The sequence below is a fragment of the Ralstonia pickettii genome, from assembly GCF_001699815.1.
GTDB classification, from domain to species: domain Bacteria; phylum Pseudomonadota; class Gammaproteobacteria; order Burkholderiales; family Burkholderiaceae; genus Ralstonia; species Ralstonia thomasii.
On record NZ_MCGB01000069.1, the window covers coordinates 1 to 54,768 of the forward strand.

The following is a 54,768-nucleotide window of genomic DNA, read 5'->3' on the forward strand; positions in this document are numbered from 1 at the left end:
TTCCGGATCTTCGGTCACCTCGATGCCGGCGGCCTTCAGCAACGGCAGCGTCTCTTCAAAGATGCGCCCTTTGGACAGCGCCAGCGTGAGCTGGTTGGAGGCGGACTGGAATGCGTTCATGGCCAGCGGGTTCCTTACCTTACGCTTGAATGCGGCGGATCTTGGCGCCGACAGCGGACAGCTTGTCCTCGATGCGGTCGTAGCCGCGGTCGAGGTGATAAATGCGGTCGACCAGCGTCTCGCCCTGCGCGATCAGCCCGGCGATGACAAGGCTGGCCGAGGCACGCAGGTCGGTCGCCATGACGGTCGCGCCCGACAACTGCTCGACGCCCGTCACCACGGCGGTCTTGCCATCGATCACGATATTGGCGCCCAGGCGGTTCAGTTCCTGCACGTGCATGAAGCGGTTTTCGAAGATGGTCTCCGTCACTGTGGCAGAGCCCTCGGCGATGGCGTTGAGCATCATGAACTGCGCCTGCATGTCGGTCGGGAACGCCGGGTATTCCGACGTGCGGAAGCTCACGGCCTTGGGGCGGCCCGTCATCTGCACGCGGATCCAGTCATCGCCCGTGGTGAGCGTCACGCCGGCTTCGCGCAGCTTGTCGAGCACGGCATCGAGAATGCCGGGCGGCACGGCGCGCAGCGTCACGTCGCCACCGGCCGCCGCCACAGCGCACAGGAACGTACCGGCTTCGATCCGATCGGCAATCACCGTGTGCGCAGCGCCGTGCAGCGCTTGAACGCCCTGGATGACGAGGCGGTCGGTGCCGATGCCCTCGATGCGCGCACCCATCTTCACGAGCAGATTGGCGAGGTCGGTCACCTCGGGCTCGCGCGCGGCGTTTTCCAGCACGGTTTCGCCGTCGGCAAGCGCGGCTGCCATCAGCAGGTTTTCCGTACCCGTGACCGTCACCATGTCGGTGACGATGCGCGCGCCGCGCAGACGCTTTGCGCCATCGGCAAGCTTGGCTTCAATGTAGCCGTGCTCGATGACGATCTCGGCGCCCATCAATTGCAGCCCCTTGATGTGCTGATCCACCGGACGCGCGCCGATGCCGCAACCGCCCGGCAGCGACACACGCGCATGGCCGAAGCGCGCCAGCAGCGGGCCAAGCACCAGGATCGACGCACGCATGGTCTTCACCAGGTCGTACGAAGCTTCGGGCGTGTGGATCGCCGCAGCGTCGAGCGTGAGGTTGTGACCGTCGAGCACGCCTTCCACGCCCATCTGGCGCAGCAGCTTGAGCATCGTGCGCACGTCCTGCAGGTTCGGCACGTTGCTCAGCGCCAGCGGCTCGGCCGTCAGCAGCGCGGCACACATGATGGGCAGCGCGGCGTTCTTGGCGCCAGACACGCGGATTTGGCCCGAGAGCGGGCCATTGCCTTCGATCAGCAGTTTGTCCATGAGCGAGACGTCTCGTCGATCACTTTGGGAGGGGCGCTCGGCGAGCGCAAGGTCGGAATCGGTTGAAACGGTAACCGGTGTGGGATCAAGCTCGGCCATCAGGACTGCCACTCCGCCGGGGTGAGCGTCTTCATGGACAGCGCGTGAATTTCGGCGCGCATCCGCTCACCCAGCGCGGCATAGACGAGCTGGTGACGCTGGATCAACCGCTTGCCTTCAAACTGCGCGCTGACGATGGTGGCAAAAAAGTGCTGGCCGTCGCCCTCGACTTCGAGGTGCTCGCACGGCAGGCCGGTTTCGATGTACTGCTTGACTTGTTCGGGTGTGGGCAACATAGCCATCCCTTCTCCTGCAAAACGTTAGGGTGAGCGTCGTTCGTTTTGTTATCGACGCATCAATGGCGCAGCTTGTAGCCCGTGCGCAGCATCTGCAGGGCCACTCCCCCCACTACGACCAGCGCGATCAGCATCACGCCGAGGCTCGTCGCCACCGGCACATCGGACACGCCGAAGAAGCCGTAGCGGAAGCCGTCGATCATGTAGAAGAACGGGTTGGCGTGGGACACCGCCTGCCAGAACGGCGGCAGTGAATGAATCGAATAGAACACGCCCGCCAGGAAGGTGGCCGGCACGATCAGAAAGTTCTGGAACGCCGCAAGCTGGTCGAATTTTTCAGCCCATATGCCAGCAATCAACCCCAGCGTGCCGAGCACGCTCGCGCCCAGCACGGCAAACACGATGATCCAGAGCGGCTGCGCGAAGTGCAGGTGCGCAAACAAGGTCGTCACGACAAGCACGCCCGTACCCACAGCGAGACCGCGAATGACGGACGCACACACGTAGGCACCGAACATCTCCCAATGCGACAGCGGCGGCAGCATGATGAACACCAGGTTGCCGGTGATCTTCGACTGGATGAGCGACGACGAGCTGTTTGCGAAGGCGTTCTGCAGCACGCTCATCATTACCAGACCAGGCACCAGAAAGGCGGTGTAGCTCAACTGGTCGAACACCTTGACGCGGTCCTCCAGCACGTGGCCGAAAATCAGCAGATAAAGCAGCGCGGTCAGCACCGGCGCGGCCACGGTCTGGAAGCTCACCTTCCAGAAGCGCAGCACTTCCTTGTACAGCAGCGTACGGAAACCGACCCAACGGCCCGGCATGCTCTCGGGAATGGCGTTCATGCGGCGGGCTCCAGCGCAGAATCAGGAATGGCAGGCGCCTGAGGCCCGAGGGGCAATCCGCCTTCGCGGCGCATGATCTGCACGAACACGTCTTCCAGATCGGCCTTGGCGACTTCCATATCGTCGATCTCGCATCCGGCAAGGCGGCACATGGAGAGAATCTGTTCGACCTCACCGTAGCCCGACAGGCGCAGACGGACGCCGCGCTCGCCGTGGTTGCCCGGCAGGCGCAGGCTTTCCAGCGATGCCGGCAGCGCGCCCTTCGCAAAGCTCAGCACCAATTGCAGCCCCGCAAATTGCGACAGCAGATTCGCCGTGCGATCGAGCGCCACCACCTCGCCAAACTTCAGCATGGCAATGCGGTCGCACAGGGATTCCGCCTCTTCCAGATAGTGCGTGGTCAGCACGACGGTGTGGCCCTCGCGATTCAGGCGCGAGATGAATTTCCACAGCGTCTGGCGCAACTCGACGTCCACACCGGCAGTCGGCTCGTCCAGCACGATCACGGGCGGGCGATGCACCAGCGCCTGCGCCACCAGCACGCGGCGCTTCATGCCGCCCGACAGCGCGCGCATGTTGGCGTCGGCCTTGTTGGTCAAGTCCAGATTGGCCATGACCTCGTCGATCCAGTCATCGTTTTTCGTCAGGCCGAAGTAGCCCGACTGCAGACGCAGCGTTTCGCGCACCGTGAAGAACGGATCGAACACCAGTTCCTGCGGCACCACGCCGAGCTTGCGGCGCGCAGTGCGGTAATCGGAGACGACGTCGTGGCCGAGCACGCGCACGCTGCCGGAATCGGCGCGATTCAGGCCCGCGAGGATGGAGATCAGCGTGGTCTTGCCCGCGCCGTTGGGGCCCAGCAGGCCGAAAAACTCGCCCTGCTCGACAGACAGGCTTACGCCCTTGAGCGCTTGCAACGACTTGTAGCGCTTGCGGACGTCAGCGATTTCGATGGCTTTCATGGCCGACAAAGTGAACTACCCTGCGCATCTCGTGACCGTCGATCGACAACACCATGACGGCCGCGGACGCCGCACACGGCGGCGGCAGAGCGACAAACCCAGAATTATAGGGGAACTGCACCAACTCACGGCGCCACAGCTGACGACGCCGAACCGCGAATGCCAGGGGCGCGCACGACCCTGGGCCGGAGCGCGGCATGGCGATGACGGGTTCGGAGCAATCACCCCGCGCCCGCACCGGACGCCGCCTCAATGTCGAGCGTGATGGTGCGCAGCAGGGGCAGGCGCGACGGCCAGCAGGGACTCCACGCCATACAGCGTGGCGAGATTGGACAGCGCTTGCGGAGCGCCTCCGATGTCGAGCGCGATACCGGCATCCTGGGCCGTGCGCTGCCAGGACAGCAGCACCGCCAGCGCAGACGAATCGACCTGCGACAAGCCCGCGCAATCGACGTGCAGCGCGGCAAGGCCAGCTTCGCGCGCTTGGCCGAGTAGAGCCTCGCCCTCGCGCAGAACGCGCGGCGCTTCGCGGTGAGTCAGCGGGCCGGACAAGGTCAACATGGTGGAAATGGATGCGTCAGAAAAAGAAACAGCGGCCAGAACTGACCGCTGTGTTGATTCTACCGGAAGGCTGCTTACTTCGCCGGGCCCTTCTCGAGCTGCATGTTGCGCTCGTTCAGGAAGCTCACCAGGCCGGCGACGCCGCCGCGCTTGCTGATGACCTCGGCAAACTGGTTCTTGTACGTCTCCGACAGCCAGAGGCCGCTGATGTTGATGTCGTACACCTTCCAGCCACCGGCCGTCTTTTCCAAACGGTAGTCCAGGGCCACTGGTTCGCCGTTGTTGTTCACGGTCGAACGCACCACCACGTCGGTGTCATCGGCAGCCGCACGGAACGGCTTGTACGAAACGGTCTGGTTCTTCACATTCGACAGCGCGCCGGCGTAAGTGCGGATGAGCAGCGTTTTGAAGCCTTCCTGGATCTGTTGCTGCTGCTCCGGCGACGCCTGGTTCCAGAAACGGCCCATGGCGATCTGCGTGGTGCGCTTGAAATCGGCGCGCGGCACGATCTTCTGGTCGACCAGCTGGTACACCTTGGTCATGTTGCCGCCACGCAGTTCCGGATCGCTCTTGATGGTGCTGAGCACGTCGTCCACAGCCGTCTTGACCGTGGCTTGTGCGTCGGCGTCCTGGGCGTGGACCGGCGCAGCTGCCACGGCAGCCGTCAGCGTGAGACCGGCGAGCAGGGAGCGGAGAAGCTTCTTCAACATATCGCGTCCTTATGGTGTGATTTTTGGGTCGCTTGCAGCGCATTCGCGGCAATCTTGTTGGCGATTAGAACAGACCGCCCGCAGCCAAGTTCGTGCGGGCCGGCCACTTTTACGCCTTGTCACCTTTGAGGCGACCTTGTTACGTGTACTGATCAGCGGCGGAACACCGGCCAGTTGGGGGTGAAGCGATGGTACGGCGAGACCGTCGCGTCACCGGTATCCGGCGACTTCGTGTTGTCCTGGTCTTCCGGCAGGTTGCCGTCATAGATCAGGTAGCGGCGGCGCTGCAGATAGGCATCGCGCAGGAAGGTGTACTTGTCGACCGCAGCCTGTTCGAACACATTGCTGGCCCCGAGCAGGTTCGCGCGCACGTCAACCACGCGCAACGCGGCTAGCGAGTAGGTGATCGCGCTGTCGTGCCAGTACGTGAGCGGGTCCATCTGCCAGTCGACCAGGAACCCCACGGTGTCACGTGCAGTGCTCGGGCCGAGCAGCGGCCACACGACGTACGGACCCGACGGCACACCCCATACGCCCAGCGTCTGGCCGAAGTCTTCCTTGTGCTTGGGCAGGCCGGCGTCCGACGCAATGTCGATCAGGCCACCCAGACCCAGCACGGTATTGATCGCCACGCGCATGGTGTCTTCCAGCGCGGCGGTGCCCTTCAATTGCAGCAGGTTGTTGACGGCCGAATAGACATCGCCCGCATTCGAGAAGAAATTCGACACCGCCGTGCGCGCTGGCGACGGCACCACATCGACATACGTTTGCGCAACTGGCTTCAGCACGCCCTTGTCGAGGTCTTCGTTGATGCGGAAGACTTCGCGGTTGAACGGTTCGATCGGGTCAGCCGGATTAGCATTCGGTCCCGTCGCACAGCCGGCCAGCAGGGTGGTACCTGCAGCCAGAGCCAGCGCAATGCCGCGCAGCATACGGATGGATGTTGTTAATTTCATGGCTTATTGCTCCCGCTGCCCTCGGCCGGCTTGGCTCCGCCGGCACTGCCATTCGCGCTGCCGGCACCGGCATCCGCGGCCTTGCTATAGAGGAACTGGCTGATCAGGTTTTCCAGCACCACCGCCGACTGCGTCATGGTGATCTTGCTGCCGCTGGCAAGCATGACCGAGTCGCCACCCGGTTCAATGCCAATGTATTGCTCACCGAGCAGACCCGAGGTCAGGACCTTGGCCGAACTGTCTTTTGGAAACTGATAGCGCTGATCCATGTCGAGCACCGCGATGGCTTGGTAGCTCTTGTCATCGAACAGGATCTGCGACACACGGCCGACCACCACACCCGAACTCTTGACCGGCGCCCGCACCTTCAACCCGCCGATATTGTCGAAGGCCGCCTTCACCTGGTAAGTCTTGGCAAACGAGAACGAACTCATATTGCCCGCTTTGAGCGCCAGGAACAGCAGCGCAATGATGCCCACCAGAACGAACAGGCCGACCCAGAAATCGAGGACGCTTTTACGCATGATCTTTTCTCGTTGAACGCTAACGACAACCGGCCGCTCAGCTGAACATCAGTGCCGTCAGCACGAAATCCAGCGCCAGCACGGTGAGCGACGCGATCACCACCGTCCGGGTAGTCGCGCGCGAGACGCCTTCCGGCGTGGCCTTCGCCTCATAACCCTGATACAGCGCAATGAAGGTGACCGCCACACCAAACACGACACTCTTGATGACGCCGTTGAGCACGTCGTCCATGACATCCACGCCGGCCTGCATCTGCGACCAGAACGCTCCGGGGTCCACGCCAATCAGTCCGACCCCGACGAAGTATCCGCCCAGAATCCCCACCGCACTGAAAATCGCGGCCAGCAGCGGCATGGCGATGAAGCCCGCCCAGAAACGCGGCGCCAGCACGCGGGCCAGCGGATCGACCGCCATCATTTCCATGGCGATCAGCTGCTCGCCGGCTTTCATCAGGCCAATCTCGGCCGTGAGCGACGTACCGGCGCGACCGGCAAACAGCAGGGCCGTCACCACCGGCCCCAGCTCGCGCACCAGCGACAGCGCCACCAGCAAACCCAGCGCCTGCTCGGAGCCGTAGCGGTTAAGCGTGTTGTAGCCCTGCAAACCAAGCACGAAGCCAACAAACAGACCCGACACAGCAATGATGATGAACGAATCATTGCCGATGAAGCGCAGTTGCTCGATCACCAGGCGCGGGCGACGGAGCACGTCGCCCGAAGCGCCAATGAGCGAAATCAACGTGCGGGCGGCATAGCCGAAGCGGCTGATCAGCACCAGAACAAAGCGGCCGATGGTGGAAATCATCGTGCGCCTCCGCTCTTGCCCAGACCGAAGTCATCTGCCAGCGGTGCCCCGGGATAGTGGAACGGCACGGGACCGTCCGCCTCTCCGTGCACGAACTGACGGACGAACGGATCGGTCGATGCGGTCAGCTCTGCCGGCGTGCCTGCGGCAGCAATGCCACCGTTGGCAATGAAGTAGACGTAATCGGCAATGTGGAACGTCTCCTGCACGTCGTGCGAGACGATGATACTGGTCGCGCCGAGCGCGTCGTTCAGCTTGCGGATGAGCGACGCGGTCAGGCCCAACGAGATCGGGTCCAGCCCGGCGAACGGCTCGTCATAGAGGATGAGCGACGGATCCAGCGCAATCGCCCGCGCCAGCGCCACGCGCCGGGCCATGCCGCCGGAAATTTCCGAAGGCATCAGGTCGCGCGCACCGCGCAGGCCGACGGCGTTCAGCTTCATCAGCACCAGATCGCGGATGAGCAGTTCGGGCAGTTCGGTATGTTCGCGCAGTGGAAATGCCACATTGTCGAACACGGACAGATCGGTAAACAGCGCCCCAAACTGGAACAGCATGCCCATCTGGCGGCGCGCAGCGTACAGCGCGCGCTTGTCCATGGCGCCGATATCCTGGCCGTGCACGCGTACAGTGCCGGCGGCAGCGGCCACTTGGCCGCCAATCAACCGGAGAATCGTCGTCTTGCCGCAGCCCGAGCCGCCCATGACGGCCACCACGCTGCCCTTGGGCACGCGCATGCACAGGCCGGACAGGATGCGCCGCGCGCCTGGCTGATAGGCGAAATCGACCTGATCGAGTTCGACAACGGCGTTGGAAGGCTGGGTGGACACGGTGGAGATCGGTGCAGAGGGCTCGGCAGGTTGGCGGCTTCATGCTGCCGCATCTCGTTGTCTTGACTACCGCTGGCTCGCCAACAGACGCAGCTTCGCGCGGCCCGCTATTATAGGTGGAAACCCGCGTAGCCCGTCAGTCACGCCATGCTTACCGACAGTTTGTGTGGCTTGTTCGCCGCGCTGGGGGTTTCCGGGTCTTGCGGGCTGCTGAAAGTGGTGCACCTGCGAAGCTGGCGTTGGCACCTGCGGCGACAGCGGGAGCAGCCTATTCGCCGCTATCCAGCCGTAGATCGGCTTGGCGAATCACCCCCTGCCAGTGCGTCGCGTCACTGCGCACGGTCTGGGCGAACGTGTCGGGGGCATCCCATTCGGGTTCAAAGCCGCCGGCACGCAGCGTAGCGTGGACATCACCTGAAGCGACGGCGCGCCGCAATTCGGCCGCCGCGCGCATCGAGAAAGGCCGGGGTGTGCGCGCCGGCATGAAGGTGCCGATCCAGGCGCTGCGATCGAATCCGGCGAGACCGCCTTCGCGCAGGGTCGGCACAGCGGGCGCGAAACGCGAGCGAGCCCCGCCCGTCACCCCGAGCAACCGTAGCTGGCCGTTGGCCGCGGCGGCCGCCACACTCGGATAGCAGGCGAAACACGCCGTCATGCGCCCAGCCAGGATCTGTTGCACGAGCCCTGCTTCACCGCGGACGACCACATGCGGCGCATGGAAAGCGTAGTCGCGCACAAACTGCTCGGCGACAAGGTGCGACCACGTGCCGACGATATCCGAGCCGCAATTGACCGTGACGGACTCACCGCGCGCCTGCGCGAGCAGATCGGTCACGGAATGGATCGGCAAGCGCGCATCGACCGCGAGAAACAGGGGCAGCGTGGCCACCATCGCGACCGGCTGGAAATCGCGCAGCGGGTCATATGACGCCGGCTCGAGCGCGGGCTGGGCGACGAACGTGGTCTGCTGGAGCAGCAACGTGTGGCCATCGGAGGGCGCGCGGGCGACGGCCTCGCCGGCGGCCATGCCATTGGCTGCCGGGCGATCTTCGACGCCCACCTCGCGGCCGACCTGCTGCTGCAGTTGCGTCGCGAGTGCGCGCGCCAGTGCATCGAATGCGCTGCCTTCCGCCGCCGGCACGACCAGACGCAGCGGTTGCGACGGATACCCTTGCAGCAAAGCACGCGCGGGCGACGCCAGCATCGCCGGCAGCACGCCAAGCCACGCAAGCGCTCGCCGCCGCTGCCGATCCAGCACATCGGGCGCGTGGGGCACATCTGCACGCACATTGCGGGCGCGAGGTCGCATGAGGCAGTTGGGGATCACGGGGAGATCTCATTCTAGAAATCCGCCTGTCCGCACTGCACTCATGTAAACCATGTCGACGTAAACCATGAGGCATGACGCTCGCGCCACAGCAAACGCGCCACAGCAAACGCGGCACAAACAAAAAGGCCCGCCGAGGCAGGCGGGCCTGAGTCAAACGGTCAACCGCGTGGTCAGCGCGGCAGTTCCGAATGACCCATGAGAAACGCATCAACCGAGCGGGCAGCCTGGCGGCCTTCCCGGATCGCCCACACGACGAGCGACTGGCCGCGGCGCACATCGCCGGCAGCGAACACCTTCGGCACGTTGGTGGCGTAAGCGTTGTCGCCTTCGGTGGCGGCACGCGCGTTGTTGCGCGCGTCCTTTGTCACGCCAAAGGCATCCAGCACACCACCGACCGGGTTGGTAAAGCCCATCGCCAACAGAACCAGATCGGCCTTGAGGGTGAATTCGCTGCCCGCGACCTCGACCATCTTGCCGTCCTTCCACTCAAGGCGCACGGCGGTGAGGCCCGTCACGCGGCCGTTCTCGCCGATGAGCGCCTTGGTTGCGACCGACCAGTCGCGCTCGCAGCCTTCATCATGCGACGACGACGTGCGCAACTTGATCGGCCAGTACGGCCACACCAGCGGCTTGTTCTCTTCTTCGGGCGGACGCGGCAGCAGTTCGAACTGCGTGACCGATGCGGCGCCATGGCGGTTGGACGTGCCCACGCAGTCCGAACCCGTGTCGCCGCCGCCGATCACGATGACGTGCTTGCCGTCGGCGCGGATCGGGTTGGGCACGTCGCCGGCCACTTCCTTGTTCTGCGGGATCAGAAATTCGAGCGCGTAATGCACGCCGTCCAGGTCACGGCCCGGCACTGGCAGATCGCGCGGCACTTCCGATCCGCCCGTCAGCACGACGGCGTCGAATTGCTTGAGGATGTCTTCCGCGGCGATGGTCTCGCGTGCGTCGTTGGTGATGCCGGCCGGAACCGTCTTGTCGCCCACCATCACGCCGGTGCGGAACGTCACGCCCTCGGCTTCCATCTGCTGCATGCGGCGGTCGATCTGCGCCTTTTCCAGCTTGAAGTCGGGAATGCCGTAGCGCAGCAGGCCGCCGATGCGGTCGTTCTTTTCGAACAGCGTCACGTCGTGGCCAGCGCGTGCCAGCTGCTGCGCAGCGGCCATACCAGCCGGGCCCGAACCGACCACGGCCACGGTCTTGCCGGTCTTGTGCTTGGGCACTTGCGGCGCGACCCAGCCTTCTTTCCAGGCCTTGTCGATGATCGCGTGCTCGATCGACTTGATACCGACCGGCAGTTCATTAATGCCCAGCGTGCAAGCCGCCTCGCACGGTGCCGGGCAGATGCGGCCCGTGAACTCGGGGAAGTTGTTGGTCGAGTGCAGCACTTCAATCGCGGTCTTCCAGTCCTGGCGATACACCAGGTCGTTGAAGTCCGGGATGATGTTGTTGACCGGGCAGCCGTTGTTGCAGAACGGAATGCCGCAGTCCATGCAGCGTGCGCCCTGGATCTTGGCTTCGTTGTCCGCCAGTGCGAACACGAATTCCTTGTAATGCTTCACACGCGCTTCGGGCGCTTCGTATGCCTCGTTCTGGCGGGGAAATTCGAGAAAACCGGTCGCCTTGCCCATGGTGTCCTTCCTGACCCGATGCTGCTCTGCCGGCACAGTCGTACCAGCCAGGCAGTCGGGCCTGTCTTGTGAGGTTGCGTTGTATTCGGTGGTGGCGAACGGCCGATCAGCGGATCAGCCATTCGCCAAGTCGATTGGAATCAGGCAGCGATCTGTTCGCGGCCGGCTTCCTGTTCGCGTTCGTACATCTCGGCCAGCGCCCGCTTGTACTCGGTCGGGAAGACCTTGACGAAGCGGCGACGGGCGTTGTTCCAGTCGGCCAGCAGTTCCTTGGCACGCTCGGAGCCGGTGTAGCGGAAGTGCTTTTCCACCAGCGCCTTGAGCAGTTGCTCGTCGAGCACGCGCTCGCCGTTCACCTTGTGCCAGGTCGACGGGGTATGTGCCTTCTCCTGGTCAGCCGCCGACAGCACGGATTCCAGGGCGACCTGCGCCGTGTTGCAGCGCTTGTCGAACAGGCCGTCTTCGTCATAGACGTAGGCGACGCCACCCGACATGCCTGCCGCGAAGTTGCGGCCGGTGGCACCGAGCACGACAACCGTGCCGCCGGTCATGTATTCACAGCCGTGGTCGCCCGTGCCTTCCACCACCGTGGTGGCGCCGGAGTTGCGCACCGCGAAGCGCTCGCCGGCCACGCCGTTGAAGAACGCCTCACCAGCCAGCGCGCCGTACAGCACGGTGTTGCCGACGATGATGTTGTTGGTCGGCTCGCCACGGAATTCGTGCGGCGGGCGTACGATCACGCGGCCGCCCGACAGGCCCTTGCCCACGTAGTCGTTGCCGTCACCCACCAGGTCCAGCGTGATGCCATGCGCCAGGAACGCGCCGAACGACTGGCCGGCCGTGCCCTGCATCTGCACGTGGATCGAATCATCAGGCAGACCTTCGTGGCCATAACGCTTGGCGACTTCGCCCGAGAGCATCGCGCCGACCGTGCGGTTGACGTTGCGCACCGGCTGGATGAACGAAACACGCTCGCCTTTCTCCAGCGCAGCCTTGGACTTCTCGATGAGCTGGTGATCCAGTGCACGATCCAGACCGTGGTCTTGCACATCGACCTGGTAGCACGGCTCGCCTTCCTTCTTGGCCGGCTGGTAGAAGATGCGCGCGAAGTCCAGGCCGCGGGCCTTCCAGTGTTCGATGCCGGACTTCGTGTCGAGCAGATCTGCGCGGCCGATCAGTTCGTTGAACGTGCGGATGCCCAGTTGCGCCATGATTTCGCGCACTTCCTCGGCCACGAAGAAGAAGTAGTTCACCACGTGCTCGGGCTTGCCCGAGAACTTCTTGCGCAGCACCGGATCCTGCGTCGCCACACCCACCGGGCAGGTGTTCAGATGGCACTTGCGCATCATGATGCAGCCTTCGACCACCAGCGGTGCGGTCGCAAAGCCGAATTCGTCGGCGCCCAGCAGCGCGCCGATCACGACGTCACGGCCGGTCTTCATCTGGCCGTCAGCCTGCACGCGGATACGGTTGCGCAGGCCGTTGAGCATCAGCGTCTGCTGCGTCTCGGCCAGGCCCAGCTCCCACGGCGTGCCGGCATGCTTGATCGACGACCATGGCGAAGCGCCCGTACCGCCGTCATGGCCTGCGATCACCACGTGGTCTGCCTTGGCCTTGGCGACACCGGCCGCCACCGTGCCGACGCCCACTTCCGACACCAGCTTGACCGACACGTCCGAACGCGGGTTCACATTCTTCAGGTCATGGATGAGCTGTGCCAGATCTTCAATCGAATAGATGTCGTGGTGCGGCGGCGGCGAGATCAGGCCCACGCCCGGCACTGCATAACGCAGCTTGCCGATGTAATCCGTCACCTTGTGGCCGGGCAGTTGACCGCCCTCGCCGGGCTTGGCGCCCTGCGCCATCTTGATCTGGATCTGATCAGCTGAAGCCAGGTACTCGGCCGTCACGCCAAAGCGGCCCGAGGCTACCTGCTTGATTTTCGAGCGCAGGGAATCGCCCTCTTGCAGTTCCAGATCGCGCTCGACCACTTCGCGGCCGATCACATCCGACAGCTTGGTGCCCTGCTTGATGGGAATGCCGCGCAGTTCGTTGCGGTAACGGCGCTCGTCTTCACCGCCTTCGCCCGTGTTCGACTTGCCGCCGATGCGGTTCATCGCCACGGCCAGCGTGGTGTGCGCTTCCGTGCTGATCGAACCCAGCGACATGGCGCCGGTAGCAAAGCGCTTGACGATCTCCTTGGCCGGTTCGACTTCCTCCAGCGGAATCGCGCGTGCCGGATCCACCTTGAACTCGAACAGGCCGCGCAGCGTCATGTGGCGCTTGCTCTGGTCGTTGATCAGGTTCGCGTATTCCTTGTACGTCTGGTACGAATTCGCGCGCGTCGCGTGCTGCAGCTTGGCGATCGAATCCGGCGTCCACATGTGCTCTTCGCCGCGGACGCGGTAGGCGTATTCGCCGCCCGCGTCGAGCATGTTCGCCAGCACCGGTGCATCGCCAAAGGCATCGCGGTGCAGGCGCAGCGCCTCTTCAGCCACCTCGAAGATGCCGATGCCGCCCACGTTGGATGCGGTGCCCTGGAAGTACTTGTCGACCAGTTCGCGCGACAGGCCGATCGCTTCGAAGATCTGCGCGCCGGTGTACGACATGTACGTCGAGATGCCCATCTTGGACATCACCTTGTGCAGGCCCTTGCCGATCGCCTTGGTGAAGTTGTAGATGGCCTTCTCGGCGGTCAGGCCCAGGCCCGGCGCCAATTCGGCCAGCGTCTCCATCGCCAGATACGGGTGCACGGCTTCTGCGCCATAGCCGGCCAGCAGCGCGAAGTGGTGCACTTCGCGGGCCGAGCCCGTTTCGACGACCAGACCCGTGCTCGTGCGCAAGCCCTTGTCCACTAGGTGATGGTGGATGGCGGACGTGGCCAGCAGCGCCGGAATCGCGGCCTGCTTCTCGTCGACCGCGCGGTCCGAAACGATCAGGATGTTGTAGCCCGACTTGACCGCATCGACAGCCTCGGCGCACAGCGAAGCCAGGCGCGCTTCGATGCCTTCCTTGCCCCACGCCACCGGATAGCAGATGTCCAGCTCGTAAGCCATGAACTTGCCGCCGGTGTAGTGCTCGATGTTGCGGATCTTCGCCATGTCCTTGAAGTCCAGCACGGGCTGGCTCACTTCAAGGCGCATCGGCGGGTTGATGTTGTTCAGCTCAAGCAGGTTCGGCTTCGGCCCGATGAACGAGACGAGCGACATCACCACGTTTTCGCGGATCGGGTCGATCGGCGGGTTCGTGACCTGCGCGAACAGTTGCTTGAAGTAGTTGTAGAGCGTCTTGTTCTTCGAGGACAGCACGGCCAGCGGGCTGTCGTTGCCCATAGATCCGGCGGCTTCTTCGCCGTTGGCGGCCATCGGCGCCATCAGGAACTTGACGTCTTCCTGCGTGTAGGCGAAGGCCTGCTGGCGATCCAGCAGCTTGGCGGCCGGCTTGGTTTCGGCGGCCACGTCTTCGGGCTTCGCGTCCAGCTCGTCGAGCTTGATGCGCACGGCATCGATCCAGCTCTTGTACGGCTTGGCGTTGGCCAGGTTGTCCTTGAGTTCCTTGTCGTCGATGATGCGGCCCTGCTCCATGTCGATCAGGAACATCTTGCCCGGCTGCAGACGCCACTTCTTGACGATGCGCGACTCGGGGATCGGCAGCACGCCGGCCTCGGATGCCATCACGACCATGTCGTCGTCGGTGACGTAATAACGCGCCGGGCGCAGGCCGTTACGGTCGAGCGTCGCGCCGATCTGGCGACCATCGGTAAAGCAGATGGCTGCGGGGCCGTCCCACGGCTCCATCATTGCGGCGTGGTATTCGTAGAACGCGCGGCGGTTGTCGTCCATCAGCGTGTGCTGTTCCCACGCTTCCGGAATCATCATCATCATTGCCTGGGCCAGCGGGTAGCCGGCCATCGTCAGCAGTTCGAGGCAGTTGTCGAACGATGCGGTATCCGATTGACCCGGATAGATCAGCGGCCACAGCTTGGGCAGGTCATCGCCCAGCACCGGCGACGAGATGCCGCCCGTACGCGCGTTGATCCAGTTGACGTTGCCCTTGACGGTGTTGATTTCGCCGTTGTGCGCAACCATGCGGTACGGGTGCGCCAGCTCCCATGCGGGGAACGTGTTGGTCGAGAAACGCTGGTGCACCAGCGCCAGCGCCGACACCGTACGCGGGTCTGCCAAATCCTGGTAGTAGCGGCCGACCTGTTCGCACAGCAGCAGGCCCTTGTAGACGATCGTGCGCGCCGACATCGACGGCACGAAGTATTCCTTGCCATGCTTGAGCTTGAGCGCCTGGATGGCGTGGCTTGCGGTCTTGCGAATCACATACAGCTTCCGCTCCAGCGCATCGGTGGTCATGATGTCGCGACCGCGCCCGATGAAGATCTGGCGGATCACCGGCTCAGTCTTCTGCACCGTGGGCGACATCGGCATGGTCTTGTCGACCGACACATCGCGCCAGCCCAGCACGACCTGGCCTTCCAGGCGCACGGTGCGTTCCAACTCCTGTTCGCAGGCCAGGCGCGACGCGTGTTCTTTCGGCAGGAAGATCATGCCGACGCCGTATTCGCCCGCCGGCGGCAGGTTGATGCCCTGCTTGGCCATTTCTTCGCGGAAGAACTGGTCGGGAATCTGCAGCAGGATGCCCGCGCCATCACCCATCAGCGGGTCAGCGCCGACGGCGCCGCGATGGTCGAGGTTGTGCAGGATGCGCAAGCCTTGCTGGACGATCTCGTGGCTCTTCTTGCCCTTGATATGGGCGACGAAGCCGACGCCGCAAGCGTCGTGTTCATTGGTCGGGTCGTACAGACCCTGGGCCGACGGCGCCGACGGCGTGATGGGGAAGGAATGTTGTTCCACGGCGATCTTCCGATGTTGTGGGTACAGCGCGCCGTAGAAGGCCCTCGCGATGGTGCGGATGCGGTGGCAGACAGGCAATGGCGCGCCGCACCATGAATGCGGGGTGAAACGAATATAAAAGAGTGGCCCGTAACAGGCAAAAGTTTTTAAATGGGGTCGGAGTAAATTAATAAATGCACAGTCTCAGTGCGGGCTTATTAATAGGGACAGATCAAAGTCGTCCGAATCGATGCCTCGCACATCACGGCGCCGCCATCCCGCTATTCGGAGCGCGCGCTGTCCTCCGTTCCCACTTCAGCGGGTTGGCGAGGGGGGCGCCCCTTGGGCAATGGCGCAACGCGACGGCCTCCGGTGCGCGCAAGTGTCGCGAGAAACGCCTCGTTGCCGAGCGGCCAGCCGCTGTGCACATGCTGGCGAATCTGCGCGAGCTGGTCGGAGCCCAAACCTTCGTGCCACAACGTTCGGTAGCGCGACTGGCGCTCGAAAGGCGTGTTACCAAGACGCCAATAGCAATAGTGATCACTCACCCACGGGATGGATTGGATGCCCACATGATGACGATATGTGCTCCAACGGTCGTCTTCTGGCGTGCTGACGAGGCCAGCGCGTACGGCGTTGGATTCCACATACAACAGGATCGGCAGCACCCATTCAGCCGGGTCCAGTACGGTCGAGCGGAAACGCCCTTCCCACAGCGTTCCGCTGCGATCAGCGGCTGCGTTGAAGTACCGCGTATAGCGCCGCCCGACGGCCTGCAGCGTGCGCGAAAGGCTCTCCGCCACCTTGGGCGTTCCGACCAGATGGACGTGATTCGGCATCAGCGAGAAACCATGGATGGCGAAGTCATGCTCACGGGCAGCCATGCGCAACGTGTCGAGGTAGAACGCGTAGTCGTCGTCGCCGCGAAAGACGGTCTGGCGATTGTTGCCGCGCTGCAACACATGCACAGGGACATCGGTGGGACTGAGGCGGGGCAGGCGGGCCATGGAAAATGCGGGGCGGCAAAAAGCGCCATCGTAGCCTGAAGCCCGAGAACCTGTCCCCAATTTTTGACAGGCAAACGCTTGCATGCCCACTGCCGTCGCGATGCGACGGCAGAGTTTGCGTGCCGTCAAATCGGTGGCCCTACGCGTGATGGACGACGGGGGAACTTGATCCCAAGCAAATCGGCCAAGCGACTTCCCCGCGAGACTGGCTCCCATCACATCACGAGACGACACGAGAGGGAGCGATTGATGGCTTTTCACCGCGTAGCCGTTGTAGCTGTAGCCGCCGGAATGCTTGCCGCCGGTTTCAGCCAGGCCGCCTTTGCGCAGAGCACGGATTTGCCGCCGACCTCCGGTAATTGGATGGTGCGTCTGCGCGCCGTCAACCTGACAGCCGCCAACAAATCCGACCCGGTGCCAGCACTGGCCATTCCGGCTGACGCCATTCAGATCAACAACAAGGTCCTGCCCGAACTGGACATCTCGTATTTCTTTACGCCGCATCTGGCCGCCGAGCTGATCCTGACTTACCCGCAACAACAGGACGTCACGGTCATGCGAAGCGCACTGGGCGGCCCGACCAAGATCGGCAGTTTCCGCCACTTGCCGCCCATCCTGACGATGCAGTATCACTTCACGCCCGAGTCGCGCTTCAAGCCGTACGTGGGCGCAGGCGTCAACTACACGCGTATCTCGAATGTCGATCTCCAGGTGCCCGGCGTTGGTTCGCTGGACCTCAGCAAGAACAGCTTCGGCCCCGCGCTGCAGGTCGGCTTCGACTATCGCCTGACCGAACGCCTCTACTTCAACGTCGACCTGAAGAAGACCTGGATCAGCGCCGACGTGAAGATGGGCGGCCAGACCATCAGCAAGGTCAAGGTTGACCCGTGGCTGCTGGGCGTCGGCCTGGGCTATCGCTTTTAAGGGAGGACGATCAGCGAACTGACACTGTCCTGATCGACTTTTACCGACGTGCCGCAGGGGCCGTCGACGGCGGGGGCGCTCGTCGGCGGTGGTTGGCGCGTTCGGCCCGGCATGCGTTGGGGCGGCCGGGCATTTTTTTTGGGCGCTTGGTTTAGATCAGCTGCCAGATGGTTTGGGAGCCAGGCGAGCGAGTAGCGGCCCGAACAGCGCCGCCGTCGCTCAAACCGCATCCACCGCAAAGATGCGGCGATGCTCCTTGATGGCGTAACGATCCGTCATGCCGGCGATGTAATGCGCAATCCAGCGCGGCTGCTCGTCGGGGTTGGATTTCGCCTGGTACTGCGGTGGCAGCAAGCGCGGGTCGTCCATGAACACGCGGAACAGATCGTCGATGATGCGGCGCGCTTTGGCGGACATGCGCATCACAAGATAGTGCCGATACAGGTTATCGAACAGGAAGCGCTTGAGCACGCGCGCCTCTTCATGCATCGGCTCAGAGAACGCGACGAGCGCTGGCGCGGCACGCACATCGTCGATACATTGCGGCGCAAATTCAGCAATGCCGGCACGCGTGGTGCCGATCAGATCGACGATCAGCGCGTTGATGATGCGACGAATGGTTTCGTTGATGAGCCGCCGGCCACTGACGGCCGGGAACGCCGCCTCGGCTTCGCGCCGATGGATGGCCCACAGCGGCACGTCTTCGAGTTGCTCCAACGTGATCAGGCCGGAACGCAGGCCATCGTCGATATCGTGGTTGTTGTACGCGACCTCATCGGCGAGATTGGCAAGCTGCGCTTCCAGCGACGGCTGTTGCCCTTCGAGAAAACGGCGGCCCAAGTCACCGAGCGTGGCCGCGTTGTTGCGCGAGCAATGTTTGAGAATACCCTCGCGCGTTTCGAACGTCAGGTTCAGTCCATCGAAACCGCCGTAGCGCTCTTCCAGCCGATCGACCACCAGCAGGCTCTGGAGATTGTGTTCGAAGCCTCCGTATGGCTTCATGCAATCGTTGAGTGCGTCCTGCCCCGCATGACCGAACGGCGTGTGGCCCAGATCGTGCGCCAGCGAAACCGCTTCGACCAAGTCTTCGTTCAGGCGCAGGCTGCGCGCAATCGAACGGGCAATCTGCGCGACCTCGAGGCTGTGCGTGAGCCGGGTCCGGAACAGGTCGCCCTCGTGGTTCACAAAGACCTGCGTCTTGTATTCGAGCCGACGGAAAGCGGTGCTGTGGATGATGCGATCACGGTCACGCTGGAACTCGGTGCGCGATGTGGATGGCGGCTCGGCGTGTACGCGGCCGCGCGTCTGCGCCGAATGCGCGGCGTAGGGAGCGAGAGGGCCTTCGAGATCGAACGGCGCGGACGGCAAATCAAATCGGTCGTTCATCGGGCCCCTCTCGTCTCGCATCAGGCGACGGGTGCTTCGGTCGGTGGTCGCAGCACGGCGTGCAGCAAGGTGGCGCGCAGGTCGGCATCGGGCACCGTGGTCACGAACGCCTGGCCCAGCTTGCGCAGCAGCACGAATTTGATCTCGCCAGCCTCAGCTTTCTTGTCGACGCGCATCAGCTCGATGAACCGATCCACGCCCAGGGCCGGCGCCACCGTCGGCAGGTCAGCCGCACACGTGAGCGCAGTAATGCGGTTGCGCGTGTCGATGTCGATAAAACCAAGGCGATGCGAGAGGTCCGCCGCCATCACCATGCCGCAGCCGACGGCCTCGCCGTGCAGCCATTCGCCGTAGCCCAGGCCGGCCTCGATGGCGTGGCCAAAGGTGTGACCGAAATTGAGGGTGGCACGCAGACCGGTTTCCCGCTCGTCCTGCGCCACGACAGCCGCCTTGATGCGCACCGAGCCGCGCACGGCTTCGGTCATCAGGTCGGTATCGCAATCGTTGAGACCCCTGATGTTCTGTTCGATCCAGGCGAAGTAATCGGCATCGGCAATTGCGCCGTGCTTGATGACCTCGGCCATGCCCGCAGCCAGTTCACGCGCGGGCAAGGTGCGCAGCGTGTCGATATCGGCCAGGACCGCTTGCGGCTGGTGGAACGCGCCGATCATGTTCTTGCCCAGCGGGTGGTTGATGCCCGTCTTGCCGCCCACCGAAGAATCGACCTGCGACAGCAACGTCGTCGGCACCTGGATGAACGGCACGCCGCGCATATAGCAGGCAGCGGCAAAGCCGGTCATGTCGCCGATTACGCCGCCGCCCAGGGCGATCAGCGTGGTCTTGCGGTCCGCACCTGCCGTCAATAGCGCATCAAAGATGCGGTTGAGCGTGTCCCACTTCTTGAACGATTCGCCATCGGGCAGCACGACCGTGTCGACCGCCTTGCCGAGCGAACGAATCGCTTCTTCGACCTTGGCTGCATACAGCGGCGCAACAGTCTCGTTGGTGACGATCACGGCACGCGCGCCGCGAATGTGGGGGGCGAACAACTCGGCCTTGGACAGCAGCCCCGAGCCAATGTGGATCGGATAGGCGCGATCGCCAAGGTCAACATCAACGGTAATCATGACTGAGGAGAGACTTGCGAGGAAGTGGAGGCGCCTGCGGGCGGTACGACAATGCCAGCCACCTCGAGTTGCATCAGCACCATATTAACAAGCTGGGCGACGGTGGGCTTTCCGGTTTCGATGACGAAGTGCGCCACGTCACGATATAGGGGGTCACGAACCGCATGCAGTTCTTCCAGCTTGGCACGCGGGTTTTCGGTCTGCAGCAGCGGCCGGTTCTTGTCGTGACGCGTGCGCAGATACAGGTCATGCGGATTGGCGCGCAGGTAGATCACAGTGCCGCGTTCACGGAGGAACGCGCGGTTCTCCGCCCGCAGCACGGCTCCGCCGCCGGTGGCGACGACCACGCCATCGCGCGAGGTGAGTTCGTCGATCATGTGGGTTTCGCGGTCGCGGAAGCCCACTTCGCCCTCGTGCTCGAAGATGATTGGCACGCGCACGCCGCAGCGGGCTTCGATCTCATGGTCGGAGTCGAAGAACGGCAGATCGAGCCGACGCGCCACCGCCCGGCCGACCGTGGTCTTGCCCGCGCCCATCAAGCCGACGAAAAATACGTTCGAAACAGACAAAATCGCGTGAAATCAGGAATTTGAGCTTGATTGTAGTGGCATTTGGTCACCATCCTGCACAAACCGGGCAGCAGGACACAAAAAAGCCCGGCGCTCCATTCAGGAGGCCGGGCTTTCCAATCGCGATACCGCCGCCGATTACTTCAGCGACAGTTGATCGGACAGCACACGCGGCGTCAGGAAGACCAGCAGCTCCGTGCGGTTGTTGATCTTGCTCGTGCTCTTGAACAGATTGCCGAGCACCGGAATGTCGCCTAGCAGCGGCACCTTGTTGATGTCGGTCCGCTCGTTCTGCGTGTAGATACCGCCGATCACGACCGTGCCGCCGTTCTCGACCAGCACCTGCGTCTGCACGTGCTTGGTGTCGATGGCGAAGCCGTTGGTGGTCTGGATCCCCACGCTGTCCTTGTTGACGTCGACATCCAGGAAGATGTTGCCGTCCGGCGTGATCTTCGGCGTCACTTCCAGCTTCAGGTTGGCCTTCTTGAACGACACCGAAGTCGCACCGGAAGACGTCGCCTGCTGGTACGGAATCTCAGTACCTTGCTCGATCAGCGCCTTGATGTTGTCGGCAGTGACCACGCGCGGGCTGGAGACGATCTTGCCGCGGCCATCAGCTTCCAGCGCAGACAACTCGAGCGCCAGGAAGCGGCCGGCACCGGCGTTGAACAGGCTCACGGCCACGCTGGCCGCGTTCACACCATTGATGCCGTTGGCGGGGAAGCTGATCGCCGGGCTGTTGTCCCACGTGGCGCCCTGCGTAATCGGCGACACCACGTTGGTGTAGGTATTGCCGTAACCAGCGCCATTCGTCTTCGACGCGAAGCCCAGCTTCGCACCCAAGTTGCGGCTGAACGTGTCGTCCGCCTCGACGATGCGCGCTTCGATCATCACCTGGCGAACCGGGATGTCGATCTTCAAGAGGAAGGCCTGCACCTCTTCAAGCTTGCTCGGGATGTCGGAGACGAACAGTTGATTCGTACGCGTATCCGCCGTGAGCGAGCCGCGCTTGGACAGGATCCGGGAAGTCGCGGCACCGCCAGCGACACCGCCTGCCCCACCCGCGGCGCCGGCACCCAGCAGCATGTTGCGCACATCCCCAGCGCTTTGGTAGTTCAGGCGGAACACCTGGCTGCGCAGTGGCTCCAGCTCGGTCACTTGCTGCTGCGACTCAAGCTCGGCCTTTTCCTTCGTGGCCAGCTCACCGCGCGGGGCAACCCACAGGACGTTGCCGTTGCGACGCGATGCCAGCCCCTTCGAATCGAGCACGATCTGCAGTGCCTGATCCCAGGGCACATCTTTCAGGCGCAGCGAAAGGGTGCCCGTCACGCTATCGCTGGTCACGATGTTGAGGTTCGTGAAGTCGGCGAAGACTTGCAGCAAAGAACGCACATCGATGTTCTGGAAGTTCAGCGACAGGCGCTCACCGCGGTAGCCGGGGCCGGAAATCAGCTTGTTCGGGTCTTCCTTGGTCGGACGCACCTCCACCACGAACTGCGTGTCGGTCTGGTACGAGCTGTATTGCCAGTTACCGCGCGGCTCGATGATCAGGCGTGCGCCTGTGCCGTTGTCGGTGGCACGCATGGCCTGCACCGGCGTGCCGAAATCGCTCACGTCATAGCGACGGCGCAGCGACTGTGGCAGCGTCGCACCGACGAAGTCCACGACGAGGTTCTGGCCTTGCTGGGCGATGTTGATCGCCGAGTTGGCAGTCGACAGGTCGACCACCACGCGGCCGGCGAGATCCTCGCCGCGGCGGAAATCAACATTGCGCACCGCAGGGCGCTCGGCGCCCGCGACGGGGGCCGGGGCCGAGAATGTCGGCGCCGCGACAGCCGCCGCCACTGGCGCAGCTTCCAGCGTCAGTACGTACTGGTTGCCACGCACCTCCGACTTGTACTGCGTCTGGCGCGATAGATCGAGCACGACGCGGGTACGGTCGCCGATCTGCACGACGTTCGCCGAACGCAGCAGCTTGCCGCCGTACTGGTAATTGGCGCGGCCTTGCGCGAAGGTCGCCCCGAAGAAGTCGATGGCGATACGCGCAGGCTGCTGCGTGCTGAACTCCACCGGCTTCTGGGTCGGCGCGCTCTTGAGCGTGACCGTCACCACGGTGGATTCACCGGCCGTGGCCTGCTCTACCTTTTCAATCGTGTTGCCGGAGACGGCCGCCGCAGGCGCTGCCTGCTGAGCGACCGCCTGACCGGCCACCATGAACAGGCACAGCGAAAGCCATGCCACCGCGCCCCCCCGGGCCACTCGGGTTGCCTGCGACAGGCCGCCCTTCACAAGACGCATCGTCATTGCGCGCTCTCCTGAACTTTCAGGGTCGTCATTTTTTCTTTCCATTCGGTCGTGCCTTCGCGCACCAGCTCACGCAGGGTGAGTTCCTGGTCTCCGATGCGGACGATGCGACCATAGTTTTGTCCGATGTACTGCCCCACATGCACATGCTGCGTCTTGTCCCCGACAGACACGACGGCTTCCGTCTCGCCATTGCGCTTCATCGTCCCGACCAGCTTGAAGGCTTCCAGCGGATAGTCTTCCAGCGGCTCGCGACGGCGATTCGGTTCCGGCGATTCGTTCTGCGCGCGCGAAAGTTCTGCCACCTTCTGCACACTGAACGGATCAGTCTGCTTGGTGGTCGTGTACTCGCGCGGCGCATAAGGCTTGGGCTCGGGCAGCGGCGGCACGGTCGTACTGACGCTCTGGCGCGCTTGCTGCATCCATTGCTGCAATTCATCGTCTTCGCTCGCGCCGCAGGCCGTCAGCACGACGGCCAGGCACAGCGGCGACAGACGCAGAAGATGCGACATGCGGCGACGGCTCATGGTGCGGCCCCTCATTTGGCGCCTCCCTTGGCGGCGGCGTTCGCCTTGCGCTGCGCGGCCTGCTCCTCGGCGTCGAGCGCCCGATAGGCTTCAGCACGCGTTTCCATCACCATGCCGCCATCCTTGGTGCCCGTCAGCGAAATGTTCTGCAGCGTGACGATGCGTGAGAGCGCCGCCACGTCGGCAGCGAACAGCGCCATGTCGTGATAGCGGCCATTCACCTTCACCGCCACCGGGATCTCGGCGTAGTAAGGCTTGATCACCGCGCCGGACGGACGGAACAGGTCGAAGGTCAGGCCACGCGCAATACCGGCATGGTTGACGTCGGCCAGCAGCGCATCCATCTCGGTCTTGTTGGGCAGTTGCAGTTCAAGCTTGGCGACACGCTGCTCCACCTCAGCCTTCTGCTTGCGCAGCGCTTCGAGGTTCACGACCTGCGCAAGCTTGCTCTGGTATGCCGACTTGAGGTTGCCCTGCTCGGTGCGCTTGGCGTCGCGCTCGTCAAACTTGCCGCTCCAGTAGAACTGCCAACCCAGGCCGATCACCAGCACGGCGGAGAGAATCATGAACAGGATGCGCGGCGCGATCGGCCACGTTTCCGGCTCATTCAGGTTCAGGCCACGGAACTGGCTGACCAGGTCTTCCAGCGAAATTTCGGTCGAGAGCGCCATGGTTATTTCCCCGCCGTGGCCGCACCCGGCTTGGCCGGCGCTGCCGGCTCGGCCTTCCATTGGAAGCGGATCGTGAAGTTGAACAGGCGGCGCTGTTCCTTCAGGTTGTTCGTCATGGTGGTGGCCACCGATTCACCCAGCTCGGCATGATCGAGCCAGGGCACCGCACCCAGGTTGCGCAGCAGGTCCGACACGCGCTCGTTGGACTGCGCCACCCCCGAGACGGTGTAACGGTCGCCATCCTGTTTGAGCGAGGTGAGATAGATGCCGTCCGGCACCTGGCGCACCAGTTCTTCGAGCAACTGCACCGGGCGGTTGCGCTGGTTCTGCAGGCTTTCCACCGCTTGCTGACGCTGCAGCAGGTCGTCGATGTCCTTCTTGAGGGTGTTGACCTCGGTGATCTGCTTGTCCATCTCCGCGTTCTTCTGCGTGAGGATGTCGTTGATGCGTTGCGCCTCTTCGGTCTGGTGATCGATCACCATGCCGCCCAGGAACACCACCACCGCGCCCGCAACGGCCGCGCCGCCCAGGCTCATGAAGACTTTCTTGCGCTTGCCGGCGCGTCGCTCTGCGTGATACGGCAGCAGGTTGACGTTCGGGAGCGCATTCACGGCATTCGCGCTTTCATTGGCCATCGTCAGCTCCTTATTGCAGCCCGCGCAGGGCAAGGCCCGCGCTGACGATGTAGGCCGGCAGATCGCGCTGCAGATAGCGCGCGTTGACGTTCTTGGCCGCGCCCATGTTGGCGAACGGGTTGGCCAGCGTCGTATTGATCTGCGTCTGCTGCTGGATGGCGGTCTGCACGCCCAGCAACGATGCGTGACCGCCCGAGAGCACGATCTCGTCCACGCGGCCGACGCTCGACGTCGACAGGAAATTCTGAATCGCCTGGCCGACCTCCATGGCCAGCGTCTCGAGCGAAGGCTTGAGCAGCTGGCTGCGGTATTCGTCGGGCAGCGTGTTCTTGCGCTTCTTTACCTCGGCCTTGAGCAGGTCGAGGGAAAACAGGCGCGAGATGCTTTGCGTGAGCTGGTCGCCCGAGCCGGACATCGGCTGCTCGTACAGCTCCTTCCAGCCTTGGTAGAACAGTGCGTGCGAGCGCGCACCACCCAAGTGGAACATCGCCACGACGGGCATGTCGCGCGTTTCAATTTCGCTGGCGTCCGGCTTGACCGCCAGCATGTGCGTCATGGCCCGCTGGATGGCGTTCTCTTCCACGTCCATGACGATCGCTTTCAGACCGGCCATCTCGGCGGCGGTCACGCGCTCGGTCACGCGCTCGGAAACCGTTGCCGTCACGCGCACGCCGATCCCGCCTTCGGTTTCGGACGGGCCGATCACGACATAGTCGAAATTGACGTTCTGCGAGGGCGGAAACAGCCGGTTGGCTTCGCTCTCGACCTGCACGAAGAGCTCGTCTTCGGTCAGGTTGTCGGGCAGGCTGACGGTTTGCGATTCCGTCAGGCTTGCAGGAATGGCAAGCACGGCTTCCTTACCGCGAATGCCAGCCTTGGCGATGGCGCGCTTGAGCGCATTGCCCACCGCATCGATATTCACCAGATTGCCGTCAGCGACGGCACTGCGTTCAATCAGCTCGCTGGCGCACTTTTCGAGACGGAAATCCCCCTGCTTGCCGTTGGCGGACAACTCCACCACCTTGACGCTGGAAGACCCGATATCTATCCCGACGATATTGCGGCGCAGCAGGCCGGACAACAAACCCCGTCGCACAGAGACACCCCACCGTTTATAGTTTTTTGAACCCTGGCGCCCGTCGCAAATCCAACGTGCGCCATAGCCTGCTTAGATTTGCTGCTGGATTCTCACAAAATCCTTTAGAACAGGCAAACGCTCCAGCAGACCGCGACGCATTTCGCGCCATGCCCTTCCGAAAGCGTTGTCAAAACCCCACGGTCGGGGGATACCCCTTTCGTCTGACTTGATTTCCGCTCCGCCTACTTCTAACGGCGGATTCGTAGCCGCCTTGAATCGCGGGACTCCGGATGCACAATCAGCGCGCCAACCGAGCATGACGCAGCGCACAAGTGCAGTCTGGTTAGCAGACGTGACACTCGTTACGTGCTGTTACGTCCGATGCGGCCGGACTGCGGAAGCCCCAACGATATAATCGCCGCCACGCTGACTGACACCCCCGGTGCCCACCCGTAATGGCTACTGCCCAAACCACCCCAGCTTCGCCCAAGCCGCCCAAAGCCCGCCGCCCGCTGTGGGCGCGACTGCTTCTCTGGATGCTCGGCCTGTTCGTTGCCATGGGGGTCGTCGGGGCGCTGCTGCTGGGCTATGCCCTGCTCGTCGCCGCGCCCAACCTGCCGTCGCTCGACGCCATCACCGATTACCGCCCGAAGATTCCGCTGCGCGTGTACACCGCCGACAACGTCCTCATCGGCGAATTCGGTGAAGAGCGCCGCAGCTTCGTGCCGATCGCGCAGATGCCCGACGTGATGAAGCGCGCGGTGCTGGCCATCGAGGATGACCGTTTCTACGAGCACGGCGGCGTCGACTTCATCGGCGTGCTGCGCGCGGGGCTGGCGAATCTGCACGGCGGCCTGTCGCAAGGCGCGTCGACCATCACGATGCAGGTGGCACGCAACTTCTTCCTGTCGAGCGAGAAGACATACACGCGCAAGATCTACGAGATACTGCTTTCGTACAAGATCGAGGCGAGCCTCACAAAGGATCAGATCCTTGAGCTGTACATGAACCAGATCTACCTGGGCCAGCGTGCATACGGCTTTGCCAGCGCCGAGCAGATCTACTTCGGCAAGAACATCAAGGACATCACCCTGGCCGAAGCAGCCATGCTGGCGGGCCTGCCCAAGGCGCCATCGGCGTACAACCCCGTGGTGAACCCGAAGCGCGCCAAGGTGCGTCAGGAGTACATCCTGCAACGCATGCGTGACCTGCACTACATCACCCCGGAACAGTACACCCAGGCCGTCAACGAGCAACTGCCGGTGCGCGGCGAAGGCCATGAATTCGACGTGCACGCCGAATACGTCGCCGAAATGGTGCGCCAACTCATGTATGCGCAATACCGCGAGGAAACCTATACGCGCGGCCTGAACGTCTACACGACGCTGCGCAAGGCCGATCAGGACGTTGCGTATCAATCCGTGCGTCGCGGCATTCTCGATTACGAGCGCCGTCACGGTTATCGCGGCCCTGAAGCGTTCATCGACCTGCCCTCCGATGCGGAAGAGCGCGAACAGGCCATCGACGACGCCTTGCTCGAGCACCCGAACAGCGACGATCTGCAATCGGCCGTGGTGGTGAGCGTGTCACCCAAGCTGGTGCGCGCGACGATGCTGACCGGTGAGACGATCGACCTGGCCGGCGACGGCCTGCGCTTTGCACAGGCGGCCCTGTCGAACAATGCACAGCCCAAGATCAAGCTGCGCCCAGGTGCGGTGATCCGCGTGATCGAGGACACGAAGACGCAGAAGTGGTCCATCACGCAGTTGCCGGAAGTGGCGTCGGGCTTCATCTCGCTGGACCCGCAGACGGGCGCGATCTACTCCATGGTTGGCGGCTTTGATTTCAATCGCAGCAAGTTCAACCACGTCACGCAGGCGTGGCGCCAGCCGGGTTCGAGCTTCAAGCCGTTCATCTACTCGGCGGCGGTGGACAAGGGTTTCTCGCCGTCTACGGTCATCAACGACGCGCCGCTCTCGATCCCGACCGGCGATACCGGCGGGCAGGTGTGGGAGCCGAAGAACTACGGCGGCGGCTATGACGGCCCGATGACGATGCGCCGCGCGCTGCAAAAGTCGAAGAACCTGGTGTCGGTGCGGATCCTGCGCGCGATTGGTACGCAGTACGCGCAGCAGTACATCACCCGCTTCGGCTTCGACGCCGATCGGCACCCGGCCTATCTGCCGATGGCGCTGGGCGCAGGCTCGGTGACGATGCTGCAGATGGCGAGCGGCTACTCGGTGTTCGCCAACGGCGGCTACCGCGTGAACCCGTACATCATCGATCGCGTGGTGGATGCGCGCGGCACGGTCGTGCAGCAAAGCCATCCGATGACCGCCGGCAAGGACGCCGTGCGCGTGATCGATCCGCGCAACGATTTCATCATGGATTCACTGCTGCGCAGCGTGGTGTCGAACGGCACGGGCTACCAGGCCAAGGTCAAGCTGGGCCGCAACGACATGGCTGGCAAGACCGGCACCACCAACGACTCGTTCGACGCCTGGTTTTGCGGCTACACGCCCAAGCTGGTCGGCGTGGCCTGGATGGGCTACGACAACCCGCGCAGCCTGGGGGATCGCGAAACCGGTGGCGGCCTGGCCCTGCCGATCTGGATCAACTACATGAGCTACGCGCTCAAGGGCGAACCCCAGACCGAGCGCCAGCCGCCCGAAGGCGTCGTGCAGATGGCCGGCGACTGGGCTTACGAGGAATACGCCAACGGCCAGGGCGTGGCCTCGGTTGGCCTGGGCGATGCGATGCCGGGAGGCTCCGCACCGGCCGGCGATCAATCGCAACAGCCGGGCATCAACCTGGCGCCGACGCAGGAGCAGGAGAAGCAGAAGATTCTCGACATGTTCCGCGGCAACTGAACGTCGCGCCCACGAAAAAGCCGCCCTTCGAGGCGGCTTTTCTTTTTGTCATGCGACGAGACGGTTACGCTCAGCCGGCGGCCAATGTCACATCCACATCGCTTTGCTGGCTGATATAGCGCGAGAGCGCCACATAGAGCTCTTCCTTGCTGCGCGTGTCGACCCAGCGGCCGTCGTCGCCCCGGCGGAAATGGAAACCGCCGGCACGCGCTGCCACCCACAGTTCCTGCATCGGCGCCTGGCTGTTGATGATGATCTTGGAGCCATCGTCGAATTCCAGCGTCAGCACGTTACCGGTGCGATTGACCTCGATGTCGGCATCGGCCTCGTCGGCAGCCGTTTCGACGATGTTTTCGATGCGGGTGAGTTCCGCTTCGGCCAGCGCCAGGAACTCCGATTCGCTCAGGGGGGGCATGCTACACTCCAAAATCTTGCGCGGACGTTGCGTGGCGGCCATTTGCGGCCCGTCCTGACCAGCAGGCGCCTCGTCCCATATGACTCCGATCGCCGCAAGGGTCACACCCTGGGGCATCCTTTCTGCACCATCATCCGATGATACGAACCGCCGCCATTGTAGCCACTGTCGGCCTGACCCTGACGGTCGCAGGCCTATCCGGCTGCGGGATTCGCGGGCCGCTGTACATGCCCAAGGTGCCGCCGGCGCCAACCGCGCCGCAAACCACTGACCCCGGCATCGCCGGCCCGAACGCCGTGCCGCAGCCCCCGGTTCCGGGCGCCAAACCCGCAGCCGCAGATGCGGCCAGCGCGGTGCCCGCGAACCGCTAATCCCGTCTTTTTGCTCAACCGGCGACGCCCTTATCCGGTGCGACGCCCAGAATGTTCCCACTCATGTCCGAGTCCCTGATCCGCCAGGAAGGCGCGCTGATGATCGAAGGCGTCGCGCTCGACGCGATTGCTGCGCAGTTCGGCACGCCCACCTATGTGTACTCGCGCGCCGCGCTCACGGCCAACTATCGCGCCTACGCCGCCGCCTGCGAGGGCCGCAACGCGCATGTGCAGTACGCCATGAAAGCCAACTCGAACCTGGCCGTGCTGCAGGTGTTCGCACAGCTTGGCGCGGGCTTTGACATCGTGTCCGCCGGCGAACTCAAGCGCGTGCTGCGCGCCGGTGCGCCGGCCTCGAAGGTGGTGTTCTCGGGCGTTGGCAAAAGCGCGGACGAAATGCGCTTCGCGCTGGAAGTCGGCGTGGCGTGCTTCAACGTGGAGTCGATTCCCGAACTGCACCGCCTGAACGATGTGGCGGCCTCGATGGGCAAGGTCGCGCCCGTGTCGCTGCGCATCAACCCGGACGTCGATGCCAAGACGCACCCGTACATCTCGACGGGTCTGAAGGGCAACAAGTTTGGCGTGGCGTTTGACGAAGTGCTGCCGACCTACCGCGCGGCCGCCGCGATGCCGAACCTGCACGTGGTCGGCATCGACTGCCATATCGGCTCGCAGATCACCGAGGTGTCGCCGTATCTGGATGCGCTGGACAAGGTGCTCGATGTAGTGACGCAGCTGGACGCCGAGGGCATTCACCTGTCGCACATCGATGTGGGCGGCGGTCTTGGTATCACCTACACGGACGAGACGCCGCCGGACATCACCGCCTTCGCGCGCACACTCCTGGACCGCGTCGAGCAGCGCGGTTTTGGCGATCGCACCGTGCTGTTCGAGCCGGGCCGGTCGCTGGTGGGCAACGCCGGCCTGCTGCTCACGCGCGTCGAGTACCTCAAGCCTGGCGCCAGCAAGAACTTCTGCATCGTCGATGCGGCCATGAATGACCTGGCCCGCCCGGCGATGTACGAGGCGTATCACCACATCGTGCCGGTGCGTGAAAGCCAAAGCGCGCCGGTCGTCTACGACGTGGTGGGCCCGGTGTGCGAATCCGGCGACTGGCTGGGCCGCGACCGTTCGCTGGCGGTGCAGCCGGGCGACGTGCTCGCGATCCTGTCAGCCGGCGCGTACGGCTTCACGATGAGCTCAAACTACAACACGCGCAATCGCGCGGCCGAGGTCATCGTCGATGGCGACAAAATCCATCTGGCGCGCGAGCGCGAGTGCTTTGAAGACCTGATCCGCGGCGAGCATCTGTTCCCGGCGTAAGCCCGCATCGCAAAGAAAAAGCCGACGCGCCAACGTCGGCTTTTTTTGGGCGCGATCGGCATCAATCGCGGGCTGGCATCACGGCCCCGGTCATCGCACTGCGCTGCGAGCGCCATGCCCACCACACCCGCAGGCCCAGCAGCACCGCCATCACTGCGGCGTAGATCGACACCTCGGCAAAGTCATGCTTGCCGGCCTTGTGCCACCAGTAATGCAGGATGCCCAGCACGCCCGTCACGTAGACAAGCCGGTGCAGCCACTGCCAGCGCTTGCCACCCAGGCGGCGCACCATCGCGTTGGTCGACGTGGCGGCCAGCGGAATCATCAGCACGAACGCCGCAAAGCCAACGGTGATGAAGGGCCGCTTGACGATGTCCTTGAGCATCGACGCCGGATCGAGCCCGCGGTCCACCAGTAACCAGATCAGGAAGTGGATCGCGCCGTAGAAGAACGTGTACAGCCCGAGCATGCGGCGAAGCCGGATCAACCAGTTCATGCCCGTGATGCGGCGCAGCGGCGTGATGGCTAGCGTGCAGCAGAGCAGCACCAGCGTCCACGTACCGGTCGAGCGCGTGACGAACTCCAGAGGATTGGCCCCGAACTGGTCTGTCGCGCCCAGGAAGACGATGCGCAGGAAGGGCAGCAGCGCCACGATCCATACGATCGCCTTCACCACACGCAATGGCTTGGGCGGCAACATCGGCGGCAGCAGTGTCATGTCGGCCTCAGAAATTTTTGCGCAGGTCCATGCCGGCATACAGCGGGGCCACCTGGTCGTAACCGTTGAACATCAGCGTCTTGCGCTTGGGCGCGAACAGGCCGCCGAAACCGCCTTTGTCCTCGCCGATGCGGCGTTCGGTGGCCTGGCTCCAGCGCGGATGGTCCACGGTCGGGTTCACGTTGGAATAGAAGCCGTATTCATTGGCCGCGGCAATGTTCCAGCTCGTCGGCGGCTGCTTCTCGACAAAGCGGATCTTGACGATGGACTTTGCGCTCTTGAAGCCGTACTTCCACGGCACGATCACCCGCACGGGCGCACCGTTCTGGTTTGGCAGCACCTGGCCGTAGAGGCCGAAGGTGAGCAGCGCCAACGGGTGCATCGCCTCGTCCAGACGCAGGCCTTCGCTGTACGGCCACTCCAGCACGGGGCTGCTGATGCCGGGCATCTGGCGCTTGTCGGCCAGCGAGATGAACTGGATGTACTTGGCGCCGCCCTGGGGCTCCACCCGCTTGATCAACTCGGCCAACGGGAAGCCCACCCACGGAATCACCATCGACCAGCCCTCGACGCAACGCAGGCGATAGACGCGCTCTTCCATCGGCGCGAGCTTCATCAGGTCGTCCAGGTCGTAGGTTTTGGGCGTTTTCACCAAACCTTCCACGCTGACTTGCCACGGGTGCGGGCGCAGCGTGCCGGCATAGCGCGCCGGGTCGGCCTTGTCGGTGCCGAATTCGTAGAAGTTGTTGTACGTGGTGACTTGGTCGTACGGGGTGGCCTTCTCCACGGTTGTGTACGCCGGATTGGGCTTGCCTGCCAATTTGGCCAGCGGCGGGTTGGCAGCGAAGGCCTCGCGCGCCGCCCATGGTGCCAGCGTTGCGCCGGCGGCGCCCATGGCGGCAGCGGCCAAGATGCGACGGCGCTGCTCGAAGATGTGCTGCGGTGTGATCTCGCTGGCGGGAATGTCATCGCCATGCAGCCAGCGGTCGGTCTTGATCAGCATGATTCGTGGTCCTCGTTGTGCGGGAACGCTGTCCCATGTGCGTTGGTCGTGCTCGCGCTGTCGACCTGACAGCGCGCGGCAAAAAATGATGTGGCGCTATTCCTTGCGGGGCGCTGGCCCGGTGAATTCGCTGTACTGCCGATAGACGGCTTGCGCCACTTCCAGTAACTGCGTCCGCCCCAGCGGGCCGGCGACCGCAAACCCGAGGCCGTGATCCGCCCAGTAGAACGCCATCGGCGGCGGATGATCGACCGCCGGATGAATCGCTTGCAGCACACGGTTGTCGGGCGCGAGCGTCTCCAGCCGGAAGCCGGTATCGCGGTTGTTTGGCATGCGCCGCAACTGTACGGAGATACGCGTGCCCCCGGGGCCCTCGTACATCAGCATGGCCGTCGGCGCATCTGCCACCACCGTCTGGCGCCCGCCGATGAGCCGGTAGCCCAGCGATGTCAGATCAGGCACGTGCAGCTGTGCGTCGAGCCGACGCGACAACCATGTGACCAGATGCGCCTCCTCGTCGGCCGGCACTTCCACGATGTGTTTCGACTCCGGAGAAAAGACGACGTGCGATACGAGTGCATCGTTGGCGAACCGTTGCATGGGCATGGTGCGCTCAACGGCACCTCGACTCAGCCAGCCGGCCCCGGACCCGACGGCTAGGCACGCCACACTCAGCGCCACCACGCTCCATCCGCGCATGGCGCCAAAGCCGCTGGCCGTGGGGCGACGTGCTACCGCAAGGATCGCTGCCGGAATGCGACGCTGCGGCACCGGTTCGTTCAGCAGCGGATCGAGCGCGCGGTGCAATTGCGCATCCGTCTCGCGCCAAGCCGCAACTTCAGCCGCGGCGCCGGGGTGCGCGGCAAGATAGGCCTCCACGGCAGCACGGCGCGCCGCGGGCAAGCGGCCGTCGGCATACGCATGGAGTTCGTCGATATGAATGGAATTGGAGGACATGGCGAGCCTCACTTCACGCGGTGCAGCGTTGCGCTGCCGCCATCGCCGGATGCCGCAAATGCAGCCGATGCGGCTGGCGCCCCGTCGAGCGCCGCGCGCATCCGCTCACGCGCCCGCGACAGCCGCGACATCACCGTGCCGATCGGCACGCCCAGCACATCGGCGGCTTCCTTGTAGGCGAACTGCTCCAGGCCGACGAGTAGCAATACCGCGCGCTGATCTTCTGGCAGCGTCGCCAGCGCGCGCAGCAGATCGCGGCGCAAACCGGGGTCGTCATCGACGGGAATCTCGGGGGGCGCATCGCTCAGCTCGATTCGGTCGGGCCTGCGCACGGCGTTGAGGTGGAGCCGATGCATGATGGTGAGCAGCCAGGCAAACAATCCGTCGCCCTCGCCTTTCGCGCCGATCTGGCCGAGCGGGCCCAGCCTGGGTCGCAACTGGAAGCGCCAGCGATAACGCCAGGCACGTTCCAGCGTGTCCTGGACGAGGTCGTCGGCGCGGCTGGCGTCACGCACGAGCCCGCGCGCGTGCCGGCGCAGGCGTGGCGTGAGCGCAATCAGCCGGCTGGCCAGATCGGACATAGGGGCGCGAGCGAGGGCGGCGTGCTTACGGCTTGGCGACGTGCCAAACGTTCATGAAGCCGTCGCCAGTCTGGTCGCCCGGCATCTTGTCCTTGGTCCAGAGGTAGAGCGGCTTGCCACGATAGGCCCACTGCTTCTTGCCATCGTCGCGCGTGATGATCGTGTAGTCGCCAGACGGCTTGTCGGCGTCATTGGCGGCCAGCGGCGGCCAGTTCTCGGCGCACTTGCCGTTGCAGGCGCTCTTGCCGGCCGTGGCGTCACGGTCAAACATGTAGAGCGCCATGCCGTGTTGATCCGTCAGCGTGCCGTTGGTCACCTTGACGGCCGACGGCGTGGACGAGGCTCCCATGCCCATGCCGCTGCAGCCGGCCACACCGAATGCGGCGAGCAGCGCGGCGCTGGCCAGCGCGGTGCGCGGATTGAACCATTTCTGGGAAGCTGCGGACTGGCTCATCTTGTTCTCCTTGGATGGAGAGGCGCGCCGATCGCGCCCTCACTGAGCAGTAAACACGCTAGGCGCGTCTTTATTCCAGTCCGCTGAGTTTTTTGTGACTGACGGCTTACAGCTCGCCGTAACTGTGCAGGCCCGAGAGGAACATGTTCACGCCAAGGAAGGCGAACGTCGTCACCAAGAGGCCAATCAGGGCCCACCAGGCCGCCATGCGGCCACGCAGCCCCTTCATCAGGCGCATGTGCAGCCACGCGGCGTAGTTCAGCCAAACGATCAGCGCCCAGGTTTCCTTCGGATCCCAGCTCCAGTAGCCGCCCCATGCGTCAGCCGCCCACAGCGCCCCGAGAATCGTGGCGATGGTGAAGAATGCAAAGCCGACGGTGATGGCCTTGTACATCACGTCGTCCAGCACTTCGAGCGACGGGAGGCGATCGGCCAGCACGCCCCGCTCCTTCAGCAGATAAGCCGCACCGACCATGGCCGACAGGGCGAACGTGCCGTAGCCGATGAAATTGGCCGGTACGTGGATCTTCATCCACCAGCTCTGCAATGCCGGCACCAGCGGCTGGATCTCCTGCGCGCCGCGCGACACCGTGTACCACAGCAGAAAGCCCACCGCCGCCGACACCACCAGCATCACGAAGGGGCCCAGCGCGCGCGTCTTGTAACGCTGCTCGTAGTACAGATAGAAGAGCGAGGTGATCAACGTAAAGAGGATGAACACCTCGTACAGATTCGAGATGGGGATGTGACCAATGTCTGCGCCGACCAGGTACGACTCGTACCATCGCACCAACATGCCGGTCAGGCCCAGCACCACCGCTGCCCAGCACAGCTTGCTGCCGATGGCCCCGCCCGCTTCCCAGCGCAGCGCCAGCCCGGTCCAGAAAAACAGCGTGGACAGGAAGATCAGCGCGCTCATCCAGAGGATGGCCGACTGGCTGGCAAGGAAATACTTGAGGAAGAAGGCATGCTCAGCGCGGGCGAGATCCGGGCCGTTGGCACCGGCGTACTGTGAGATACCGAACAGCGACAACACGGCGATGCCGATCATCAGTACGCGCACCGGCTTCCAAGTCCAGCCAAGCCATGCGAAGGCGGGCACGGCGGCAACGAGAATGCCGCGCTCGTAGCCGTCCATGTAGGCGCCGTAGCGCGAGAAGGCGTAACCGGCGCCGGCGGCCAGCATTGCAGCAAACAGCCAGTCAAACCAGCCCAGGCGGCGGAAATACGACGGACGCTTCAGCGCACCCAGATCAGCGCTCGCCACGGTCGTTTGGGGATTGGTCGCTTCCATCACCTGCTCACTTCGTTGGTTTGGGGTCGACGCTCGCTGCACTGGCGGCATCGGGGGCGGCTTGGGCACCTGCCGCGGCGCGGATATCGTGCTTGAGGCGCTCGAACTCGCGGTCGAAGTCAAGCGTGCGGCGCATGGTCGACATGGCGGTCAGCACATGTGCGCCGGAGGCGCTTTCGTTGGCCGGACCGGATTGCGGTCGGATCCACAGCCACCAGCGGCGCTCTCGCACGTAGAACATCGAAAACACGCCCAGCACCAGCAGCAGCGACCCAAGATACACGATGTTTTTGCCCGGCGCACGTGTGAGCTGGAACACGCTGGCCTGCACCTGCTGGAAGTCGGTCAGCTGCAGATATACGGGTGCGCCGTAGAAGACGTTGTCCGACAGCGCGTTGATGGCGCTCTGCAACCACTGGCTGCTGGCCGCATCCACCGTGGGTGCAGGCAGGCCATCCTGTGCGCGGGCCAGTTGCCACAGTTCCCACATGGAGCTGTTGATGATTTTCATCAGCACATCGGCCGCCTTCTCACGCTCACCCTCAGGCACCGATTTCTGCAAGAACGTGGCGACTGCGGCAAAGCCGCCCTGTGCACCGGCGGTACCGTCCTTGACATCGGCAGCGCCGGCAAAGAGGTCGAGCGCGCGACGAGCGCTTTCCATCAACTGGTTGCGCAGTTCCGCGCGCTGCTCGCCGGGCATGGAGAGCAGCGCAAACCGGCGCGCTGCCTCGCCGCGCATCGCTGGATTCTGCAGCGCGGCGCGCAGGCGCATCCAGTCGGCGACGGTGCCTTGCGCATCGGCGGGAATGCGCAGATAGCGGAACGGCTCGTCCGGCTGCGAGCGCATGCCGGCCAGGAACACCGATTGCCCGTCCAGCGTGACGGGCAGCATGTAGTTGCTGAACTCGTGTGCCTGGCCGTTGGCGTCGCGCAGCTTGTACTGCACGGAGGGGCCGACGTTGCGCAGATCGCGGTCGCGCGTCATCTTGGTGACGTTGCCAAGCTCCGCGCGCAGACCATTTTCCGCACCGCCCCTCTTGCCGACACCGCGTGCGTCCTGCTTGCCCGAGGCGTCCGTCACCGTTTCGACATTCATCAGGCGGAAGTCGGAGAACTCGACCGTGTAGTCGCCGCTCTTGCCGGTGAGCTTCGAGCTTTCGCCCACGACGCCCGACATGTCGAACGTCTTGGCGTTGTCACCGTGCATCGGGTAGCCGGTCAGCTTGAGCTTCGAGCCGCCATCTTCAAAGCTCGACTGGTAGATCGCCACGCCGTCATACACGAACGGCTTGTTCACCTCCACGCGCGCAGCGGTCTGCTTGCCGGTGCGGCGGTCAGTCACGACGATGTCGCTGGCGAACAGCTTGGGCATGCCGGTCGAGTAATGCTCGACGGTGAACTTCTTGAGCGTGATCATGAACGGCAGGTCCTGGATCAGCGCGCCATCGGCAATGTTCAGGATCGCCGTGCTGACCGTCGAACCTTCCGGCACGAAGGCGTTGCCGCGGAACCCCGGGTTCGATGTCGACAGCCGATGCTCCGGGCCGATGTCGCTGATGACCGCGTTGCCCTTGATGGGCGACTTGCCACCAAACCACATCTGCGCGCGGATCATCATGTCGCCATCCAGCAAGCCGCCGATGCAGATCACGACGATGGCCGTGTGCGCCAGGATGTAGCCGATCTTGTTGCCCGCTCCCGCCTTTGCCGCGATGAGCGTCGCTCCACCCTCGCGCGCGAACGCCTTGATGCGGAAACCTCGGTTCTGCGCAAGCGCGGCCAAGCGTGCCGTCACGGTGGCGGTATCGGCGCGGGAATCAAATTCGTCCCGGTGATGGAACGCGCGCAGACTGCCTTCGCGCACGTTCTCGCGCCAGGCGCGCATGTCGGCCAGCATCTTGGGCGCATTGCGCACGATGCACAGCGAGGTCGACACCACCAGGAACGCCAGGATCAGCAGAAACCACCACGCGCTATAGACGGTCGGCAGCGTCAGCGATCGGAATACGTCGGCCCAGAACGGCCCGAATTGGTTGACGTAGTTCGGATACGGATCGTTCTGCTTGAGCACCGTGCCGATCACGCTGGCAATGGCGATCACCGTCAGCAGGCTGATCGCAAAGCGCATCGACGACAGCAACTCGACCGTTTCGCGCAACGCGCGACGACGGGAGCGGATCTGGACGCCGGAAGTGGAGACCGAAGACATGCGGGGAAAAAACCTGTTCAAAAACGAAAACAGGGTGGCGATGCCAGGCGCATTGCCACCCTGTTCTTCTTGTTGATTGTGCGACTGTCACATGACAGCCGGGTGCGGCAGATTAGCGCAGGCCGGCAATGTAGTCGGCCACCGCCTTGATCTGCTGGGCCGTCATGCGACCGGCCAGGTCGTGCATCTGTACGCTGTTCTTGCGGGTGCCGCTCTGGAAGGCAACCAGTTGAGCTTCAGTGTATTCAGAGAACTGACCCGCGATACGCGGATACTGCGCCGGGATGCCAGCACCCGTCGGGCCGTGACAGCCCGCGCACGCTGCGATACCGCGCTTGGCGTCCCCGCCACGATACAGCTTCTGGCCCAGTTCGATCGTGTCCTTGCTCTTGGCCGAACCCGGCTTCCAAGCCGGCTGCTTGCCCAGGTAGGCGCCGATGTCCTTCATGTCCTGATCCGACAGCGCACTGGCGTACAGCGACATGACCGGGTTGTTGCGATCAGTCTTTGCCTTGAAATCCTTCAGCTGCTTTTCGACGTATTCGGCGTGCTGGCCGGCCAGCTTCGGGTTGACGTTCATGGCGCTGTTGCCGCCTGCGCCGTGACAACTGGTACACGCGGGCACGCCATTGGCCGGCACACCGTTGTTGAAGATCGTTTCGCCGCGCGCGGCGTCGGCCTTGGCGACTTTTTGCTCTTCGGCATGGGCCATGGAGAAGACCGATGCCAGGGACAGCGCTGCGACAGCAAAAACGTTCGCTATGCGGTTCATTCGCACACCTTGTTTAGATTGTTTTCGAATGCTGCGTGCGCCGCCCAACGCGGGACCCTGCGGCGCCGGGCATCCCCTTCTCCTCGAGCCAGACCAGCGCATGAAAACGGACCGGCCCGGGCCTCGGGGCGGTCCTGCGACGGATCTGGTGGGGACGTCCGTAAACCGGCGTATTGTACAATAACACCTCTGCAATGCGACCTCGCGGCGCAGCAACCACGCAGTTCTGAACTGCAGTTTACAGGTACTGCCGCGCATGTCGCTCCTGCATCAAGCCCGTTTCTTCATCACCGTCAATCATCTGCGTGATTTACCGGCGACCGCCGTGCCGGAAGTCGCGTTTGCGGGCCGCTCCAACGCAGGCAAGTCCACTGCGATCAACATCCTGTGCAATCAGAAGCGGCTGGCTTTCTCCAGTAAGACGCCCGGCCGGACGCAGCACATCAACTATTTCTCGGTGATGCCCGCCAAGGCGGAAGACCCGCTCGGCTTCTTGGTCGACCTGCCCGGTTACGGCTATGCCGAAGCGCCTGGCGAGACCAAGTCGCACTGGGTCCATCTGCTGGGCGACTACGTCAAGGCGCGCCAGCAACTCGCCGGCCTGGTCATCATGATGGATGCGCGTCGTCCATTCACCGACCTCGATTGTCAGATGGTCGAGTGGTTCCTGCCGACGGGCAAGCCGATCCACGTGCTGCTCACGAAGGCGGACAAGCTGACCAACAACGACGCCTCGCGCGCGCTCATGGCGGCACGCAAGGTGCTGGCCGACTACCGCGCGCAGATCGACGGCGATGTATCGCTGACGGTGCAGTTGTTCTCCAGCCTGAAACGTCGCGGCATCGAAGAGGCGCAGCGAATTGTCGCAGGTTGGCTGTGCCTGCCCGAGGCGCTGGAAGCGGAGCCGCAAGCCGAGCCGGCAAAAAAAACCCCGTCGCCAAACGCGCAACGGGGGTAACGACCCCATCGAGCCATCGATGGGAACCCGCGTCAGGGAGGAGCCGCGGGGGACGCCGCATCAGCGTCGCTGGCGCATTGTCCGTGCATAAGATGGATAATCGTGTCAAAGGTTTCCAAACTTCACAGTGTGTTCTTAGGGTCTGCTGAAATGATCGCAAGCTTCCCCGATCATCGTCCGCGCCGCATGCGCCGCGACGATTTCTCCCGCCGCATGATGCGCGAGTCGCGCCTCACCGCCGACGACCTGATCTACCCGGTCTTCATCCTCGAAGGCACCAACGTGCGACAGGCCGTGCCGTCGATGCCAGGTGTGGAGCGGGTGTCGGTCGACGTGCTGCTGAGCGTGGCCGAGCAGTGCGTGCAGCTGGGCGTACCGGTGCTGGCGCTCTTCCCCGTGATCGAGCCGTCGCTCAAAACGCCGGATGGTATCGAGGCCACCCATGCCGATGGCCTGATCCCGCGTGCGGTGAAGGCCCTCAAGGCGCGCTTCCCTGAACTGGGCATCCTGACCGATGTGGCGCTCGATCCGTACACGAGTCATGGCCAGGACGGCGTGCTCGACGCCAACGGCTACGTGCTCAACGAAGAGACGGTCGACATCCTGATGCGCCAGGCACTGGTGCAGGCCGAGGCTGGCGTGGACATCGTTGCGCCGTCGGACATGATGGACGGCCGCATCGGCGCGATCCGCTTGGCGCTGGAGAACGACGACCACACCTACACCCGCATCATGGCTTACGCGGCCAAGTACGCTTCGGCGTTCTACGGCCCGTTCCGTGATGCAGTGGGCTCGGCCGCCAACCTGGGCAAGAGCAACAAGATGACTTACCAGATGGACCCGGCCAACTCGGACGAGGCTCTGCGCGAAGTGGCACTCGACATCGCCGAAGGCGCCGACATGGTGATGGTCAAGCCCGGCATGCCGTATCTCGACATCGTGCGACGCGTGAAGGATGAGTTCCGCTTCCCGACCTACGTCTATCAGGTCAGTGGTGAATACGCGATGCTGAAAGCCGCTGCGCAGAACGGCTGGCTGGATCACGACAAGGTCGTGCTGGAGTCGCTGCTGGCGTTCAAGCGCGCCGGCGCGAACGGCATCCTGACGTACTTCGCATTGGACGCCGCCCGCCTGCTGCGCGCGTAGTCAGGCCGTCGGCTTGGCTGCCTGCGTCGTGCCGATCGTGCGACGCAGGCTTTCCAGAAACGTGTCGGCGCGCTCATAGCCGACCACACGAGCTTTCAGTTCGCGACCCTGCGCATCGAAGAAGATCGTGCCGGGCGGGCCGAACAAGCCGAAGCGCTTGAGCAGTACTTGGTCATCCGCACTGTTGGCAGTCACGTCAGCCTGCAGCAGCACCACATCGGCAAGCGCCTTGCGCACCCGCGTATCGGTAAAGGTCAGGCGCTCCATTTCCTTGCAGCTCACACACCAGTCGGCGTAGAAATCGAGCATCACCGCACGGCCCGACGCGCTCGCGTTGCGCACTTCGGCATCGAGTTCAGCGATGCTCTTCACCCGCTTGAATGTCACCCCGTGTGCCTCAGCTTGCGCGGATGCGCCCGCCGATGCGCGAATCAGTCCGGACAGCGGCTGTAGCGGATCGCGACCGCCGGCGGCGACTCCGACCAGTTGCGCTGCGCCAGCCAGCGCGAGCACCACACCCGCGACCTTGCCCAAGCGCTGCACGTTGCCGGCGCCGTCGGGCAACGAATCGAATGTCCGCAGAAACACGGCCGCACCGATCAGCAAGCCACCCCACGCAATCATCACTGCCCACGCCGGCAACACCGGCTGCACGATCCACAGCGCCACAGCCAGCAGGATGAAACCGAACACCGCCTTGGTGACGATCAACCAATGGCCCGCGCGCGGCAGCAGGTTGCCCGCGCCTACACCCACGAGCACGAGCGGTACCCCCATGCCGATCGACATCGCAAACAACGCCATACCGCCGATCGCGGCGTTGCCGGTCTGCGCGATATAGGCCAGCGCGCCCGCCAACGCCGGCGTCACACACGGCGACACTATCAACGCCGAAAGCGCGCCCATCACGACCGCGCCAACAATCTCGCCGCCGCCATGCTTGCTGGAGGCTTTTGTCAGGTGATCGCGCCAAGCTGCCGGCAACTGCAGTTCATACAGCCCGAACATCGACAGCGACAGCGCTACCATCAATACGGCAAACGCGCCCAGCACCCAGGCGTTCTGCAGCGCGGCTTGCAGGCCCTGCCCGGCTAAGCCGGCTGCCACCCCTACGGCGGTATAGACGAAGGCCATCCCGAGCACGTAGGCCACCGACACGATCGCTGCGCGCGAACGCGTCGCGTGCTCGCCGACCACGATCGCCGACAGGATCGGCAGCATCGGGAGCACACACGGCGTGAAGGTAAGCAACAGACCGAGCCCAAAGAACAACGCCGCAATCGCGCCAAGGTTGCCGCTACCCAGCGTGCTGGCGATGCGGCCGAGTGCGTCGCCACCGCCGGCGGAAGGCGCCGCCGGGGAAGCCGCTGCGGGTTCCACATGGAACCGGCTCTTCATCGGCGGATAACACAGGCCTTGATCCGCGCACCCCTGCGACGTGACGATCAGCGTGAATGGCGCCGTCGCGTTCCGCGCCTTCACATGGAATGCGATTTCATGGCGATAGGTTTCGACATCCTTGTTGAACGTCTCGTCGAATTTGACCTTGCCTGCCGGCATGTCGAGGAGTGCGAGTGCGACAGCTGCCGGATCCGCCGCCACCGCGAAGCGCTCACGGTACATGTAGTAGCCATCAGCAATCGCGAACTTGACTTCGACGGTCTGGCCGTCGACCTGCGTGGCGGAGAAGCGGAACGCCTGCTCGGGTGGCAGGAAATCGTCAGCAGCATGTGCAGGCATGCACAGCGTCGCCACCGCGACCAGCAGCATCGCCAACTGCATCACACGCCGCACGGACACGAACGAAGAGAAGGTCATATCAACGCCAAACAAACATCAATTGGAAGACATGCGCGTTTCGTCGGCCACCCACGCAAGATACGCCGGCAACCCCGCAGCCACCGGCACAGCGATGATCTCGGGAACCTCGTACGGGTGCGCCTTCCGTAGCGCGACTTCCAACGCAGGGTAGGCTGCGCCCGTGGTCTTGATCAGCAGCGGGATCTCGGTGGCGTGCTCGATCGCGCCGTTCCACCAATACGTCGACGCGCAAGCCGGCAAGCGATTGACGCACGCCGCTGCGCGAGATTCCAGCACGGCCGTCGTCACGCGATCCGCGCTATCGGCGTCGGGTAGATTGGTCAGCACCAGCAGCACTTCGGTTCCTGCAGACATAGATACTCCAGAAGCGCACGCCGATGGCAGACCACCGAAGCAGGCAACAAAAAAGCCAGGGTACGATCCTGGCTTCATTGTAATGCGCGCGGCTGCACGCATTCTGGGGCTTGGCCAGCGCGACGCCATGTCGCACCGGCAAACCTGAGCTGACCTTACTCGGCAGCGCCGTCGACTTCCACAGCCTCGGCAACTTCCGGACGGTCGAGCAGCTCCACCAGCGCCATCGGCGCATTGTCGCCCTGGCGGAAGCCGAACTTCAGGATGCGGGTGTAGCCGCCCGGACGGGTCGCGAAACGCGGACCCAGTTCGTTGAACAGCTTGGTAACCATGTCGCGGTCGCGCAGACGGGCGAATGCCAGACGGCGGTTGGCGACGGTGTCCTTCTTGGCCAGCGTGATCAGAGGCTCGACAACCTTGCGCAGTTCCTTGGCCTTCGGCACGGTGGTCTTGATCAGCTCGTGCTGCAGCAGCGAGTTGGACATGTTGCGCAGCATCGCGAGACGGTGCGACGAAGTGCGGTTCAGTTTCCGCAAACCATGACGGTGACGCATGATGATTCCTTCTTAAGAGTGTTTGACCAGCTCTTCTATCGCCGCCGCTCGTATAACGCTGCGTGGCGCGGGCCGGTAGTCTTACCAATAAGCCACCCAAACGGCGATGGCGGGAAAACCGGCCGATGCTCGCGCACCGGCCGACAATTGCAACTTACTTCTCGAGACCTGCCGGCGGCCAGTTCTCGAGCTTCATGCCGAGCGTCAGGCCACGCGATGCGAGGACTTCCTTGATCTCGTTGAGCGACTTGCGCCCCAGGTTCGGGGTCTTGAGCAGTTCGTTCTCGGTGCGCTGGATGAGGTCGCCGATGTAATAGATGTTTTCAGCCTTCAGGCAGTTGGCCGAACGCACCGTCAGTTCCAAGTCGTCGACCGGGCGCAGCAGGATCGGATCGATCTGCGGCGCGCGGGCGGCGGCGGCCTCAGCGGCGCTTTCGGTACCTTCCAGGGCAGCGAACACCGACAGCTGATCAACCAGGATGCGAGCCGACTGGCGGATCGCTTCTTCCGGCGAGATCACGCCGTTGGTCTCGATGTTCATCACCAGCTTGTCGAGATCGGTACGCTGCTCCACACGCGCAGACTCAACCGCGTACGACACACGGCGCACCGGTGCGAACGAGGCGTCCAGCACGATGCGGCCGATGACCTTGCTGGACTCATCGCCGAACTTGCGCACATTGCCCGGCACATAGCCGCGGCCTTGCTCGACCTTCAACTGCAGATCCAGCTTGCCACCAGCCGACAGGTTGGCGATCACGTGGCCCGGATTGATGATCTCGACGTCGTGCGGAAGCTCGATATCAGCGGCGGTGACCACACCTTCGCCTTCCTTGCGCAGCGACACCGTCACTTCATCACGGTTGTGCAGCTTGAACACCACACCCTTCAGGTTCAGCAGCAGGTTGACAACGTCTTCCTGCACGCCATCGATGGTGGAATATTCGTGGACGACCCCAGCGATCGTGACTTCGGTCGGGGCATAGCCGACCATCGACGACAGCAGCACGCGGCGCAGCGCGTTACCGAGCGTGTGGCCGTAGCCGCGCTCGAACGGTTCCATGACGACCTTCGCGTGATGATCGCCAAGCGGCTCAACCGCAATAATTTTGGGCTTCAGGAGTGCTGTTTGCATTAGGTTGTCCTATTTCAATACCCTCGGCTCGTTACACCGATAAGGCTGACGGATTGGACTGGAAAGGTTCCATCGCGAACGTTGCGACGGAAGACGCACGTGCCGCAATCGATTTGCGGCACGTAACAATTCGGATTGGATCGACACCGAAGTGCTGCTGGCGCACGAACACAATGTCGTTGACGATGAGCGTCCCCAAAAAGGCACACGAGCCCGCACCTGCGGTACGGGCGTCGTCATTAACGCGAATACAGTTCGACGATCAGGCTTTCGTTGATGTCGCCGGCGATATCTGCGCGATCCGGGGCTTGCTTGAAGGTGCCTTCCATCTTCTTGGCATCCACGGCAACCCAGATCGGGAAGCCGGACTGCTCAGCCAGCGTCAGCGACTCGGCAATACGCACTTGCTTCTTCGACTTTTCGCGGATGGCAATGACGTCGCCCGACTTGACCTGAGCCGACGGCACGTTCAGCGCTTGACCATTCACCAGGATCGCCTTGTGCGACACCAGCTGACGCGCTTCCGCGCGGGTCGAGCCGAAGCCCATACGATAGACGACGTTGTCCAGGCGCGATTCCAGCAGTTGCAGCAAGGTTTCACCCGTGTTGCCCTTACGGCGATCGGCTTCAGCGAAGTAGCGGCGGAATTGACGCTCCAGCACACCGTAGATGCGCTTGACCTTCTGCTTTTCACGCAGCTGGTTGCCGTAGTCGGACGTTCGGGCGCCGGAAGTGCGGCCGTGCTGACCAGGCTTGCTGTCCAGCTTGCATTTGTCGGCGAGCGAGCGGCGTGCGCTCTTGAGGAAAAGGTCAGTACCTTCGCGGCGAGACAGTTTCGCCTTGGGGCCGGTATAGCGTGCCACGTTGCGTTCCTTCGTTATCAGTCATCCGTGGCACACGGCCTCGGATGGTCCGCCTGCTCAGCCCTAACAACAGGACCGCAGCGAACAGTGGGCTTATGAAAAGACGAAACCCGCCTTCCGGAAAACCCGGAAGACAGGCAGGCGGGCAAGTATAGCACCCGCAGACCGCCCCCGCCAGCAACTGGCGAGGGCGGCCGAATCACTTAGATACGACGACGCTTCGGCGGACGGCAGCCGTTGTGGGGCACCGGCGTCACGTCTTCGATCAACTGGATCTTGATACCCAGGTTGTTCAGTGCGCGTACGGCCGATTCACGACCCGGGCCCGGGCCCTTGATGCGCACTTCCAGGTTCTTGATGCCTTGGTCCTGCGCCACGCGGCCAGCGCTCTCAGCGGCCACCTGGGCCGCGAACGGCGTCGACTTACGCGAGCCCTTGAAGCCTTGGCCACCCGACGTCGCCCACGACAGAGCATTGCCCTGACGGTCGGTGATCGTGATGATTGTGTTGTTGAACGACGCGTGAACGTGCGCGATGCCGTCGGCGACGTTCTTGCGAACCTTCTTGCGCGCGCGCTGGGCGGCGGTATTCGCTGCTTTTGCCATAGTTCCTATCCTTTACCCGACGGATTACTTCTTGAGCGCGACGCCGGCCTTACGCGGACCCTTACGGGTACGGGCATTGGTGCGGGTACGCTGACCACGCATCGGCAGGCCCTTGCGATGGCGCACGCCACGGTAGCAGCCCAAATCCATCAGGCGCTTGATGTTCATCGTCGTTTCACGGCGCAGATCGCCTTCGACGAGGAACTTCTCGATTTCCTTACGCAGCGCGTCCTGGTCCGGATCCGTCAGGTCCTTGACCTTCTTGTCGGTCGGGATGCCAGTAGCCTCGCAAATCTTCTGAGCGCGCGAGCGGCCAATACCGTAGATCGCCGTCAGGCCAATCACGGTATGTTTGTGGTTGGGGATGTTGACCCCTGCGATACGTGCCATTCGTCAATCCTCTTTGCGAAATTAGCCTTGGCGCTGCTTATGACGCGGGTCCGACGAGCAGATCACACGCACCACGCCCTTGCGCTTGATGATTTTGCAGTTGCGGCAAATGCGCTTAACAGAAGCCAGCACTTTCATGATTTTCCTCTTCCTTCAATTCCAGTCCGCTCACTTCGCCCGGAATACGATGCGCGCGCGGGACAGATCATACGGGGTCAATTCGACCGTCACCTTGTCCCCGGGCAAGATGCGGATGTAATGCATACGCATCTTGCCGGAAATATGGCCTAACACTACGTGGCCGTTCTCTAGCTTGACGCGAAACGTTGCGTTGGGGAGGTTTTCCAGCACCTCGCCTTGCATCTGGATCACGTCATCTTTAGCCATGTCCTTTCAGGTTCGTGCGATCACTCCTAGCGGAGTGTCAGGTTTCCCTTGAAATTCGCCTTCTTCATCAAAGACTCGTACTGCTGAGACATCACGTAGGACTGCACTTGCGCCATGAAGTCCATCGTGACAACCACGATGATCAACAGGGACGTCCCACCGAAGTAGAACGGCACATTCCAGCGCAGCACCAAGAACTCCGGCAACAGACACACCAGCGTGATGTAGATCGCACCCGCCAGGGTCAGACGCACCAGAATCTTGTCGATATACCGCGTGGTTTGCTCGCCCGGACGGATGCCCGGAATGAACGCCCCACTCTTCTTCAGGTTATCTGCCACTTCCCGGCTGTTATAAACCAGTGCGGTGTAGAAGAAACAGAAGAAGATGATCGCCGCCGCATACAGCAGGATGTAGACCGGCTGACCCGGCGACAGCGTTGCTGCCAAGTCCTTGACAACCCGTGCCACCGGATTCGTCGAGTTGCCAGCTGTAAACCAGCCCGCGATCGTGGCCGGGAACAGAATGATCGACGATGCAAAGATCGGCGGAATCACCCCGGCCATATTCAACTTCAGCGGCAGATGCGACGACTGTCCGCCATAAATCTTGTTACCAACCTGCCGCTTGGCGTAATTGACGAGGATCTTGCGCTGGCCGCGTTCGATGAACACGACCACAAACGTCACCGCACCAATAATCGCCACCACCAGGATCGCCGAGAAAATTCCCATCGAACCCGTACGCACCAGCTCGAACAGCCCGCCAATCGCGTTGGGAAGGCCTGCAGCAATCCCGCCAAAAATGATGATCGAGATCCCGTTGCCCAGACCACGCTCGGTGATCTGCTCACCCAGCCACATCAGGAACATCGTGCCCGTCACCAGCGTGATCACCGCGGTGGCCCGGAACATCAGACCCGGATCCAGCACCAGACCGGGCTGCGCTTCCAGGGCTACTGCAATCCCTAGCGCCTGGAACGTCGCCAGGATGACCGTGCCGTAGCGCGTGTACTGCGTAATCTTGCGCTGGCCGGCCTGGCCTTCCTTCTTCAACGATTCCAGCTGCGGCAGCACGATCGTCAGCAGCTGCATGATGATCGACGCCGAGATGTACGGCATGATCCCCAACGCAAACACTGTGAAACGCGACAGCGCGCCGCCGGAGAACAGGTTAAACATCCCGAGGATGCCACCCGACTGCCGTTGGAAAAGCTGCGCCAGTTGATCCGGATCGATACCCGGCACAGGAATGTGCGCGCCGATCCGGTACACCAGCAATGCCAGCACCAGGAACACCAGCCGACGGCGAAGATCGCCGTACTTGGCCGTGTTCTTGGCCTGGGCCATCACATTAGGTTTCGCCGTGGCCAAACGGATGCTCCGTCAGTGTGAAACAGCAGGCTATTAGGCCAGCGAGCCACCGGCTGCTTCGATTGCAGCTTTCGCCCCAGCCGTCGCGCCGATACCCTTCAGAGTTACCTTCTTGTCGATCTCACCCGACAGGATCACCTTGGCGCTCTTGACCATCTCGCCAACGAGCCCGGCTTGCTTGAGGGACAGCAGATCGACTTCTTCGATCGGCAGCCCCGCCAAGTCGCCCAGACGCACTTCAGCGGTGAATTCCTTGGTCAGCGAGGTGAACCCACGCTTGGGCAGACGACGATGCAGGGGCATCTGGCCGCCTTCAAAGCCGACCTTGTGGAAACCACCCGAACGCGACTTCTGCCCCTTGTGACCACGACCAGCCGTCTTGCCCAGGCCCGAGCCAATGCCGCGACCAACGCGGCGCTTGGCGTGCTTGGAGCCGGCTGCCGGCTTCAGGTTATTCAGTTGCATGTTCTTCTCCGTCTTGCCTTAGCCGATGACCTTGACCAGGTAGGACACCTTGTTGATCATGCCGCGCACTGCGGGCGTGTCCTGCAATTCGGACACCGAGTTCATGCGGCGCAGGCCCAGGCCGCGCACCGTGGCGCGGTGGTCTTCGCGCGTACCGATCAGGCTGCGCACGAGTTGGACTTTCACGGTTTTCTGCGACATATCGTTCACCTATCCCTTCGGCTTAGCCGAGGATCTCTTCGACCGACTTGCCACGCTTGGCGGCAACTTCGGCCGGGGTGCTCATCTTGCGCAGGCCATCCAGCGTTGCGCGCACCATGTTGTAAGGATTGGTCGAACCGTGCGACTTGGTCACGATGTTCGTCACGCCCATCACTTCGAAGATAGCGCGCATCGGGCCGCCGGCGATCACGCCGGTACCGTCCTTCGCGGGCATCATCTGCACCTTTGCGGCGCCATGCTTGCCAACCACTTCGTGCTGCAGCGTACCGTTCTTCAGCGGGACCTTGACCATCTTGCGACGAGCCTCGTCCATTGCCTTCTGCACGGCTACGGGGACTTCCTTAGCCTTACCCTTGCCCATGCCGATACGGCCGTCGCCGTCGCCGACCACAGTCAGAGCAGCGAAACCGAGAATCCGGCCGCCCTTGACCACCTTGGTCACACGGTTGACCGCGATCATCTTCTCGCGAAGACCGTCGTCGCGTTCGTCCCCTTGGACCTTAGGTTGAATTTTTGCCATGACGATATCCTCTATGCCGGCTTAGAACTTCAGGCCAGCTTCGCGTGCCGCGTCAGCCAGAGCCTTTACGCGACCGTGATAACGGAAACCCGAGCGATCGAACGCCACGGCTTCGATGCCGGCAGCCTTCGCCTTCTCAGCGATACGCTTACCCACCAGGGTGGCAGCAGCGGTGTTGCCACCGTTGCCGTTCAGTTCCTTGCGGACTTCGGCTTCCGCCGTCGAGGCCGAAGCCAGGACCTTGGTGCCGTCTTCCGAGAAGACCTGCGCATAAATGTGCAGGTTCGTACGGTGCACAGCCAGACGGGCGACGCTCAGTTCCGCAATTTTCAGGCGGGTCTGACGTGCACGGCGCAGACGCGAGTCATTTTTGTTCATGATGTGCACCCTTACTTCTTCTTGGTTTCCTTCAGGATCACACGCTCGTCGGCGTAGCGCACACCCTTGCCCTTGTAGGGCTCAGGCGGACGATAACCACGCACTTCAGCGGCGACCTGACCAACTTTTTGCTTGTCCGAACCCTTGATGATGATCTCGGTCTGCGTCGGCGTTTCCGCCTTCACGCCTTCCGGCATCTCATGGATCACGTCGTGCGAGAAACCGAGCTGCAGCTTCAGGGCGGTGCCCTGAACCGATGCACGATAACCCACGCCGACCAGGTTCAGCTTGCGCTCGAAGCCCGTCGTCACACCCTTGACCATGTTGGCGGTCAGGGCGCGCATCGTGCCTTGCAACGCATTGGCTTCACGCGACTCATCTGCCGGCGCGAACGTGATCGTGCCGTTGTCGGTGTTGACCTTGACCAGCGAGTGGATCGGCTGCGTCAGCGTGCCCAACGGGCCCTTGACGGTCAGCAGACCACCAGCGAAATTGACTTCTGCGCCCTTGGGCAGCGCGATGGGGGCCTTACCTACGCGAGACATGGTTCCCCTCCCTTAGGCGACGTAGCAAATGACTTCGCCACCGACACCGGTTGCGCGGGCGCGGCGGTCCGTCATCAGACCCTGAGGGGTCGAGATGATGGCGACACCCAAGCCGTTCATCACTTGCGGGATTTCATTACGGCCCTTGTACACACGCAGGCCAGGCTTCGAGACGCGCTCCAGGCGTTCGATGACCGGGCGGCCAGCGTAGTACTTCAGACCAATCGTCAGGGTGGACTTGCCACCCTGCTCGGTCACGGCGAATTCGTCGATGTAGCCTTCGTCCTTCAGGACTTTGGCGATTGCCACCTTCAGCTTCGACGACGGCATGACCACCGACGCTTTTTCCACCGCTTGCGCGTTGCGGATACGCGTCAGCATATCGGCGATCGGATCGCTCATGCTCATACTGTTTCTCCTGTAGCCTGTGCGTGATTACCAGCTGGCTTTCGTCAGACCCGGGATCTCGCCCTTGAAGGCGATCTCGCGGAGCTTGTTACGCGCCAGGCCGAACTTACGGAACGTACCGCGGGGACGACCGGTGATCGAGCAGCGGTTGCGCTGACGAGTCGGATTTGCATTGCGCGGCAGCGCTTGCAGCTTCAGACGCGCTTCGTAGCGCTCTTCTTCCGACTTGCTTTGGTCGGCCACGATGGCTTCGAGAGCGGCGCGCTTCTCAGCGTACTTGGCCACGAGCTTGGCACGCTTCTTCTCGCGTTCGATCAGAGACAATTTAGCCACGGTAACCCCTTAATTACGGAACGGGAACTTGAACGCGTTGAGGAGCGCCTTCGCTTCCTCGTCGTTCTTCGCAGTCGTCGTGATGCTGATATTCAGACCACGGAGTGCGTCGATCTTGTCGTATTCGATTTCGGGGAAAATGATCTGCTCTTTCACACCGATGTTGTAGTTGCCACGACCGTCGAACGCCTTACCAGACACACCACGGAAGTCGCGCACGCGGGGCAGCGACACGGTGATGAAGCGGTCCAGGAATTCGTACATGCGTTGGCCACGCAGCGTGACCATCGTGCCGATCGGGTAACCCTGGCGGATCTTGAAGCCGGCGATAGCCTTACGGGCCTTCGTGACGATGGGCTTCTGGCCAGCGATTTTGATCAGGTCGCCCGTGGCGTGCTCAATGACTTTCTTGTCATTGATGGCTTCGCCAAGACCCATGTTCAGGGTGATCTTGGTGATGCGCGGCACTTCCATCACAGACTTGTAGCCGAACTGCTTGATCAGCTCGGGCACAACCTTCTCTTTATAAAACTCTTGCAGACGTGCAGTCATGCTCAACTCCTCTCTATTGCCCAGAATCAAGCGCCGACGGCAGCACCGGTGGTCTTCAGTACGCGCGTCTTCACGCCGCCTTCAACCTTGATGCCGACGCGCGACGGCTTGCCATTGGCATCCACGAGCGCAACGTTCGAAATATGGATGGGCATGATCTTGTCGACCACACCACCCGTGGTACCCAGCATCGGGTTCGGGCGCACGTGCTTTTTGGCAACGTTCACGCCTTCAACCGTCACATGCTCGGCGAGCACGGCCAGCACGGTACCTTGCTTGCCCTTGTCTTTACCGGTACGGACGATGACGCGATCGCCCTTGCGAATCTTGTTCATGCGGCCTCCGATTACAGCACTTCCGGCGCGAGCGACACGATCTTCATGAAGCGCTCGGTACGGAGTTCGCGAGTGACCGGCCCGAAGATACGGGTGCCGATCGGCTCAAGCTTGGTGTTCAGCAGCACGGCGGCATTGCCGTCGAACTTGATGAGCGAGCCGTCGGGACGGCGCACGCCCTTGGCGGTGCGCACCACCACGGCGTTATAGATATCGCCCTTCTTCACGCGACCACGCGGGGCAGCATCCTTGACGCTGACCTTGATGATGTCGCCGACGCTGGCGTAGCGGCGCTTCGAACCGCCCAGCACCTTGATGCACATGACTTCACGCGCACCCGTGTTATCGGCCACTTCGAGCCGGCTTTCTGTCTGAATCATGGTGTTCTCGTCCCAACTTAATTCGCCAAACGCACAATGCGCAGAGGCGATCAGTCTTGGTCCCGCCGGCTGCTGGCATTGCGCCAACTGCGATTGGGTTGATCAACTTGAAGTCGGTAGCTGCCCGACGGCGATTGCCGCCTGGCCCATTCGCTTTTCCCCCTTACCCGAGCCGCCAGCATATTTGCCAGCCACCCTCACAAAGGGAAAGACCGAGACTATATCACATAATCTCGGCCGTGCAACAGCAAACTGCTCCGCTGTTGTTTTAGATCACGCGTGCAGCTTCAAGCAGACGCGACACCACCCACGACTTGGTGCGGGAGAGCGGACGCGATTCCGTGATCTCGACCTTGTCGCCTTCGTTGTACTGGTTGGCTTCGTCGTGCGCATGGTACTTCTTCGAGCGCACCACGTACTTGCCATACAGCGGATGCTTGACGCGGTTTTCGATCAGGACCGTGACGGTCTTGTCCATCTTGTTGCTGACAACGCGACCGACGAGCGTGCGCTTCAGGGACGTTGCGGCTTCAGTCATTTCTGGTTCCCCTTCTGGCCCAGCACGGTGCGGACACGCGCGATGTCACGACGCACCTTCTTCAGCTGGCTGGTGTTCTGCAGCTGTTGCGTCGCTTTTTGCATGCGCAGGCCAAATTGGGCCTTCAGCAGCTCGGAGAGCTCCTGGTTCAGCCCAGCGACATCTTTGTCGCGCAGTTCGGATGCTTTCATGGTGTGTACTCCTTACGTTCCGACCTGACGCACCACGAAGCTGGTCGCGATCGGCAGCTTGGCAGCGGCCAGGCGGAATGCCTCGCGTGCCAGTTCTTCGCCAACGCCGTCCATTTCGTACAGCATCTTGCCCGGCTGAATTTCAGCCACGTAGTATTCCGGGTTGCCCTTACCGTTACCCATACGGACTTCGGCAGGCTTCTTCGAGATCGGCTTGTCCGGGAAAATCCGGATCCAAATGCGGCCGCCACGCTTGATGTGACGGGTCATCGCACGACGCGCCGACTCAATCTGACGTGCGGTCAGACGGCCACGGCCCATCGCCTTCAGACCGAATTCGCCGAACGAGACCGCGTTGCCGCGCGTCGCGATACCGGTGTTACGGCCCTTCTGCTCCTTGCGGTACTTCCTGCGCTTAGGTTGCAGCATGTTTATTCTCCAGTCTTCGCGTCGGTGCCACGACGGGCACCCGCACCAGCACCGCGGCGCTGACCGGCCGGGCGACCTTCGCCCTCACGGCGACGACCTTCCGGGCGACCCGGACGCTTGCGACGCTCTTCTTGCGGCTCTTCCACGACGGGTGCGTCGTTGCGACCGAGATGGTCACCCTTGTACACCCACACCTTGACACCGATGATGCCGTAGGTGGTTTCCGCTTCGGAGAAGCCGTAGTCGATATCGGCGCGCAGCGTGTGCAGGGGCACACGGCCTTCGCGGTACCACTCGGTACGAGCGATTTCGATGCCGTTCAGACGGCCCGAGCTCATGATCTTGATGCCTTGGGCACCCAGACGCATCGCGTTCTGCATCGCGCGCTTCATAGCGCGACGGAACATGATGCGGCGCTCAAGCTGCTGCGTGATCGAATCTGCGATCAGCTGCGCATCGACTTCCGGCTTGCGGATTTCTTCGATGTTCACGTGCACGGGCACGCCCATGCGACGCTGCAGTTCAGCCTTCAGCAGTTCGATGTCCTCGCCCTTCTTGCCGATCACCACGCCCGGACGCGAGCTGTAAATGGTGATACGGGCATTCTTGGCCGGACGCTCGATGACCACGCGGCCCACCGACGCGTTCTTCAGCTTCTTCTTCAGAAACTCGCGAACCTCGATGTCTTCCTTGAGCATGCCGGCAAACTGGGTGTTGCTCGCGTACCAACGCGATGCCCAGTTACGGCTGACAGCCAGACGGAAGCCAGTCGGATGAATCTTCTGTCCCATCGTGACCCCTTAGTTGCCCAGCGTCACAGTGATGTGACAGGTTTGTTTCTCGATGCGGTTGCCACGGCCCTTCGCACGCGCCGTGAAGCGCTTGAGCGACGTGGCCTTGTCGATGTAGATCGACTTGACCTTCAGCTCGTCGATGTCGGCGCCTTC

The 54,768-nt window shown here is 63.0% G+C and carries 62 protein-coding genes and 1 pseudogene (1 of these 63 only partly in view); 6 read left to right on the plus strand and 57 right to left on the minus strand.

Translation table 11 applies throughout. The annotated features are described in order from the left end of the window. From hisG to BEK68_RS13490, 15 genes and pseudogenes are all read right to left on the minus strand, one after another. Nucleotides 1-120 (minus strand): annotated as a pseudogene (hisG, locus tag BEK68_RS25505) (ATP phosphoribosyltransferase); the annotation flags it as partial. 19 nt (nucleotides 121-139) lie between these two features. Further along, nucleotides 140-1,405 (minus strand): UDP-N-acetylglucosamine 1-carboxyvinyltransferase, encoded by a 1,266-nt coding sequence (murA, locus tag BEK68_RS13425; protein ID WP_041672601.1) that lies wholly within the window; start codon nucleotides 1,403-1,405, stop codon nucleotides 140-142. Nucleotides 1,406-1,503: 98 nt separating this feature from the next. Further along, nucleotides 1,504-1,740: a BolA family protein gene (locus BEK68_RS13430; protein ID WP_024542178.1), complete on the minus strand. Its 237-nt coding sequence runs from the start codon at nucleotides 1,738-1,740 to the stop codon at nucleotides 1,504-1,506. A gap of 59 nt (nucleotides 1,741-1,799) precedes the next feature. Continuing rightward, complete coding sequence (locus BEK68_RS13435; protein ID WP_004634587.1) at nucleotides 1,800-2,588, minus strand: ABC transporter permease; 789 nt, start codon at nucleotides 2,586-2,588, stop codon at nucleotides 1,800-1,802. Beyond that, nucleotides 2,585-3,550, minus strand: coding sequence for an ABC transporter ATP-binding protein (locus BEK68_RS13440; RefSeq protein WP_004634585.1), 966 nt, complete (start codon nucleotides 3,548-3,550; stop codon nucleotides 2,585-2,587). The genes BEK68_RS13435 and BEK68_RS13440 overlap by 4 nt, the downstream gene beginning before the upstream one ends. A gap of 249 nt (nucleotides 3,551-3,799) precedes the next feature. Beyond that, nucleotides 3,800-4,111, minus strand: a complete 312-nt coding sequence (locus BEK68_RS13445; RefSeq protein ID WP_012436562.1) for an STAS domain-containing protein — start codon at nucleotides 4,109-4,111, stop codon at nucleotides 3,800-3,802. A gap of 74 nt (nucleotides 4,112-4,185) precedes the next feature. Continuing rightward, a complete protein-coding gene (locus tag BEK68_RS13450) occupies nucleotides 4,186-4,821 on the minus strand; it encodes an MlaC/ttg2D family ABC transporter substrate-binding protein (RefSeq protein ID WP_024542179.1) in 636 nt (211 codons plus the stop codon). Between the two features lie 152 nt (nucleotides 4,822-4,973). Continuing rightward, the gene (locus tag BEK68_RS13455; protein ID WP_012436564.1) at nucleotides 4,974-5,777 is read right to left on the minus strand and encodes an MlaA family lipoprotein; all 804 of its coding nucleotides are present in this window, start codon (nucleotides 5,775-5,777) and stop codon (nucleotides 4,974-4,976) included. Continuing rightward, the gene (gene mlaD, locus BEK68_RS13460; protein WP_004634577.1) at nucleotides 5,774-6,301 is read right to left on the minus strand and encodes an outer membrane lipid asymmetry maintenance protein MlaD; all 528 of its coding nucleotides are present in this window, start codon (nucleotides 6,299-6,301) and stop codon (nucleotides 5,774-5,776) included. The genes BEK68_RS13455 and mlaD overlap by 4 nt, the downstream gene beginning before the upstream one ends. A 37-nt stretch (nucleotides 6,302-6,338) precedes the next feature. Continuing rightward, complete coding sequence (gene mlaE, locus BEK68_RS13465) at nucleotides 6,339-7,106, minus strand: lipid asymmetry maintenance ABC transporter permease subunit MlaE (RefSeq protein WP_004634575.1); 768 nt, start codon at nucleotides 7,104-7,106, stop codon at nucleotides 6,339-6,341. Then, entirely contained in the window at nucleotides 7,103-7,936 is an 834-nt protein-coding gene (locus tag BEK68_RS13470; protein WP_004634573.1) for an ABC transporter ATP-binding protein, read from the minus strand. Before BEK68_RS13470 ends, mlaE begins: the two co-directional genes overlap by 4 nt. A 268-nt stretch (nucleotides 7,937-8,204) precedes the next feature. After that, nucleotides 8,205-9,245 (minus strand): Bug family tripartite tricarboxylate transporter substrate binding protein, encoded by a 1,041-nt coding sequence (locus BEK68_RS13475; protein ID WP_004634571.1) that lies wholly within the window; start codon nucleotides 9,243-9,245, stop codon nucleotides 8,205-8,207. A 191-nt stretch (nucleotides 9,246-9,436) separates the two neighbouring features. Continuing rightward, entirely contained in the window at nucleotides 9,437-10,900 is a 1,464-nt protein-coding gene (locus tag BEK68_RS13480) for a glutamate synthase subunit beta (protein ID WP_012436565.1), read from the minus strand. Between the two features lie 140 nt (nucleotides 10,901-11,040). Further along, nucleotides 11,041-15,762: a glutamate synthase-related protein gene (locus BEK68_RS13485; protein ID WP_024542180.1), complete on the minus strand. Its 4,722-nt coding sequence runs from the start codon at nucleotides 15,760-15,762 to the stop codon at nucleotides 11,041-11,043. Between the two features lie 260 nt (nucleotides 15,763-16,022). Next, complete coding sequence (locus tag BEK68_RS13490) at nucleotides 16,023-16,748, minus strand: transposase (protein ID WP_012436566.1); 726 nt, start codon at nucleotides 16,746-16,748, stop codon at nucleotides 16,023-16,025. Nucleotides 16,749-16,997: 249 nt separating this feature from the next. On the opposite strand from BEK68_RS13490, the gene BEK68_RS13495 reads away from it, so the two are divergent. Continuing rightward, nucleotides 16,998-17,672, plus strand: coding sequence for an OmpW/AlkL family protein (locus BEK68_RS13495; protein WP_012436567.1), 675 nt, complete (start codon nucleotides 16,998-17,000; stop codon nucleotides 17,670-17,672). 219 nt (nucleotides 17,673-17,891) lie between these two features. Here the strand turns inward: BEK68_RS13495 and BEK68_RS13500 are convergent, their stop codons facing one another. The 8 genes from BEK68_RS13500 to pilM form a co-directional block, all read right to left on the minus strand. Next, the gene (locus BEK68_RS13500) at nucleotides 17,892-19,058 is read right to left on the minus strand and encodes a deoxyguanosinetriphosphate triphosphohydrolase (RefSeq protein ID WP_012436568.1); all 1,167 of its coding nucleotides are present in this window, start codon (nucleotides 19,056-19,058) and stop codon (nucleotides 17,892-17,894) included. Between the two features lie 20 nt (nucleotides 19,059-19,078). Next, complete coding sequence (gene aroB / locus BEK68_RS13505; RefSeq protein WP_012436569.1) at nucleotides 19,079-20,185, minus strand: 3-dehydroquinate synthase; 1,107 nt, start codon at nucleotides 20,183-20,185, stop codon at nucleotides 19,079-19,081. Then, the gene (locus tag BEK68_RS13510) at nucleotides 20,182-20,754 is read right to left on the minus strand and encodes a shikimate kinase (protein ID WP_027693053.1); all 573 of its coding nucleotides are present in this window, start codon (nucleotides 20,752-20,754) and stop codon (nucleotides 20,182-20,184) included. Before BEK68_RS13510 ends, aroB begins: the two co-directional genes overlap by 4 nt. A 138-nt stretch (nucleotides 20,755-20,892) precedes the next feature. Beyond that, the gene (gene pilQ, locus BEK68_RS13515; protein WP_280818566.1) at nucleotides 20,893-23,052 is read right to left on the minus strand and encodes a temperature dependent type IV pilus secretin PilQ; all 2,160 of its coding nucleotides are present in this window, start codon (nucleotides 23,050-23,052) and stop codon (nucleotides 20,893-20,895) included. Nucleotides 23,053-23,054: 2 nt separating this feature from the next. Then, complete coding sequence (locus tag BEK68_RS13520; protein ID WP_012436570.1) at nucleotides 23,055-23,600, minus strand: pilus assembly protein PilP; 546 nt, start codon at nucleotides 23,598-23,600, stop codon at nucleotides 23,055-23,057. Continuing rightward, entirely contained in the window at nucleotides 23,597-24,256 is a 660-nt protein-coding gene (locus BEK68_RS13525; protein WP_012436571.1) for a type 4a pilus biogenesis protein PilO, read from the minus strand. The genes BEK68_RS13520 and BEK68_RS13525 overlap by 4 nt, the downstream gene beginning before the upstream one ends. 2 nt (nucleotides 24,257-24,258) lie before the next feature. Further along, nucleotides 24,259-24,891 (minus strand): PilN domain-containing protein, encoded by a 633-nt coding sequence (locus tag BEK68_RS13530; protein WP_004634550.1) that lies wholly within the window; start codon nucleotides 24,889-24,891, stop codon nucleotides 24,259-24,261. Between the two features lie 10 nt (nucleotides 24,892-24,901). Beyond that, the gene (pilM, locus tag BEK68_RS13535) at nucleotides 24,902-25,972 is read right to left on the minus strand and encodes a type IV pilus biogenesis protein PilM (RefSeq protein WP_024542181.1); all 1,071 of its coding nucleotides are present in this window, start codon (nucleotides 25,970-25,972) and stop codon (nucleotides 24,902-24,904) included. Between the two features lie 452 nt (nucleotides 25,973-26,424). On the opposite strand from pilM, the gene BEK68_RS13540 reads away from it, so the two are divergent. Then, a complete protein-coding gene (locus tag BEK68_RS13540) occupies nucleotides 26,425-28,839 on the plus strand; it encodes a penicillin-binding protein 1A (protein ID WP_024542182.1) in 2,415 nt (804 codons plus the stop codon). Nucleotides 28,840-28,909: 70 nt separating this feature from the next. Here the strand turns inward: BEK68_RS13540 and cyaY are convergent, their stop codons facing one another. Continuing rightward, nucleotides 28,910-29,254, minus strand: a complete 345-nt coding sequence (gene cyaY, locus BEK68_RS13545) for an iron donor protein CyaY (protein ID WP_012436573.1) — start codon at nucleotides 29,252-29,254, stop codon at nucleotides 28,910-28,912. A gap of 137 nt (nucleotides 29,255-29,391) precedes the next feature. Here cyaY and lptM point away from each other — a divergent pair, with 137 nt between their 5' ends. Both lptM and lysA read left to right on the plus strand, forming a co-directional pair. After that, the gene (gene lptM / locus BEK68_RS13550) at nucleotides 29,392-29,625 is read left to right on the plus strand and encodes an LPS translocon maturation chaperone LptM (protein ID WP_004634541.1); all 234 of its coding nucleotides are present in this window, start codon (nucleotides 29,392-29,394) and stop codon (nucleotides 29,623-29,625) included. Nucleotides 29,626-29,688: 63 nt separating this feature from the next. Continuing rightward, entirely contained in the window at nucleotides 29,689-30,948 is a 1,260-nt protein-coding gene (gene lysA, locus BEK68_RS13555; protein WP_024542183.1) for a diaminopimelate decarboxylase, read from the plus strand. Between the two features lie 61 nt (nucleotides 30,949-31,009). On the opposite strand, the gene msrQ is transcribed toward lysA, so the two are convergent. The 8 genes from msrQ to BEK68_RS13595 all read right to left on the minus strand — a co-directional run bounded on the left by msrQ (nucleotide 31,010) and on the right by BEK68_RS13595 (nucleotide 38,939). Next, on the minus strand, nucleotides 31,010-31,666 hold the full coding sequence (gene msrQ, locus BEK68_RS13560; RefSeq protein ID WP_012436575.1) for a protein-methionine-sulfoxide reductase heme-binding subunit MsrQ: 657 nt from the start codon (nucleotides 31,664-31,666) through the stop codon (nucleotides 31,010-31,012). A 7-nt stretch (nucleotides 31,667-31,673) separates the two neighbouring features. Then, on the minus strand, nucleotides 31,674-32,669 hold the full coding sequence (gene msrP, locus BEK68_RS13565) for a protein-methionine-sulfoxide reductase catalytic subunit MsrP (RefSeq protein WP_004634534.1): 996 nt from the start codon (nucleotides 32,667-32,669) through the stop codon (nucleotides 31,674-31,676). 96 nt (nucleotides 32,670-32,765) lie between these two features. Then, nucleotides 32,766-33,626 (minus strand): anti-sigma factor family protein, encoded by an 861-nt coding sequence (locus tag BEK68_RS13570; protein ID WP_004634532.1) that lies wholly within the window; start codon nucleotides 33,624-33,626, stop codon nucleotides 32,766-32,768. Nucleotides 33,627-33,634: 8 nt separating this feature from the next. Then, the gene (locus BEK68_RS13575; protein WP_012436576.1) at nucleotides 33,635-34,207 is read right to left on the minus strand and encodes an RNA polymerase sigma factor; all 573 of its coding nucleotides are present in this window, start codon (nucleotides 34,205-34,207) and stop codon (nucleotides 33,635-33,637) included. A 25-nt stretch (nucleotides 34,208-34,232) separates the two neighbouring features. Then, a complete protein-coding gene (locus tag BEK68_RS13580) occupies nucleotides 34,233-34,661 on the minus strand; it encodes a COG4315 family predicted lipoprotein (protein WP_004634529.1) in 429 nt (142 codons plus the stop codon). 106 nt (nucleotides 34,662-34,767) lie between these two features. After that, nucleotides 34,768-35,955 (minus strand): c-type cytochrome biogenesis protein CcsB, encoded by a 1,188-nt coding sequence (gene ccsB / locus BEK68_RS13585; protein ID WP_004634525.1) that lies wholly within the window; start codon nucleotides 35,953-35,955, stop codon nucleotides 34,768-34,770. 7 nt (nucleotides 35,956-35,962) lie between these two features. Beyond that, the gene (locus tag BEK68_RS13590; RefSeq protein ID WP_012436577.1) at nucleotides 35,963-38,167 is read right to left on the minus strand and encodes a cytochrome c biogenesis protein ResB; all 2,205 of its coding nucleotides are present in this window, start codon (nucleotides 38,165-38,167) and stop codon (nucleotides 35,963-35,965) included. 112 nt (nucleotides 38,168-38,279) lie between these two features. After that, entirely contained in the window at nucleotides 38,280-38,939 is a 660-nt protein-coding gene (locus tag BEK68_RS13595) for a c-type cytochrome (RefSeq protein ID WP_012436578.1), read from the minus strand. A 256-nt stretch (nucleotides 38,940-39,195) separates the two neighbouring features. Here BEK68_RS13595 and yihA point away from each other — a divergent pair, with 256 nt between their 5' ends. After that, nucleotides 39,196-39,897, plus strand: coding sequence for a ribosome biogenesis GTP-binding protein YihA/YsxC (yihA, locus tag BEK68_RS13600; RefSeq protein ID WP_012436579.1), 702 nt, complete (start codon nucleotides 39,196-39,198; stop codon nucleotides 39,895-39,897). Nucleotides 39,898-40,047: 150 nt separating this feature from the next. Continuing rightward, nucleotides 40,048-41,043, plus strand: a complete 996-nt coding sequence (gene hemB / locus BEK68_RS13605; protein ID WP_012436580.1) for a porphobilinogen synthase — start codon at nucleotides 40,048-40,050, stop codon at nucleotides 41,041-41,043. Here the strand turns inward: hemB and dsbD are convergent, their stop codons facing one another. From dsbD to rplV, 25 genes are all read right to left on the minus strand, one after another. After that, nucleotides 41,044-42,861 carry a protein-disulfide reductase DsbD gene (gene dsbD, locus BEK68_RS13610; protein WP_012436581.1) on the minus strand — a complete coding sequence of 606 codons (1,818 nt, stop codon included), beginning with the start codon at nucleotides 42,859-42,861 and terminating at the stop codon, nucleotides 41,044-41,046. An 18-nt stretch (nucleotides 42,862-42,879) separates the two neighbouring features. Beyond that, complete coding sequence (gene cutA / locus BEK68_RS13615; protein WP_004634513.1) at nucleotides 42,880-43,218, minus strand: divalent-cation tolerance protein CutA; 339 nt, start codon at nucleotides 43,216-43,218, stop codon at nucleotides 42,880-42,882. Nucleotides 43,219-43,373: 155 nt separating this feature from the next. Then, the gene (rplQ, locus tag BEK68_RS13620; protein ID WP_004634511.1) at nucleotides 43,374-43,772 is read right to left on the minus strand and encodes a 50S ribosomal protein L17; all 399 of its coding nucleotides are present in this window, start codon (nucleotides 43,770-43,772) and stop codon (nucleotides 43,374-43,376) included. Between the two features lie 154 nt (nucleotides 43,773-43,926). Further along, a complete protein-coding gene (locus BEK68_RS13625) occupies nucleotides 43,927-44,907 on the minus strand; it encodes a DNA-directed RNA polymerase subunit alpha (RefSeq protein ID WP_004634508.1) in 981 nt (326 codons plus the stop codon). A gap of 239 nt (nucleotides 44,908-45,146) precedes the next feature. Then, entirely contained in the window at nucleotides 45,147-45,770 is a 624-nt protein-coding gene (gene rpsD, locus BEK68_RS13630; protein WP_004634505.1) for a 30S ribosomal protein S4, read from the minus strand. A 203-nt stretch (nucleotides 45,771-45,973) separates the two neighbouring features. Then, nucleotides 45,974-46,375, minus strand: a complete 402-nt coding sequence (rpsK, locus tag BEK68_RS13635) for a 30S ribosomal protein S11 (RefSeq protein WP_003264143.1) — start codon at nucleotides 46,373-46,375, stop codon at nucleotides 45,974-45,976. Between the two features lie 24 nt (nucleotides 46,376-46,399). Beyond that, nucleotides 46,400-46,765 carry a 30S ribosomal protein S13 gene (rpsM, locus tag BEK68_RS13640; RefSeq protein ID WP_004634501.1) on the minus strand — a complete coding sequence of 122 codons (366 nt, stop codon included), beginning with the start codon at nucleotides 46,763-46,765 and terminating at the stop codon, nucleotides 46,400-46,402. A 21-nt stretch (nucleotides 46,766-46,786) separates the two neighbouring features. Further along, nucleotides 46,787-46,903, minus strand: coding sequence for a 50S ribosomal protein L36 (gene rpmJ, locus BEK68_RS13645; protein ID WP_003264141.1), 117 nt, complete (start codon nucleotides 46,901-46,903; stop codon nucleotides 46,787-46,789). 30 nt (nucleotides 46,904-46,933) lie between these two features. Beyond that, complete coding sequence (gene infA, locus BEK68_RS13650; RefSeq protein ID WP_003264140.1) at nucleotides 46,934-47,152, minus strand: translation initiation factor IF-1; 219 nt, start codon at nucleotides 47,150-47,152, stop codon at nucleotides 46,934-46,936. A gap of 26 nt (nucleotides 47,153-47,178) precedes the next feature. Then, nucleotides 47,179-48,501: a preprotein translocase subunit SecY gene (gene secY, locus BEK68_RS13655; RefSeq protein ID WP_012436582.1), complete on the minus strand. Its 1,323-nt coding sequence runs from the start codon at nucleotides 48,499-48,501 to the stop codon at nucleotides 47,179-47,181. Nucleotides 48,502-48,558: 57 nt separating this feature from the next. Then, complete coding sequence (gene rplO, locus BEK68_RS13660) at nucleotides 48,559-48,990, minus strand: 50S ribosomal protein L15 (RefSeq protein WP_004634495.1); 432 nt, start codon at nucleotides 48,988-48,990, stop codon at nucleotides 48,559-48,561. Nucleotides 48,991-49,008: 18 nt separating this feature from the next. Next, nucleotides 49,009-49,191 carry a 50S ribosomal protein L30 gene (rpmD, locus tag BEK68_RS13665; RefSeq protein WP_003264137.1) on the minus strand — a complete coding sequence of 61 codons (183 nt, stop codon included), beginning with the start codon at nucleotides 49,189-49,191 and terminating at the stop codon, nucleotides 49,009-49,011. 22 nt (nucleotides 49,192-49,213) lie between these two features. Further along, a complete protein-coding gene (gene rpsE / locus BEK68_RS13670) occupies nucleotides 49,214-49,732 on the minus strand; it encodes a 30S ribosomal protein S5 (RefSeq protein ID WP_004634493.1) in 519 nt (172 codons plus the stop codon). Between the two features lie 21 nt (nucleotides 49,733-49,753). Continuing rightward, nucleotides 49,754-50,110, minus strand: coding sequence for a 50S ribosomal protein L18 (rplR, locus tag BEK68_RS13675; RefSeq protein ID WP_004634492.1), 357 nt, complete (start codon nucleotides 50,108-50,110; stop codon nucleotides 49,754-49,756). 11 nt (nucleotides 50,111-50,121) lie between these two features. Continuing rightward, a complete protein-coding gene (gene rplF / locus BEK68_RS13680; protein WP_004634491.1) occupies nucleotides 50,122-50,655 on the minus strand; it encodes a 50S ribosomal protein L6 in 534 nt (177 codons plus the stop codon). 12 nt (nucleotides 50,656-50,667) lie between these two features. Beyond that, complete coding sequence (gene rpsH / locus BEK68_RS13685; protein ID WP_004634489.1) at nucleotides 50,668-51,063, minus strand: 30S ribosomal protein S8; 396 nt, start codon at nucleotides 51,061-51,063, stop codon at nucleotides 50,668-50,670. 27 nt (nucleotides 51,064-51,090) lie between these two features. Continuing rightward, on the minus strand, nucleotides 51,091-51,396 hold the full coding sequence (rpsN, locus tag BEK68_RS13690; RefSeq protein ID WP_004634486.1) for a 30S ribosomal protein S14: 306 nt from the start codon (nucleotides 51,394-51,396) through the stop codon (nucleotides 51,091-51,093). 9 nt (nucleotides 51,397-51,405) lie between these two features. Continuing rightward, complete coding sequence (gene rplE / locus BEK68_RS13695; RefSeq protein ID WP_009241894.1) at nucleotides 51,406-51,948, minus strand: 50S ribosomal protein L5; 543 nt, start codon at nucleotides 51,946-51,948, stop codon at nucleotides 51,406-51,408. A gap of 26 nt (nucleotides 51,949-51,974) precedes the next feature. After that, complete coding sequence (gene rplX, locus BEK68_RS13700; protein WP_004634483.1) at nucleotides 51,975-52,283, minus strand: 50S ribosomal protein L24; 309 nt, start codon at nucleotides 52,281-52,283, stop codon at nucleotides 51,975-51,977. Between the two features lie 11 nt (nucleotides 52,284-52,294). Further along, entirely contained in the window at nucleotides 52,295-52,663 is a 369-nt protein-coding gene (rplN, locus tag BEK68_RS13705) for a 50S ribosomal protein L14 (protein WP_003264129.1), read from the minus strand. A gap of 268 nt (nucleotides 52,664-52,931) precedes the next feature. Further along, entirely contained in the window at nucleotides 52,932-53,201 is a 270-nt protein-coding gene (gene rpsQ, locus BEK68_RS13710) for a 30S ribosomal protein S17 (RefSeq protein WP_004634482.1), read from the minus strand. Continuing rightward, nucleotides 53,198-53,392 (minus strand): 50S ribosomal protein L29, encoded by a 195-nt coding sequence (gene rpmC, locus BEK68_RS13715; RefSeq protein ID WP_004634481.1) that lies wholly within the window; start codon nucleotides 53,390-53,392, stop codon nucleotides 53,198-53,200. The genes rpsQ and rpmC overlap by 4 nt, the downstream gene beginning before the upstream one ends. 12 nt (nucleotides 53,393-53,404) lie before the next feature. Next, a complete protein-coding gene (gene rplP / locus BEK68_RS13720; protein WP_003264123.1) occupies nucleotides 53,405-53,821 on the minus strand; it encodes a 50S ribosomal protein L16 in 417 nt (138 codons plus the stop codon). Nucleotides 53,822-53,823: 2 nt separating this feature from the next. Beyond that, the gene (gene rpsC / locus BEK68_RS13725) at nucleotides 53,824-54,612 is read right to left on the minus strand and encodes a 30S ribosomal protein S3 (protein ID WP_004634480.1); all 789 of its coding nucleotides are present in this window, start codon (nucleotides 54,610-54,612) and stop codon (nucleotides 53,824-53,826) included. A 9-nt stretch (nucleotides 54,613-54,621) separates the two neighbouring features. Continuing rightward, nucleotides 54,622-54,768: the 3' end of a 50S ribosomal protein L22 gene (gene rplV / locus BEK68_RS13730; protein WP_004634479.1), read on the minus strand. It continues 183 nt past the right edge of the window; only the last 147 of its 330 coding nucleotides appear in the window; its start codon lies beyond the right edge, outside the window; it ends in the stop codon at nucleotides 54,622-54,624.

What these genes read in the sequence shown, in the direction of transcription:
- murA (WP_041672601.1), bottom strand. Translation starts at nt 1,405, where the DNA reads ATGGACAAACTGCTGATCGAAGGCAATGGCCCGCTCTCGGGCCAAATC.
- BEK68_RS13430 (WP_024542178.1), bottom strand. Translation starts at nt 1,740, where the DNA reads ATGTTGCCCACACCCGAACAAGTCAAGCAGTACATCGAAACCGGCCTG.
- BEK68_RS13435 (WP_004634587.1), bottom strand. Translation starts at nt 2,588, where the DNA reads ATGAACGCCATTCCCGAGAGCATGCCGGGCCGTTGGGTCGGTTTCCGT.
- BEK68_RS13440 (WP_004634585.1), bottom strand. Translation starts at nt 3,550, where the DNA reads ATGAAAGCCATCGAAATCGCTGACGTCCGCAAGCGCTACAAGTCGTTG.
- BEK68_RS13445 (WP_012436562.1), bottom strand. Translation starts at nt 4,111, where the DNA reads ATGTTGACCTTGTCCGGCCCGCTGACTCACCGCGAAGCGCCGCGCGTT.
- BEK68_RS13450 (WP_024542179.1), bottom strand. Translation starts at nt 4,821, where the DNA reads ATGTTGAAGAAGCTTCTCCGCTCCCTGCTCGCCGGTCTCACGCTGACG.
- BEK68_RS13455 (WP_012436564.1), bottom strand. Translation starts at nt 5,777, where the DNA reads ATGAAATTAACAACATCCATCCGTATGCTGCGCGGCATTGCGCTGGCT.
- mlaD (WP_004634577.1), bottom strand. Translation starts at nt 6,301, where the DNA reads ATGCGTAAAAGCGTCCTCGATTTCTGGGTCGGCCTGTTCGTTCTGGTG.
- mlaE (WP_004634575.1), bottom strand. Translation starts at nt 7,106, where the DNA reads ATGATTTCCACCATCGGCCGCTTTGTTCTGGTGCTGATCAGCCGCTTC.
- BEK68_RS13475 (WP_004634571.1), bottom strand. Translation starts at nt 9,245, where the DNA reads ATGCGACCTCGCGCCCGCAATGTGCGTGCAGATGTGCCCCACGCGCCC.
- BEK68_RS13480 (WP_012436565.1), bottom strand. Translation starts at nt 10,900, where the DNA reads ATGGGCAAGGCGACCGGTTTTCTCGAATTTCCCCGCCAGAACGAGGCA.
- BEK68_RS13490 (WP_012436566.1), bottom strand. Translation starts at nt 16,748, where the DNA reads ATGGCCCGCCTGCCCCGCCTCAGTCCCACCGATGTCCCTGTGCATGTG.
- BEK68_RS13495 (WP_012436567.1), top strand. Translation starts at nt 16,998, where the DNA reads ATGGCTTTTCACCGCGTAGCCGTTGTAGCTGTAGCCGCCGGAATGCTT.
- BEK68_RS13500 (WP_012436568.1), bottom strand. Translation starts at nt 19,058, where the DNA reads ATGAACGACCGATTTGATTTGCCGTCCGCGCCGTTCGATCTCGAAGGC.
- aroB (WP_012436569.1), bottom strand. Translation starts at nt 20,185, where the DNA reads ATGATTACCGTTGATGTTGACCTTGGCGATCGCGCCTATCCGATCCAC.
- pilQ (WP_280818566.1), bottom strand. Translation starts at nt 23,052, where the DNA reads ATGCGTCTTGTGAAGGGCGGCCTGTCGCAGGCAACCCGAGTGGCCCGG.
- BEK68_RS13520 (WP_012436570.1), bottom strand. Translation starts at nt 23,600, where the DNA reads ATGAGGGGCCGCACCATGAGCCGTCGCCGCATGTCGCATCTTCTGCGT.
- BEK68_RS13525 (WP_012436571.1), bottom strand. Translation starts at nt 24,256, where the DNA reads ATGGCGCTCTCGACCGAAATTTCGCTGGAAGACCTGGTCAGCCAGTTC.
- BEK68_RS13530 (WP_004634550.1), bottom strand. Translation starts at nt 24,891, where the DNA reads ATGGCCAATGAAAGCGCGAATGCCGTGAATGCGCTCCCGAACGTCAAC.
- BEK68_RS13540 (WP_024542182.1), top strand. Translation starts at nt 26,425, where the DNA reads ATGGCTACTGCCCAAACCACCCCAGCTTCGCCCAAGCCGCCCAAAGCC.
- cyaY (WP_012436573.1), bottom strand. Translation starts at nt 29,254, where the DNA reads ATGCCCCCCCTGAGCGAATCGGAGTTCCTGGCGCTGGCCGAAGCGGAA.
- lptM (WP_004634541.1), top strand. Translation starts at nt 29,392, where the DNA reads ATGATACGAACCGCCGCCATTGTAGCCACTGTCGGCCTGACCCTGACG.
- lysA (WP_024542183.1), top strand. Translation starts at nt 29,689, where the DNA reads ATGTCCGAGTCCCTGATCCGCCAGGAAGGCGCGCTGATGATCGAAGGC.
- msrQ (WP_012436575.1), bottom strand. Translation starts at nt 31,666, where the DNA reads ATGACACTGCTGCCGCCGATGTTGCCGCCCAAGCCATTGCGTGTGGTG.
- msrP (WP_004634534.1), bottom strand. Translation starts at nt 32,669, where the DNA reads ATGCTGATCAAGACCGACCGCTGGCTGCATGGCGATGACATTCCCGCC.
- BEK68_RS13570 (WP_004634532.1), bottom strand. Translation starts at nt 33,626, where the DNA reads ATGTCCTCCAATTCCATTCATATCGACGAACTCCATGCGTATGCCGAC.
- BEK68_RS13575 (WP_012436576.1), bottom strand. Translation starts at nt 34,207, where the DNA reads ATGTCCGATCTGGCCAGCCGGCTGATTGCGCTCACGCCACGCCTGCGC.
- BEK68_RS13580 (WP_004634529.1), bottom strand. Translation starts at nt 34,661, where the DNA reads ATGAGCCAGTCCGCAGCTTCCCAGAAATGGTTCAATCCGCGCACCGCG.
- ccsB (WP_004634525.1), bottom strand. Translation starts at nt 35,955, where the DNA reads ATGGAAGCGACCAATCCCCAAACGACCGTGGCGAGCGCTGATCTGGGT.
- BEK68_RS13590 (WP_012436577.1), bottom strand. Translation starts at nt 38,167, where the DNA reads ATGTCTTCGGTCTCCACTTCCGGCGTCCAGATCCGCTCCCGTCGTCGC.
- BEK68_RS13595 (WP_012436578.1), bottom strand. Translation starts at nt 38,939, where the DNA reads ATGAACCGCATAGCGAACGTTTTTGCTGTCGCAGCGCTGTCCCTGGCA.
- yihA (WP_012436579.1), top strand. Translation starts at nt 39,196, where the DNA reads ATGTCGCTCCTGCATCAAGCCCGTTTCTTCATCACCGTCAATCATCTG.
- hemB (WP_012436580.1), top strand. Translation starts at nt 40,048, where the DNA reads ATGATCGCAAGCTTCCCCGATCATCGTCCGCGCCGCATGCGCCGCGAC.
- dsbD (WP_012436581.1), bottom strand. Translation starts at nt 42,861, where the DNA reads ATGACCTTCTCTTCGTTCGTGTCCGTGCGGCGTGTGATGCAGTTGGCG.
- cutA (WP_004634513.1), bottom strand. Translation starts at nt 43,218, where the DNA reads ATGTCTGCAGGAACCGAAGTGCTGCTGGTGCTGACCAATCTACCCGAC.
- rplQ (WP_004634511.1), bottom strand. Translation starts at nt 43,772, where the DNA reads ATGCGTCACCGTCATGGTTTGCGGAAACTGAACCGCACTTCGTCGCAC.
- BEK68_RS13625 (WP_004634508.1), bottom strand. Translation starts at nt 44,907, where the DNA reads ATGCAAACAGCACTCCTGAAGCCCAAAATTATTGCGGTTGAGCCGCTT.
- rpsK (WP_003264143.1), bottom strand. Translation starts at nt 46,375, where the DNA reads ATGGCAAAAGCAGCGAATACCGCCGCCCAGCGCGCGCGCAAGAAGGTT.
- rpsM (WP_004634501.1), bottom strand. Translation starts at nt 46,765, where the DNA reads ATGGCACGTATCGCAGGGGTCAACATCCCCAACCACAAACATACCGTG.
- rpmJ (WP_003264141.1), bottom strand. Translation starts at nt 46,903, where the DNA reads ATGAAAGTGCTGGCTTCTGTTAAGCGCATTTGCCGCAACTGCAAAATC.
- infA (WP_003264140.1), bottom strand. Translation starts at nt 47,152, where the DNA reads ATGGCTAAAGATGACGTGATCCAGATGCAAGGCGAGGTGCTGGAAAAC.
- secY (WP_012436582.1), bottom strand. Translation starts at nt 48,501, where the DNA reads ATGGCCCAGGCCAAGAACACGGCCAAGTACGGCGATCTTCGCCGTCGG.
- rplO (WP_004634495.1), bottom strand. Translation starts at nt 48,990, where the DNA reads ATGCAACTGAATAACCTGAAGCCGGCAGCCGGCTCCAAGCACGCCAAG.
- rpmD (WP_003264137.1), bottom strand. Translation starts at nt 49,191, where the DNA reads ATGTCGCAGAAAACCGTGAAAGTCCAACTCGTGCGCAGCCTGATCGGT.
- rpsE (WP_004634493.1), bottom strand. Translation starts at nt 49,732, where the DNA reads ATGGCAAAAATTCAACCTAAGGTCCAAGGGGACGAACGCGACGACGGT.
- rplR (WP_004634492.1), bottom strand. Translation starts at nt 50,110, where the DNA reads ATGAACAAAAATGACTCGCGTCTGCGCCGTGCACGTCAGACCCGCCTG.
- rplF (WP_004634491.1), bottom strand. Translation starts at nt 50,655, where the DNA reads ATGTCTCGCGTAGGTAAGGCCCCCATCGCGCTGCCCAAGGGCGCAGAA.
- rpsH (WP_004634489.1), bottom strand. Translation starts at nt 51,063, where the DNA reads ATGAGCATGAGCGATCCGATCGCCGATATGCTGACGCGTATCCGCAAC.
- rplE (WP_009241894.1), bottom strand. Translation starts at nt 51,948, where the DNA reads ATGACTGCACGTCTGCAAGAGTTTTATAAAGAGAAGGTTGTGCCCGAG.
- rplX (WP_004634483.1), bottom strand. Translation starts at nt 52,283, where the DNA reads ATGAACAAGATTCGCAAGGGCGATCGCGTCATCGTCCGTACCGGTAAA.
- rplN (WP_003264129.1), bottom strand. Translation starts at nt 52,663, where the DNA reads ATGATTCAGACAGAAAGCCGGCTCGAAGTGGCCGATAACACGGGTGCG.
- rpsQ (WP_004634482.1), bottom strand. Translation starts at nt 53,201, where the DNA reads ATGACTGAAGCCGCAACGTCCCTGAAGCGCACGCTCGTCGGTCGCGTT.
- rpmC (WP_004634481.1), bottom strand. Translation starts at nt 53,392, where the DNA reads ATGAAAGCATCCGAACTGCGCGACAAAGATGTCGCTGGGCTGAACCAG.
- rplP (WP_003264123.1), bottom strand. Translation starts at nt 53,821, where the DNA reads ATGCTGCAACCTAAGCGCAGGAAGTACCGCAAGGAGCAGAAGGGCCGT.
- rpsC (WP_004634480.1), bottom strand. Translation starts at nt 54,612, where the DNA reads ATGGGACAGAAGATTCATCCGACTGGCTTCCGTCTGGCTGTCAGCCGT.